Below are 57,671 nucleotides of genomic sequence, written 5' to 3' on the forward strand. Positions count from 1 at the left end.
GCGTATGGCTGGCGCTTCGCAGCACATTATCTATACGTACTATCAGCTCTTCCATGCTGAAAGGTTTGCGGATGTAATCGTTACCGCCCAGTGTAAAGCCTTTTACAAGATCTTCTGTTTGCGTTTTGGCAGTAAGGAACAGGATGGGCACCTGCGGGTTAATAGCGCGTATTTCTTCCGCGATCTCAAAGCCGTCTTTGTTAGGCAGCATAACATCCAGCACGCATACTGTAGGATTCTCTTCCCGGAACAAAGGCAATACATTGGCGCCGTCGCGCTCCAGCAACACCTCAAACCCGCGGCGCTGCAGGCTTTCCTTTACAATTTTTCCGAGGGACAGCTCATCTTCTACATACAGTATCTTGATGCTCATCCTATCCTGTTTTTTAGTTTTACAACGCGGTTGTTATCGTAAATGATTACCGGCGCTTCTGCAAATGGAATTTTTACGGAAAATGTGCTGCCCTTATGCAGCTCACTTTCTACTGTTATATAGCCCAGGTGGCGCTGTACAATGTGCGACACATAGCTGAGGCCTAACCCATAACCTTTTGTGTTATGGCGGTTGCCGCTTGGCACCCGGAAGAACTTTTCAAATATGCGCTTCTCATATTCCTTTGCAATGCCTATACCGTTATCGGTTACACGAATTTCCAGGTATTGTTTGTGGTCGACAATGTGCACCAGGATGTCGGGCTTTTCCCGGCTGTACTTTAATGCATTGTCCAGCAGGTTATACAGCACGCTGGTCATGTGCAGCTTATCTGCCATGATAATAAAGTTTGTACCGGTGGTTTTCAGCGCAGTAACGGCCGCCTGCTTTTCAAACTGCAGCTTCATGGAGAGCATAACGCTCCTGGCCAGCCCGCGTATGTCGAACTGCTCTTTATTGAGCGCTATTTCACGGTTCTCGAACATGGAGAGCTTCAGCACCTTATCTACCAGCAGGGCCAGTCTTTGCATTTCATTGGCGGATATATCCAGGTATTCCTGCGTGGCCTGCGGATCGCTGAGCGCGTCAAAGTCCCTCAGCGCTTCTATGGCTACGCTTACCGTGGCAATAGGCGTTTTCAGCTCATGCGTCATGTTGCTGATAAAATCGTTCTTTAGCTGCGCCAGCTTCTGCTGCTGTTTCAGGTTGCGGTATAGTAACAGGAACGACAGCCCCGTAATGCCCAGCAGCAGGCACGATATCAGTATGGGTTGGGCCATGCGCTGCAGCAGGTACCAGGTATTATTTGCAAACTCCACCTGGTAACCTACCGGCTTTGTAAAGCCAATAATAACCTTGTTGCCCTCTTCATCCGGCGGAAAGGGCGGAAGGCGGCCGGCAGTATCTATGGGTACCTTATGAATGACAAAAGGCACATGAATGTTCCATCTCGCCAGCATCCGCCGGTAGCGGTCTGTTATTTCCTTTACGCTGATAGAGTCCTGCAGGGAGTCTACCCCGGCCAGGAACTCAAACACCCTTTGACCGGGAACACCACGATCCATCCGGTATTGCACATTTACAGAATCCGGCCCGTGACCGGCAGCGTCTTTCACAGCCATCAACATGGTGCGCCGCACAGGGCCTCTCATTAATGTATCGCGCAGCTTTTCACTTAGTACATTGGATATACTAACCACCCCCTCCCGGTCCTGCACACGGATTTTTACATTCGGATCCATTTCCAGCTTCACAGCCTGCAGGCGAAAGAGGGTTTCCCGGAAAAGCAGGTTGGTGCGGGAAGTGAACAGCTGCCTTTGCTCCCGGTAGTTCTTGCGCAGCCAGTATGCCTGGAATGCGGTAATGACCAGCAGTGTGAGCGCTACCAGGAAAACGGTAACCGGTATGGAGAACTTATATCGCAAATAGAGGAAAATTTACAGGGCAATAATACAGCAAATGTGTCACTTGACTTTTACCGGGGCGCGAACATTAACCTAAATTAACATTAAAGCAAGGCTCATTAACCTGCATTGCAGCAGCAAGAAAATAGCTTTACCTCATTAAAATATGCAACATGAAAAAGCTGTTTTTCACATTTTCTATGGGATTATTAGTACTGGCGGCACAGGGCCAGCAAACACAGGGCCGGGTATTATATGAGCGCACCGCGCAGCTGAAGATACACCTGGAGGGCGGGGATGAGGGAATGGCGCGTTCCTTACCCAAATCGCACACAGACAAGCTGGAAGTACTGTTTGCCAATAACCGGTGTTTACGCCGCCCGGTACAGGATGAAACCCCCGAACCTTTTAACGACGCCGGTAACGGCATGATGCACTTTAATATGCGGATGGGCGGCCCCAGCGAGATCACCTATGCGGATTTCAGTACAGGCCAGCAAATAGAACAGGCCGAGCTGGGCGTGAAAACATACATTGTTACCGACAGCCTTGAACATATGCAGTGGAAACTGACCGGCGCTACCACCACAATCCTGAACTACCCCTGCCAGCAGGCAGTAACGCAGCGTATTGGCAAACGCATGGCCACCAGGATGGAGAACGGAGAGATGAGGAATGAAGAAGTAGCCGATACTTCCAATATTACGGTATGGTTTACTCCTTCTATTCCTGTACCGGCCGGGCCGGATTTCCAGGGCCAGCTACCGGGCCTGATACTGGGCATTGATGTAAACGACGGCCGGGTGGTGTATAAAGCAGTGGAAGTATCTCCGGAAGTAGACATAGCAGCAATTAAAGCTCCTTCAAAGGGTAAAAAAATAACGGCCGCGGAGTTTGCGAATGCCCGGAAGGAGCTGATGGAGGAAATGCAGCGTAACATGAAGAGCGGCGGGCGGGGAATGATGATACGGATCGGCGGATAACGATGCTACGGATTAACCACTAAAAAACGCTGCCGGAGGACTTTCAGCTATCCTCCGGCAGCAACATAAAAGGTACATCCATTGCGGGACATTCACACATCTACTACGCCAATCATGTGTCTTCTTTCTATCTCATGTCCTAAGAAAAAACCCCTTCCCGCTGACTTAATTATTAATTCTTAATTCTTAATTATAATTGTTGCACCTCCCGATCAACCGCCCCTTCCCTCGCGCCGTCCGGCGGACAGACCGGTCTTACCCAGGCTATAGGTAAACGTGAGCATAAAAAACCGCTGCAGATTTTTTATACGGCTGTCTTCAATATAATTCTGGTTGCTGGTACGGGAAATGCCTACATTCTGGTTCAGGATGTCGTACACGCTCAGTTTCAGCTCGCCCCTGTTAAAGTGCAGGAACTGGCGGCTGAAAGATGCGTTCCACAAGGGCACACTCGCATTAAAACCGCTGGCGCGCTGGCTGTTAACAGTATAGGTAAAGCCGGTGTTCAGGTAAAAGCTGGCGGGCAGCTGCCAGTTGATCTCCCCCTCATACTGCTGCGAAAAATAATCAGTATTTAAGGTCGGCTGCAACGAGTAAGTAGTTTTATAATAATCAAACCCAGCTCCGAACGACAGATCAAGCTTGTCGGTGGGGCTCAGGTCAAACCGCAGCATAGGACCGAATGTAAAAGTATTGATGGTGCTTTGCACGGCATTAATGAACTGCTTGTTCTTGCTATATCCCATGTTACTGCTGTAGTGAACCCTACCGTTGAGGAAGCGGAGCGGCAGGCCCAGGTTGAAGTTTCCGGTCATGTTATACACGCCGTTTACATTAACCGGGTGCGTATGTTTAACGCCAAGAGAATCCACCACATCAGCATTTACAATCTTGTTTTGTGTTTCCTGCAGGTTAAAAAAGGCAAACAGGTTTTTGTCTTTAAAAGGATTTACAGATATAAAATTCAGCTGTACGGCATGAGTAAGCTCCTGCTTCAGGCCGGGGTTGCCTTCTTTTATATTCAGCGGATCGGTGATGTCCGGCACGGGTTGCAGCTGCGACATATTGGGCTGATTGGTAATGGCCGCATAGTTAATACTAAGATTGCGGTAACGGGAAAAATTGTACCTGAACCGTAAGGATGGCAGCAGGTTATAAAAAGTTTTACTGATCACGGAATCCTGCGTACCGGCAATGATTTTGCCTTCCAGCGCGGCCTGCTGCCAGTTAAGGCCTACTGCCAGGTTGAAATTCTTTTGCTGTGTGCGCAGGCGCAGGCCGGCATTGGTGTAGCTGTAGCTGTTCTCAAAGTTGTTGGTGAGTGCAGGGTTTAGCTGGTCAAACTTGCCGTTTTGCCCGTTATAATCATAGGTTACCTTGTCGGATGAGCTGCTGGTATTGCTGTGCCCCAGGCTAAGCTCCATAAGCGAACGGCGGAGTAACGGCTCCGTATATACGGCGCGTGCGTTATAGCTATTCAGGTTACCGGAAGTGGTATTGTGCTGGTTAATGGAATCTGTAGTTGCAGGGGCGCCATCGGTATTATAGAACTGGTTAACAGACAGCAGGCGGCCGGTGCTTTCGCTGCTGTTAAAGCTGTTTTGCAGGCTAAGGGACAACGTTCTTCCCTGGCGGTGAAATTTTTTGCGGAACAACAGGTCGTTCCGGAAATTGACGCCATGCCCGGTTGTACTATTATTGCTAAAGCCCTGGTTGGCCAGCTGCCGCTCTTCTGAGAGCGTTTGATAGGTGCTGTAGCTGTTGTTACGGGTTTCCTGGTAGCCGAAGGAAGGCGATATTTTAATAGAGTGAAAGGAATCTATGGCAATGTCGGCGCCCAGGTTCAGGCGATGGCTGTTGTTGAGGTTATCGCTGACAGCATGCTGGTTGTAGAAGTAGGAAGAATCCAGCAGCAGGTACTGCCGTTGTACATCGCTTTCCTGTTGCGGATTGTAGCGGTTGTAGAAATAGCTGCTGGTAAGATCGGCTTTACCGATGGTGTTATTATAGTTCATGCCGCCGCCCCAGATGGTTTTAATACCGTTGCTGTTGCCGCTTCCCATAAGCGCGGAAATAGGATCGTCGGCATTAAGGGTAAGGTTGATATTACCGCCCCCGCTTTGCCGCATGCGTTTCATTTCACCGGTAAAGTCCATCAGGTCCATAAAGGAGAAACCTTCTGCATTGGTGTTATTAGCCAGGCCAATGGCGGAGAACTGGCGGTTGCCTTTAAAAGAGTTTACGTTAAACCGGCTTTCATACCTGTCATTGGTACCGGCGCCGGCGCTGGCTTTACCAAAGAGGCCTTTCTTTTTATCCTCCTTTAGCTTGAGGTTAATGGTTTTCTCGCTGTTACCATCGTCAAAGCCGGTGAGTTGGGCGGCATCGCTGAGGCGGTCGAACACCTGCACTTTATCAATAGCATCAGCCGGCAGATTTTTGGTGGCCACCTTCGGATCTGTGCCGAAAAATTCCTTACCATCTACCAGCACGCGGCTCACCTTCTGCCCCTGGGCTTTAACGGTGCCGTCCCTATCTACCTGCACGCCGGGCAGTTTTTTGAGCAGCTGCTCCACGCTGGCATTGGGCTGGGTTTTAAAGGAGCCGGCATTGTACTGGATGGTGTCGCCTACCAGTGTTACAGGCGGAGCCTCTGCCGTTACTTCCACTTCGCCGAGGGTGCGGCTGCGGTCGTTCAGCACCAGGTTGTTAAGATGCACATTGAGCACAGCAGGGCTGATGGTTACCGTACGGCCCGTGTTGTGGTACCTGACATGCGTAACCAGCAGGCGATACTCCCCCGGAGCGATGCCCGTTAGCTCAAAGTGGCCTTTATTGTCCGACATCGTAAAGCTGACCAGTGAAGAATCCTTCTTTTTCAGCAAGGTAATAGTGGCGGAAGGAACCGGTTGCCTGGCTATGGTGTCCAGCAGGTTGCCGCTAATGGAACCGTTCCTTTGTGCTTGCGCGGCCAATGCGCAGCAGCTGATAATGAGCAGTAAGTAAATCTTTTGCATGGCAATATTTTACCCCGGCAAAGTAGTTTTACTGCGCGCAAAAGCCGGTTAACAAGGGTTGCATTAAGGTTAAGGAAGGTTAATAAAAGTGGCCGTGTAATGGAGCGGCAGGCGCAACCTTCAGAAAAAAATGTTAATATTTAACTTATTCTTGATTATGTTTCGGGGCTGTCCTAGATTTCGGGAAGAAATGAGCGCATTTAAACGTTTACACATACTCGTCATATTACTCCTTTTTTCAGGTACCGCGGCCTATAGCCAGGTGCATGTACAGGGCACTGTGTATGAACGTACCGGCCGCGTAGGTGTGGCGGGGGTAAGCGTTAGAAGCACTTCCGGCGCAGGCACGGTCACCGACTCTGCGGGACATTACAGCTTGCGCCTGCCTTATGCCGACTCCATTTATTTTTCCTACCTGGGCAAAGCCACGCAGAAATTTGCCATCAGTGAAATTCCCTGGAAATATGCCTTCGACATTAAAATGCATATGGACATCCACGTACTGCCCACGGTAGAGGTGCGGGAACGCAGTTACCACCTGGATTCCATTAGTACCCGGGAGGAATATCGCAAAGTATTTGACTTTTCTCCTGACTACATCACCAGTGGCAACGGCGGCGCAGGCGTTAACCTGGACGCGCTGCTGAGCCTGCGCAAGATCAAGCAGATGCGGGTTTTCCAGCGACGGTTGGAAGCGTATGAACAGGAAAAATATGTCACTCACCGGTTTAACCGCTCCCTGGTGGAGAAGATCACCGGGCTGAAATCGCCTGACCTGGAGCGGTTCATGCTCGACTACCGGCCCAGTTTTGAAATGCTGATGAGCTTTGAGAATGACTACGAGTATTACCAGTATATCCTGAATGCGAGCCGGTATTTTAAAGATGACCTGAAGCGGGGAAGACGGTATTGGTAGGATCGATAATCAAGGCCGCCCCGGAGGCCGGCCCTTAACTACTCCTAAACTGGTTATCATCCGCACTGGGCCCGTAAATAGAAGGTACCGGTATATCGTTCAGGCGCATGTACACGGTAAGCTGGCCCCGATGGTGCACCCAGTGGTTGATAGTAGAGGAAATGCTGGGCATTACCGGGCTGGCAAACAGCAAATTGCCGTTTGCTTTAAGGGCAAAATCCTTTTGGAGGTTTTCTTCTGTTGCATTCCTTAACGCATTCTCCGCACGCTTTAGGTTTTCATCCAGGTGGTTAACCAGCGCCTGTGTTGTTTTTGTTTCCAGGTGTTTGAATGTTGCAAAATCTATTTCGCCCTGCTCTATCATTACAGCAATCCACAACGGAATTTCTGCTACCAGCAAAGAAAGATAGCCCAACGCCATGGATTTGGGATGAGGCTTGTAATCAAACAGGCTTTCGGGTATGCGTTCCAGGCATTTACGGCTGGCAGTGGCTTCTGCCTTCATCTCTTCGAGGTAAGCGGCGGCTAGTTCAGTGTTTTTCATGAGCAATGTTTTGATTGTTATGGGTTTTGTTTTGAAAAAGATAAGGCAAGGGGTTGGGGCAAAGATAAAACACATAATTTAATACTAATGATGCATTCTATGAGATAGCAAATCGTTTATCCGGCTCATTTCTACTGCATTTGCTACTGTGGCTTTTGAAACCAAGACTTCTCCGTTGTTACTAATTATGAATTCCTTATGCTGTTCTTTCAATATCTGCCTTAAAGTATCTGTTTCCGCCTTTGTAAAGGAACTATCGGTATATTTATAACCTGTTATCATCCTCCAATCTTCGTCATATACCTCTTTTACACGGACAAACATATAATAGACCAGGGATTCGGGCAAATCAATTTTAACAGGTTTCCGGTAATACTCCACTGCAAGCAGTAAACCTATGATCGCGTATAACGGGCTTATTATGAAAAGACACCTGGCATAAAACGCCTTCTTTTTCTTATGACAAACGCTGTTATTATATACAAGATGCCGATTACAATTAATATCCACCCCAGAAAGTCATATAAAAAAGGCTTAGGGTCCTGGAAGGTTGATGATAACACCATTGCTATCGTAAGAGGGATGCCTACCAGCAGGCCTAAGTTGATAAATACTTTAATTCTTTGCTTCATTATTCTGTATAATTCGTTTGCCCCATATCGCATTATTCTCCCTTGCCATTCCAGCAATTCTATGGCTGCAGCAATAATATAAGCCGATGCATGAACGTTCTCTCAAACGAACATATACCTGCCCCAATGCTCTATGGCTACTATCTGTTATTACTCCTCTTCTATAATTAATGCATTTATATATGAGAAGTTGCCGTATGTAGCATCAAGTGACGGATATACAGCTATTCCAATTTTACCGGTTGCATCCGGAGATACGCCGGTTACTACGGTTTGAATTGCCGTATTGCCTAAAGCATTCTGCTGTAATTCAGTTCCACCATTAATACGCCAAACGCCGTACCTAGCATCTGACACCCCTGTTGCGCGGGATGCTACCAGTTTTAATGTATAAGTTTTGGAAGCGTCTAAACCCGTAATCAGCAGGTTATCTGTTGTAGTGTATTTGGTACTGTAATTAAACCAGAAGCTTTTAAGGACCTGGTCAGGCACAATGCCGCTGTCATCTCCTGTTACTTCACCAGCATCATCATTTCCGTTGGAACCGCCAAAAGCTGTCCAGTACTCCCATGTAGCGCCGCCGTTGTCTATTGTCCAGCCGGTAGTAGGATCAGTAGCTGTAACATGATTATCACTAACAGGGCCGTACACATTAAACCAGCCCGGTACTGCAGGTGCCTGGGTATTGGAGAAGTTCACCCGCAGTATTTTGGGACCGCCGCTTTCGGGGTTCACCTGTACAGTTGCATCATCGCTTATCTGCCGGCCATCGACAGTAGTAACAGTCAGACGGAAAGTATAAGTACCGCTTATCAATCCGGTAATAGTACAGGTTTGAGCAGTAGCATCTGTTATAGCAGCTGTGTTAGGACCTGCAAGCTGGCTCCATTGATAAGTACTGATTGTATTACCATTAGAAGCTATTGAACCAGTAAGCTGCAATCCGCTGTTGGGTAACGTAATACTGGTATCCTGTACCGTAACAGTTAGAATGCCTGCTGACAGCTGAAAATCAAGGCTTACACCAAACAGCGACTCAATGTAGACCCGGTCGGCCTGGGCTAAAGCCGGGTAAAAGCGGATAAAACCGCTCACACTGTCTACCATTATACCGTCGGTAGTATCACGGTATTGAAATAATCCGTTACGCCAAACTTTTATGTTTGCGTATCGGAGGCCTGCGTTAGTATAGCTGGTATCACCAGCAGTAGGAGCATCAGCACCGCCAACCTTAAACTGCAGGCTTTTACCAATATTGGCACTTTTATAAGTGATAGTGTCCTGGCCAACGATTGCCAATGCTGTATCACCAAGGTTTACCAGTTCCAGGCGTTTGAACTGTGTATGACCGCTGCCGGTATTATAGAGAAAGCCAAGCGTATCGCGGGTTTCATTCTCTATTGTCAATTCGGCGCTTTTGACAGTGACTGTGTCTTTCTTTACCTGCAGGCTTGACTGAGAAAATGCGGCAAAGGTAAAGAACAGGAATAGGGATGTTAATAGTGATTTACACATAATAAGTTTTTTGGGCATAGGGATTCAATATATTATTTATAATATGTGCTATTTTTACTAAAATGAAACATGATTTTTTTTGTAACACAGCAACAAACAGCCTATTTTGTGGTTGTTTCTTTTAATATAATCTGTAATAAATTCCTTCCATCTAAAACGTTACTTTCTTCTTATATCTAACCAGGTTATTTTCTACATTCAGCACTTGAAACCCTATAGAATATGCTTTTACTTATCTTATCTAATTTCGGATTCTATGTTACATATTCAATGCTTCTAAGAATTCCTTTAAAACCGTCGATAAAACAAGTAAAGAAACACTCCCGTGCTTAAAATTTTTTAGATAATCAATCTTAGCAGCAGAACGATCTGTATTCGTTGACCATAGAAAAAAAACATTGTCCGTCCTTTACATAAACGACATGGCTTACATCATCAAATTGCGAACCTAAATTAAAACTGAACCTCTCATATTTATCCATCTGCTCATAATCTTCATCTGTTAAGCTCCCGATCTCGGCATCTAACACTAATGCTAATTCAAATATTTCCCTATTAGTTTTACTATCAAAACTATCATCATACAAACTTGAATATTTATCCGTGATATCCTTCAATGAACGTACTGCATAAGATAACTTATCCGACCTTTTAAAATCACCAAAGTCTTGATTATTTATCCAAAACCTCAGTTTTCCCGTTTCCTTATCTTTCTTATAGTTACCTACTTCAATAGCAAAATCATGCTTAGTCCCAACTAATATATTCATATTTGGTATTTTTTTGGTTTCATTATTTATCTGGGTTGTTAACTCCTTTAGCATTCTCAGGGCGCAAAAATTTCTTTTCCCAATCACTGCCAAAATTTGCACGTAACCACAATATACCTGCCCTTATCTGCGTCCTACTTGTAGTGGACCGATTCTTATTATCAATCCTTGTAGAAGCTTAATGCTAGATGCGCCCCTCGTATTTAATTCAATAATAGCAGTTTCCGCTCCCTTTATAATATATTCACTGGCCTTACCTAATATCTTCTTATAATTTTTGCTCTTTCATGTTTAGGATCATAACGTCCTTGAACTCCCGGACTCCTCTCAAAAGCATCCTTGGTAATACCAAAATAAGGTATTGCACTATTACTGGCAACAATGCCCGAGCGGATCTTATCTGTACTTGCTGTTTCGTATAAATAATAGCCGTCATCTCCATTATCCTCTTTCTCAGGTTTCATCTTAGGATCGTATTAACGCTGAGGATTCGCGGCAGGTTGCGGTGCTTTTTCAGGAACTTGTTGAGTAATTGTATTTTGATCAGGTGCTTTTAACAAAGGTCCTCTGCCATAAGTATATGCATCCGGCCTAGGTAATACAGGCATTGCATTAAAAGAAGTCCAGTTGAACGGCAATTCCTGGTACATTCCACTTGGGCTAACCCTCACGGAAGAAAGATTGCCTCCTACGCTTGCTTCTTCAAAAGGACACGCCTTCGTACCAACATCAACACCAGTCTCTATCGCTTCATTTAAACTAAACATTGGTGGGTCAACTCCAAAGATAGGTATGAGTTCTTCCGCTCCATCCAAATCTATTGCCCAAATTGGTTTATTCCCTGCAAAAGAATATGGTGTGTAATAAGGATAATCCTTCGTCAACGGGTCCACACTCAAAAACCGTCCCACTCTCGGATCATAAATCCGCATCCCATAATCCTGCTGATTCCCCTCTCCTTTCACCTCATTATCATTCTCCTTCCCATTAAACCCATACCTATACCCACTCATTGCCTCATTGCTGCCACCTATATACTGCCACGCTCCTTCCCTTCCTTCAAAGAACTATCCGATAAAGATATATTTTTTCATATGTTTTTCATCTGAAACAAAAAATCCAGGCCCAACGCTGTGACCTAGGTTCTCTTTAATCCCTCAAAACGCCCTCTTCTATCAGACAAAATTTAAATTGCCTCGTCCCATTTAGATAGGTGGATTCAATATAACCTTTGCCTTGAATATGTCAAATTATTTCATTACAATTTATTAAGACAAAGAAACCTTAAAAGAGCTTTACTATTTTAGTATTTGGTTCTATCATTAGAATATAAAATATATATTTTTTTTTGTCCTAATAGAGATATCCAATAGTCGTAATAACCCTTCAAGAATATCTTTTTCTCTCCCATCCTCAATTGTCTCTGCGTACTTCTTCAATCTTTTGAAAATCCTCAACTTTACTTCTGTTGAAAGTATCCAGTCATCTTCCCCTGCTTGGAGCATACCACCATTCTCCTCATTAATTATATCCAAGACCTCACTATTATATTGAAGGATATATATGTCATCTAAACTCAAAAACAAAGCATTGGAACTAGATTCTGACAAATTTTCATTACACCAAGTAATAACATCACCATGCTCCATTAGATCCTCATTAATATATTCAAACGGCACATAAATAGGATACTTCTTTTCCATATCTTAATACATTTAATCTTGATTCAATATATGTGTCTGACGCTGAACATAATCTTTTGCCTCCATCCCAGAACGTCCAGCAGTACTAGGTACTCGTCCATTCGTTTCTAAATATTGATTAGTATTTCTATTAAAAATTCGAAAATAATTGTTCTCATTGTCCGCGATGATCTGAATATTAGTTTGTGGATTCGTGTATCTTGTTTTAACACCATCCTCAGAAACTACACCTTCAATACCCGGAGCAAATCTTTTAATTGCATCTTTTAAACTTCCTCTTGCCCAATTCGGACTATTTCTTTCAAAAGCTAATCGCCTCTTTTCTACTCCGCTTGATGGGTTAGAAGATCCATTAGTACCATGTACCTCATTAGTTCCATTCTCACCACTTGCTAATAAAGTGGAAACGATTTGAATTTGAGGCACTACAGTTTTAATTACAACTGATTCGCTCCTAGCAACAGCCAAAGTGGGTGAAGTCCCCGCACTACCCAACCCTGGTATAGGCGCTGCGGCACCAACCTGACTTCCTCGGTTATAGGCAGCTGCATATTCCTCATTTATACCAAGACTTTCTGCCGATCTACTGTAAATACCAAAAGTCAGGTGAGTGGCAGCTCCATTAACGGTGCCTAATGTTGAAGCCATTGCTGTATTTACCAATGCATTTTGTCGCTGTCTTCCAAGGTCAGTCCAAGCAGTAAGTCTTCCGTCTAATACAAACTTGGTTGCTTTATACATAGCAACTCTAAATTGCATCCAGAGCGACAAGGGTGGATCACCTGGTTCCATGCCAAAAACGTCAACAAATCTTATTGGGCTATTTGCAGAAAAAGCATATACCGTCTGACCTGCATACTTCATCGCCAACGGATCCACACTCAAAAACCTCCCCACTCTCGGATCATAAATCCGCATCCCATAATCCTGCTGATTCCCCTCTCCTTTCACCTCATTATCATTCTCCTTCCCATTAAACCCATATCTATACCCACTCATTGCCACGCTACTGCCATCACCCGTTTCACTACTTCCACCACTGTAACTATCATCCGCAATCGTCGCATTGAACTCATCCTTTACCCCGCTGCTAAAGCCTTCCACGAAATTGATTGTCTGCGAAGCAGTATACTCGCCCGGCTGGTTGTCGGTGCGGCTGCCGAGTGATAAGGATTCAGGAACTGTATAGCCGTTCACCACGCTGCTGCCGGATGACCAGCCACCTGCAATATGGTGGCCGTTACGGCCGGGCATCAGCATACCAAACGGATAGTAATCCTGGGCGGATGTGAGCTTTGCTTCGTAATGGTCTATAGTAGTACCGTCCAGGGAAACAGGCCTTTTCTCGTCCGACACAGTGGCCAGCACATTGCCTAAATGGTTACTTAATTCAAAGATCTTATTACCTCTGGTAAAAATAACATTTTTTCCTTCTCCTAAACCCGGTATAGTCGTAGTAGAAGGTACGTCCCTGTGCTCCACATTTGTAGCTAAAGTGCTCATACCCAGCCTGCTGCTGCCATACAGCTCTGTTTCCGTTTGGGAAAGGTCACCATTATTTACCGTAGCATCCTTGCTGGTGTAAACGCTCAGGATGTTACCCGTAGCATCCCGAACATACCAGGTTTGCTGGCCGTTAACATCCTTGCTGATACGGTTTCCGGCGGCATCATATGTGTAAACAATGTCGGTATTATTGCTTTTTTTGATCTTCCGGATCTTACCGTAAACAGTCCATTCTATATTATCAATGTTTGCCTGCTCATCATGCGTTAAATTGCCAATTGCATCATATGTATAGTTCCCCTCTCCCTGGCTCTTAATATCATTGCCATAGTCTCCATCATGTGCTGCATCATTTATGGAGGACAGTTTATTGGTGCCTGATATATAACTATAGGTAAGATTATCCATCTCGATAGATTTACCCGCAAACAGGGGACTGCCATTACGCAGATAGCTTAATATATTGCCATTGGCATCATAGCTCACATCTTCTTTAAAATCGTCCAGTAAGGAAGGCGTCCATGTATTGGTGGATGTGTTCAGGGTATGCAGTGCATTCATCCCTTTCAGCCGGTTCAGCACATCATAATTATAGGCGTATAACAGCGGCTCTCCCAGCGAAGGAATGTTCACGCTCATAGCGCTTATGTTGCCGTTGAAAAGCGGCTTAAAGTTAGTACCGGCATCCGAAGCTGCTGCAAAAGGTTTCAGCCCCTGTTTAATGGGTGTATAATCGCCGTTGCCATAATAGTGCAGGGCAAAGCCAAAAGCATCCCTGGCTACAATGCTGCCAGGGCCGCCGTCCGCACCCATGTCAAATTCCGGTGTCATGGCGGTGCTGTTCACACCCTTCAGCCAACCCTGCAGCGTATAGGCATAGTCTATCCCCTGCACCTGCTGCTGGCCCAATATCATTCTTGCCAGGGGGCCATGCTTATAATACTGGTAATAAGCATCATTTTCCCAATAGATATTATCGCGGCTGGTGGCTACGTTAGTCAGGCGGTTTTCAGCGTCGTAGGTGTACCGATGATAAAATGCGTCCGGTTCGCCCGGCTGATAATCCACTTCGTTTACCTTACCGCTAATGAGATCATAGTGGTACTTTATTTTCTTCCACCGGTTACCGGTAGTCCGCATAATACCGCCATCTGCCTTAAAGTCCTGCAGCAACGTTTCTACATTACCGTGAATATCATAGCTATAGAAGGTGCCTGCTTCATAATCGCCTGTGGCCAGCTTATCCGCTGAATTGTACAAGGCAGACCAGGATACCCGGTTGCGCAGGTTGGTGGCGATCAGCACATGACCGCTTTCATCACCTTCCAACGGCGTATAGGGCAGATCGTACACCGTACGGGTGACCTGCGTTTTATTGGCCGCAGCTCTATTCAGCCAGCCGGACAGCTGCGCATCATTACGGCTAACGGCATCGCTCATAGCTTCTGTACTGATGATCTCCCCTACTTCGGTAATGCGGCCCAAAGGATCATATAACGTATAACTATAAGCGTCATCTGTCAGCTGTTTTGCATTCTGGGAAACAGCCAGCCTGCCCAAACGGTCGTACCAGAACCGGCTGTCGCCGCCATCCGGCGTATGCTGCGCTACCACCTGGTTCAGCGTATTGTAGTGGTATTCCGTAGCCATTTTATGATCCGGGGTTTTCTGGTCCCCGTTTGCGCGGGCCGTCCTTACCTGGTTCAGCCAGTTTTCGCTGCGGTCTACTACAGCGCCGGCCGGCGGTATGGTTTTTACCAGGTTACCTGCCTGATCATAATAATATAAAGTATAGTGATATTCACTGGTATGATAGGTGACTGTAAAATTTTCAAGGTTCGCTGCCTGCAATGCGGTGTTAATGTAATCCCTGTCAAAAGTACCCAGTACAGAGTCCTTGTAGGCTTTATACATCTCCGTGGCTGTACTGATCACAAAGAAATCATTGTCTGAACAGCTGTTATCAATGCTAATCGCGGGGAATACCGGCTCTGTTCCGTTGCATAAGAGTGGGCCGTTATTAAACGCATAACACGTATCTGAACCAGGGCACTTAAGTGTTGAGTCTGCAATACCAGGGATACCGGGAGTAACGAGTATAAGATGATTGGTACTTGGCAAGAGCTCATCCTGATTAAGCGTAAAATCCCTTTTTACAACAATGGCGTTGGTATAAGTTGCCGTAAAGGAAGTATCCGTACAAGCCGTCCTACCCAGGGCATTCGTGAGCATAAATAAACCACGGTTTTCATATTTACCTACGGCTGCAATAGATCCGTCACTATTCTGTATTACCGCGCTTATCTGTTGGTTGCCTGTTTGCTGTATTCTATTATCCCAATCCAGGCCGGTATTAGTCGAATTTATTTTATATGCATAGATCTCCTGATTTTGCACCATTGCCGGCATTGTAATAATATTGTTGCCAGCTGTATAATAAACCGGCAGCCATGCCATCCAGTTGCCGTAATCACCGGATAAGACTTTAGCCGATATTACATTCCCGCTGGTGTCAATATCCAGTATATTACCCTTCCCATCTTCGTTATTCCATCCTGAGGCTTCAAGTAAAGTTATTTTGTAGCCTTCCTGAGTCTTGTGAATAGCATTTACCCAGTTAGTCCGGCCGTTCAGATCATATCCGCTATACGATTTTATAACCCCGTCACTTTTCCGGATCTTCATTACAACAGCATCATAATTGGTTGCTCCTGTATAGCGTACCGATCCCGCAGCTATCAGTAAGCTGTCATCTTCCAACAACATTACAACGGGATCTGAATTTATCGAACCGGCATGCTTTACCCACCCCAGATTTCCGCTTGCATCCAAAGTACCAATCAGCCAGTCCACATTTTCAGAGGGAGAGTTATATTTGCCCGAAAAAGCATATCCACCATCGCTGGTAGTTATAACATCCATTGCCTCTTCGCCTGCCGCTGAGCCAAATCCAAGTGATTGGCTCCATTGTACGTTACCCGCTTCATCTATCTTAACTACAAAAATCTCAGATTTTCCACTATTAAAGGAATTTGTATTTCCAATCGCCACATATCCTCCGTAGGGAGCGCTCTTTATTTTGACGAATTCATCATTTCCGGCTCCTCCGTATGTTTTTGCCCATTGGTAATTCCCCTGATTGTCTGTTTTAACTATAAATGCATCCTTTCCGCCGTTTCCGATTCCTACGGTGTAACCGGCTATTATGTAGCCGCCGTCAGCTGTTTTCTTAAAGTCACTAAATACATCAGTAGATGACGCAACAGCGCCGCCTACAGCTGACCCGGCAAAGCTGGTCTGCTGACCGCCGGTATAGGCGGAGTAGGTGCGCATTTGCTGGCTGGGCGTACACACCGTGGTATCGCGCGACGATACTTTTGTACAGCTGTCCATGAACTGGATGTACTCCCAGGCCTGCCTGGCAAAGCCCAAATGGTTGTTCATGTAATTAGCGAACAGCTGGTTTTTTTGCGGCTGATTTTCACCATCGTCCGATACAGTTGGCAATGCATCGGGATACAGGGCTTTATAGTTGGCATACAGGGCATTTACCACACTACAGGTGGCACAGGCAGGGGCTACATTACACTGCATCCAAACGGGTATCTTCAACGGAGCCGACAGATATTTACAAGCACTGCCGGCGCTGCTGCAGCCGTCAAACAGCTTTTGCAGGTCAGCCGCTGAAATATGTATTTGCCGTGTACGCAGTAAATAAGCCGGCATGTCCACATCTGATGGCATGCGGTTACTCTCATACTCCTGCCGCAGCTCTTTCAGTTTTGCACACTCACAGTCTGCCGGTTTGGTGTAGCTTACATTTTCGGCATAGGCCGGCTGCCGGTCGTAAGGTTTGGGCACTGTGATCAGTTCCGGGTTACAGATCAGCGGGTTTGCAGGATGCTGATCATTGTATTCCTTCAGCACCTGCTCAAAACTCCTATAATAATAAGTACTGGATGGTTTTACGGTGCTGGCGCCAAAAGGATGGTCCTGGTCGCCGCCTTCCTTACATACCTGCACCAGTTTGGCCTTTATTTCGTCCCAGGCCGCTGTGCCATACTGGCATGGAGCCAGCTGCTGCAACCAATACTCCGTATAGGCGTTACAATTATCTGCAATTGCCTGCTGCAGGGCTGCATTTGCTGCGGCACGACCGGCATTTGGATCCGTGTTATTAATATCCATATAAGGCAGCTGCTGGTCGCTTATGGCATCCGCAGCAATATTAAAATGCGGTTGTTTACCGGCGGAGGACAGGTCCCTTGCAAGTTCCGGCTGGTTGCAGGCATTAGTTACCTTGCTGTTCAGCATATCATGCTTTATCTGCAGGTATATGCCGCGGAAAGCACGCCAGGCCATATCCAGATCACCGGTGCATAACGCATTTTCATCAAAAGCAGGCCGCGCATTCTGATATGCAACCTTGCACCCGTTATCGCCTTCCTTACATTTGATGCTTGCAACGGCCACGCTCCAGATATTAAATGTACCGTCCGAGGCAACCACGTAGTTCTCCATTTTATTTTCCAGCTCACTTTGGAGGTCAGGCCAATCCTGCAACAGCGCATCTTTTCCATTAGCCGGGTAGTTCACGAACGGGCCGGTGACTCCACCTGTGGGGTTCAGGTAACCAGCAGCCTTGGCTTCTGCATACGTGTCAACTGATTCAAAAGCCCCGTCCCAGCTGTAGCTGTTTTTATATTTCTCCAGCTCCAGCAGCTTACAGTACTCCGGGTGCAATGGCAGCAAGGTAGCTGCCCACGACGGTTTAAACTTGGCGGCAAACTGTTCAGGAATAAGTTTTTGCGGCGTTACATAGGCGCCGAACCGTTCATCATATACCAGATCCGGTTTACCTGCTTCATCGCGGTACACCAATGTTTCATCCTGGTAAGCACGCGGATGCGCGTCTCCTGTGGTATAAAATATGGAATATTGATCTATCTTATCAATGTTGGCATACTGTCCTGAAGGCGCGCTCATGTCCATCAGCATAGCCTGGCGAATGTCATCTGTTTCGGACGATTTGCCGCACAAGGCGTTGCAGGATTCCATTGCGCTCTGGTAGGCAGCCTGCACATCGTTTTCAAAATCAGCAGGCGCTCCTTCCGGCTTTACGCTGTTTACATATTTCTGGCGAAAGTCGTCCAGGGTACCTAGCTGGCTTAAACAGGCGGCGCAGTTAGGCACGCACTCCAGATCGTTTACCAAAGAACGCTGCTGTTGTATAAAATCGTCCAGCGTTTTACACAGATTGGCCGGCCCAAATACATTGTTTCGGTAATAGTCAAGGCCCTCCTGGCTTATAATAAGCCGCTTGGTAATTTCATAACTGCCTTCTTTAAGATGTACGGTAAACGGTACATTGAATGCCTGGCCGGGTTGCCCGCAAACAGAGGGGTTTATAGCGCCAACCGTATAATTCAGCACCAGCTTCTCAAACGGCTTTTTGTTCGGCAACCCCTGGCTATAACCATCGCCAGTGATGGTTATCTCAAGATCATACAGCCCGTTATAACATACATCGTTACCATTACAATCCTTTATTGTTAATACCGGCGGAGCAAGGGTATAATTGAAGTTGTAGTTGTCCTCCATTGTCACCACCTGCGACTGACGGCTTTCCATCACCAGGCCTTCTACGGTATTTTTACCAGGGCCGGAAAGCACATCTGTATTTTCATACACAGCATAAGAAGGTAATGGCGCCATATCCGCGTTAGCCGGCATTCCCGCCAAAGCAGTGGCAATGGTACGGCCATGCATATCCAGGTAGCTCACTGAATACTGCCCATTGGCATCCCTCATGATATTTTTAAAATAGTGGCTTTTGCCGCCCGCTTCTGTGCCGAACATCGCGTCCAGATCATTATCGCCGGGCGCGCCATAATAGTATTTGGTTTCATGATCGCTGCCCAGTTTATATACAGGCCCTAATCCACCCTGCCGGCTAATACGGCCGGTGTTATCCTGCGTATACGAAGTTTCGGTAAAGGGATATTTTTGTGCATCAGGTATATAGCGGCTTATCCCGGTGTTCTTATCAGGGTCGGGATTATTGGCAGAATAATAAGTGCTTGCGCCGCCTCCCATTTCAGCTGCGCTGGCATCCATAAATTCCGAAGGATCGTTTAAATGATCATATTTATCCTTATCGTACTCTGCGCCGTTTATATCTGTATTAAAATCCCGGCTGTATTTAATAATGTTACTCAATGTGGGTGCCGGCATTACCTGTAGCACCGGCCTTCCCTGGTAGTCATAGTAAGACTCACCTACCAGGGTTGTATTGGTACTGTTATCTTTGGTTACTGTTTGCCGGCTTCTGAGGCTGCCGTCAAAATACTGCACCACTACCTTACGTTTGCCTTCCTCTGCATAGCTAACATCTGACTGCCAGTTCAGATGCCGCTGATGTCCCATAAAATTAAAACTTCCCAGGCCGCCTGTAAAGTCGGAGCTCCAGGCTGTTTCCAGCCTGCTGTTATGCTCCTTATCCTGCACAGCCCTTACCCGGTAAAACAGTACCCCTCCATTATCGTATATAAGTGGGATTGCATAATTATTGGCAGATATAGTAACACGGGTAGCATTATTTTCAAACAACAACCGGGGCGTCGGTGGCGTACCGTAACGCGCGAGCGCGGAAGAATCGATGTAAGCCCATTCAAGATCATATTCATCGGCTCCTGTAGCAGCAGGCCAGCTCACATTAATTTCATCTGTTTCATCAGTATTCTCCGGGTTTACAGTGGTGAAGCTTTTAACGGCATCATCCACGCAAGACAGTTTATATACCGGGCGAACCTGCATTTCATTTTCCAACATCAGCGCCGGTAACACATCCGGTACCGAAACAGTAACACTTAATATCTTAATGCTTACTTTATGCGCATTGCTGAAAAGAAAACTATTGCGGGCCATGTAAGCATGGGCTGTATCATAGTTAATATCCAGTGTTCTGTCTATAGAGTCAACAACAAGACCAGGAGTAGTATATATAATACGCACATCAACCTTGGCAGTAAACTGCACCGGTAAATACAGGGGCGAATATTCATTGATCTTAAAGGTTATCACGTTGGTAACCTGGTAAGGCGTATCCAATTTGTCCTGCAGGGTTGCGCTGAAATAAGCACTGTCTTGTATGGCAGCCATGGAATCCTTTGCCAGTTGTCCTTTGCTGCCATCCAGCACTTTTTTAAATACAATACCAGTACCTGTTTGCGCATGGGATTCACCTGCAAGCGTAACAAGCAAGGCAGTTAACAGCCACAGACCAATTCGATTGTGCAATAAACGCATCATATCTTTCATAGATTGGGAGATCCAACAAATATTTTATACTCTTTGTAAGCGGGGGTTGTTTTAAGCTCGTTACCTTCCCTGCTAAAAAACTGCTTCTCATCAAAGCGACGCTCATCAACCGGTAGCTGTTTATAGTTGTTCAAAACAGCCTGCACAATGGCATATTCATCATATCCGGGGTCCGGCGCTACGTCCTGCGCATCCATTAACAGGGCTGTTTTTATTACATACCGCATGGAAAGCAAACGTTTTGAAAGCGTGTCCAGCGTTATCGCAATATGCTTATAGGGCGCGCCTTCCTTAAAGCTAATCCGTACCAGCTTTTGATTGCCTTTATACGTTATTTCACAGCCAGTAACGCCTGTTCTCTCTAAGGACTCCTGCATGGGCAGCAACGGATTGGCCTGGCTAACGGACGAATCCGGCTTTGCCACATACATCAGCATATCTTCCTCAAACAGCACAACCGTATAGTGCTTATTATGAATAGTTTCTGTGTTACCTATTATATAACGATAGTCGTCGCCGGAAAGCTCCATTTTTCCGCTCAGCGAATCCAATACCATCCCCGGCGCATGTTCATTGCTATAAGTATAGTATATATCGAATGACTGGGAACCGGCGCTATAAAAGCCTTGCACCTCTTTCATCACCTGCATTACCTTTTCCACATCCTGCCCGGATTGAGCTGCTGCCGGGCTGGTTATGCCCGTTACCAGCCAAGCGCCTATCAATAGCATATATTTATTCATGATCACTGGTCTTCTTTTAATAATGCAGTTCTTGTTTCCTTAATGGTTTTAATGCCTCTTTCTGTTTCCTTTTTCAGGCGTATCAACGTGCCGTCATCATCATACTCATAGAAAGTGGCATAGTTATTTTCGTCCAGCTCCGCCATTAAACGCAGGGTTACCGGGTTGTATACAAATGATTTCATATTGGCATTAAAGGGATGTATCCTTATATCATCAAAATAGGCAATGGCGTTACCGGTAGATTGCAGGTTAATGGATATGCGGGTAGCGCCGGCCGGAAGATCTACCGCCTGCTCTATACGCTGCCAGCCTTCAATAATATTCCCCGATGGCTTTACTATAACGGTTGTATTGCCCGATGCCTGTTCTACTATGATGCTTATCTGGCTATTTGCGTAGCTCTGGCAATGGCAATCCTGCGCTTCCTTTACCCAGGCCCCTACCAGCACCTGCTTATCCGAAAGTGGGGAGAATACCGGTAACAGCGCCTCTGAAGTAGCCCTGATACTTTTAAGCACAACCTTTCCACCCCCGCATTCACTATTTTCTGTATTAAATGAAAGCCCGAAAGTGTTATTATCTTCTGTGGTGAGCGGGGCGCTCACGCCGATTGAGGAGCCGGCAGCCACACGGAGGCTGTATTTACCGGTGTGCTGCTCAAGCGTGTCCAGGTTATCCCGGTACGTTGAAAAATCAAAGTTCCTGGCGCTTGCGCATGCATTGTCGCAAATAGCGGGCTCAAAGAAGTAATCCTCAAACCCGTCAAAGGCGCTTTCACGATACCGGCTATTTTGCACTACCGCCACCGGTAACGCATAGTCGTAGCCATACAGGCCGGCGTTATAACGGCCCAGGGGATCTTTATTCTCCAACTCAAAACCTTTCCTGTTAAACAGGGTGCTTTCTGAATTCCATACCCACTTTGATTCATCGTACTGCGGCGTCATTAATTTATCGCTTTGTATGCCCCAGAACGGTGTAAAGGTGGTGAACAGCCCTTCCTTTTGTACATTGGTTTTGGCCAAAAAAGCAGGAGCAACGCGGGTATCGTAATATGTATAGGCTTTGTAAGGCCGCCAGTTACCGGCCAGGCTGTATACAAATGGGTTTACACTTACGTCGGTAACCGCGCTGTAGCAAATGCCGGATGTAACTGTGGTGCAGGTGTAGCAGGAGTCAACCTGGAGCTGGGCGGTAGTAATCCCCTCCTGAGCAGGCGCAATATATGTTACATCCAACGTAGGGCGTTTTGCCGGATCAGGATACAACTGTGAGCAAAAAGTTGCATAGGCGGCGGGATTACCGGAAAATGAACTGGAAAAAAGGGTAAAGCCCCTATTTTCATGTTCCCTCCAAAACTTTACGTGGTCAAGCGCATTAAATGTAATATCCTGAAAATAAGATGTGATATTTAAAGAAGAATTAGCAAAGCTAAGCCAAGTATACATTAAGGTATCTGGAGACATGGTTGTATTATGCCATTGTCTTCCGGGCATAAACATACATGCTGAAAAAAAGCCAGCTTCAGCTGAAGTTGTATGTGCATTAGAATAAACCGGCGGCATGAATCCATCGGGATGTGCATATAATTTAAGCGTAGCAGATTGTATAACTGCATCTGCAGGGATATTTTCGACCCCACCAAACCTGAAATCAGTTAACACCATGTAGCTCTCTTTACTTCCCTCGGGAGCAACATCTTTATTAAATTCATAGGCGCTTACTATCTTTTGTGTGAGTGTATCTTTCACCAAGTTTTCATATCCGATTTGTGTTGTCACATTACCGGTAGTATAAAAAGGATCGGTAAAAACATGATCTGATTGCAGAACATTATAAAGCGTCATTGCTTCCGTTACCTGGAATGTATTGTTTATCACCTTGCCACCCTGATAAACAACATTTGCATTACCGGCACACTCGTTTGACATTAATGAAAAAAAGTTCACCGAGGCGCTACTTAAAGACTTCAGTGACACTATACAATCCCCTATCCTTGCCTTGTAAACTGTACCGACAGAGTCTGTAGTTAACGCAAAAAATGATTTATTGATATTATCATTCAGCACATTGCACGCTTTATAGTTTACTGGATACCCGGCATTATTGGCATCCTGCACCAGGGTAGATACCAGCATATTATCTGTGGCAGGTATAAACAGCCGGCGTGAAGCCATCAGGTAATCAAACAGCGGCTTCAGACAGCTGCAGGTACAGGAAGTTCCGGCAGTAGCCGTTGTTGCCAAACTGTTAATCGCCGTTCTTTTCCGGGAAGGAGCGCTGCTCTTCTTCGTTATCAAAGAATCGTATTTTATTATTCTATCACTCCCATCCGGCAACTGTTCCAACTTCACAACGGTTACCTTCTGTGCATTGGCTATGCCGGAGAACAGGCATACCGATAGCATAACCATCGTTAATATTTTATTTATTACTGACATCATCTTGTATGTTCCGTTTACATTGAGTAATGTTAATGTAATGAAGCCGTTTCCACTACAATAGTGTGAGAAGTTGTCCAGGTAGCGAACCCGCCACTGCTGATACTTGTTTCATCCCCATTCACCGTAGCTTTTAATCCGCTCATATCCGTTGAGGTGATCTTCACAATATAGCTACCTGTAGGAAGGCTCAGATCTTGCGGAGGCGTATCTGATTCCAGGAAACTTCCACTGAACACTTCCTCCTGCGTAGCTTCATTTTTAACAACCATATCAAATCTTCCTCCCGATCCATTTGCACCCGGTTTAGTACGTGTATTAATAGAGCCCGGCAGCACGCAAATACCATTATTGTTTGCATCAGCATACGCCTGTCCGTTAGCATTAATATCTGCAATAGCCTTATTATTGGCATCCTGTAGACTTTCATAAGAAGAGTATGTATACGCCGGTACTGTATACCTCACGAGCGATCCTTCATGTTCTGCATCACAACCTGATTTTGAGAATTTCTGATATTGCTCGCTGTTCCAGTATACTGGACGCGGTGTTGTCGATACTATTATCTCTGACGGATTCCTCAACTCAAATTCCTGAAGTACATCCGGAGGGCAGAACTTTTCTTCACTCCCTACGATTACATATATCCCTTCCGATCTCTTAGTGTACACACTCACTCCATAATTTTCATTCACCTGCTTATCAAAGAGAATACAGTAAGGAATAGGATTGGCAAGAAGATCCGATGGCGGGTCGGTGGTATAAGTAATAGCGCTGTTTGTCAGGTCGCTTATTACACCTACATCAAATCTTCCAATTACATCCGGCACATCCTCCTCTGTTCTTCCCCTTACCGTTATACGGCAGGGCGGGCCGCTACAAACACCGTTGGCGTTAGCATAGGCTTGCCCGTTACTGTCTATGTCAGCCTGCGCCTGCGCGTCTGCATCTTCCTGGCTGATGATGGAAGTATATTTGCCGGCTGGCACCGTATAGGTTACTACCGATCCTGTACCGCTGGTACATTCCTTCACAAAATCATGGCTCAACTCCTGATTGCCATAAGTTGTAGTAGTGCAATCATCAATGTTATAGGCAGCAGGCACACAGTTTGTGACCGTACCAGCCTTTTTCCGGTCTGCCGCCTTCCAGAACTGCTTAAATTCCGTAGCGCTGGCGCCTATGATCTTTGAGTCTGTGTTTATTACAAGGCTGTTGCCCACAACCGGGTTTTCGAGCATAGTTATTTCTCCAACACTGGCATTTATATTCCTGCGCCCGGATCGTATAATTTTCATAGAAATATCGTTACCGCTGAACGGCACACCATCTGCATCTACAAAATAGATATCTGATGGGCCGCCGTTCATAGTATTTGCATCTATTGCCCATATTTTACTTGCGCTGGGGAAAGTAGCCGGCTGCGGATCACAGTCTGATCCATAGGTCTTGGGGTGCGACCATATCAGCAGTTCATCCCCGCCGGTAAAATAGCTTGCTTCCGTACCGCTCAATAGTCCCTGCGTGATCCGCCCTTCCTTCATATAAACATGGTCCAGGGTAAAGCCTATATTCTTATAAGCCCCTCCCATACCATCATATGCCCAGGCAGCAGGATAGTTAAAATGGTAAACGGGATCGTTAAACTCATTTTGTGTGCTGGTTAATACCGGTTCCCCGGTTTCGCTGTCATATAAAAGATTGGCGGTGCTTACACGGCTGCCTTTATCCACCGCGCGTACGCTGTCGATTATACCATGCCGGCTGACTACCTTTGTAAGCGCTACTGACCGGAATTTGCTCTCATCGCGTTGCGCCAGGTTAAACAGCGACGGAATAATCCAGGGAATAATTCCTGCGGCAAACATTTCCGTATTCAGGTTCAGGTTATAGGCGTTGGTAACAGAGCGTTGTTCGCGCATATCCACCATTACCTCAACATCTTTACCAATAGAGGCGTTGGCATCAATAATTCCCTGTGGAGTAATAGCAGCCACTGTATTGTTCAGATGCTTGAACTCCTGGCCCAGGTTATCTACATGATAAAAGTTTTCGGTATAGGCTATATAATTATCCGGGTCGGATTCTGCGTAGGTGGCTTTTGAACGCAGCTTGCCGTGCATATCATTCAGCTCTACCTTAAAACCCTGGCTAATTGCCAGGAAGTGCTTTGCATTAATGCGAAGGAAGTTTGCAAGCGCCGGTTTATATTTTTTCTTTCCGTCGGCCAGCTCAGTTCTGTCGGTAAGCGTAGGAAAGTCGTAGCTGGTAAAGAAGATGGTTTCCTCATAACCATTTGCAGAACGGACGTTTTTTGAATGGATAGACCTTACCCTCACCTTGCTGTACCCCACTACAGGCGACGGAAAAAAGGACTCTCCCAACGGCTCTTCAGTATAGCCTACCGTTACCGGCGCAAGGGCTGCTACCTGCTCTTTATATTGGACAGGCACGCGCCAGGGGTTTTCTTCCCCTCCTAGCATAGGCTCATAAGATGCCACGCCGGAGCTGATAAGCTCCATTTTGCCGTTTATCCGTTTGGCAGTAGTGTACTGGTATTCCTCACCATACTCGGCTTCCTTCTGTTTTGTCATGGCATTCCAGTGGTCGTAGGTAACAATGCTTTTTACCCGCAGTCCGCCGCCGTATTTTTTAAAGAAGGGATTGTTCAGCCGTATATAAGTACGGTTCAGATCTACTTCTTTAGCCCAGTCTTTTTTTCTTGCATTCTCGTCAAAGGAGGTGAACATGCTTTTAATATTGTCAGCCATACCTACAATCACCTTTACCACTGCGCCCACATTGGGGTTCTCGCCAACGTCAGACCCGGGATAGGCCTTTGACGGCAGATTCAGGCGCAGGAACTGGATGGCTGCTTTTGCCAAGGGGCTGTATGATCCGCCTTCCTCTCCATTGTTGTCAATGGCTTTCATTTTTATCCAGATGGTATTACCATCAGTGCCATCAATAATCCCATAGCCATCATCCGAATAATCCAGTTTAGCGTAGCAAGGCACATATTCGTTACCAGAACCCCATTTATCTGACGGCATTTTTACAAAAAGCTTAAAGTAAGTGGTGTTCAGGCCCCTGAGATAACGCTCAAAAACCTCTGACCTGCTGGTTACTTTTTTAGGCACACTAATACCTACATATAAATGATCTGCGGTATAGTATATATTCTGCTTGCTGTACAACTTATTGGTAAGATCACTCACCGATTCAGGCTTCGATGCCGAAAAACCGGCCACCTTAAATAGCTGCGCTGCCTGTTTATTCTGCACATAAGCGTAATCGTCACTTTCATAGGTGATTTTCATACGTGCGCCTGAAGGCTGCACTATATAGTCAAGTGTCCAGGCTGCGGCATTTTCAGCAGCCGCAGCGCTGTCTTGCAAGGCATAGGGATATTCTGCATTTGTAATCACGTTATCAATCGTAGAGCCGGGATTCTGCAGGGGGGCTTTATAGTTACCCCACCGGTCATACGACTGTGCATTATAACGGGGATTCTTCGCATTATAGGAGAATATATAAGGATTACGCCTCCCTTTATTATTGCCGTTATAGGTAAACCAAATGCTGTCCAGCGTAAGCTTGCCATTATCATTCACCTGCCCGCTCTCATCCACCACGCCGGCATTAATCCCCCTGCATAATTTATAACTATAGCTGAAATGCACTGTTTTTACCGGAGTTGCATTGGTTCCATGCTTCTTGAAATCTGCTTTTGTATACAGGTTAATTTCATCCAGCTTTTTGGCAGGCCCTTTTTGCTTTTTACCATCCCGGTCAATTTCATACAGGTCTTCCCGGTCACTGACGGTAAAGGTGGCGATCATGTTCTTTGATTCAATTGTATTAAGATACCACAGTTCCTTTTCGCCATATACATAGTTCCCTTTATCATCACGGTTATCGGTTTTCAGGCCTTCATTATAACCTGCCTTATCGCTATAAGGTGTCCTCCATTTATATGGATTAAGGATGCCGGCCACCTTTGTATAGTTGAATTTTACGGCATCACCCGGATCGTCGTCGGAAACACCATTGCCTGTAAGATCCACATAGTCGGGCGACAGGATGCCCGTTAACAGGAAAGAATGCGCAAAGGCCGGCATATCTTCCCGGCTGAAATAATGATCATTTCCTTTGGTATTCGATGTAGTATCATCAGTACCGGAAACATAGCTTACCAGGCCTTCTGCTGCATTACCGTCTGATGCATTTACAGAAAAAGTGGCTTCCTGCTGTTTGAGGTTATATACCGGCAGGCCGTATACATATCTCCTGCCATCAGGGTTCAATACATCTATTTCAGAGATGTGGTTCTCTTTCCGGAATGTGTTCACCCGCTTTTCCTTTAATATGTTACCGCCGTTTACCTCAAATACATCCTTTGTCAGCGGCGGATAAAGGAATTTGGTGGGGATGATCTCCCTGGGGTGACCAAGATATTCCCAGTACAGCTTCATGGCCGCTTTCTTTCTGAACTGGAAGTAATCCACCTTTATGTCATAAAACTCGCCGGCAACCAGGTTTACTTCCACCTTGCCATTGGTTGATTCACCTTCGCCCTGCACACCCCATCGGTCAATCAGAAAATTGCCATTGATGTAAACAGCCGCTCCATCATCACTACCAGTAGTTATTATGTAATGACCGGTAACATCTGCTTTCAAACGTCCTCTCCAGCTAATGGAAAACTCATCCCCCATATCTGCTACAACATCAGGAGGCAACCCGTTGGTCATGTCTTCCTGTTTGGAAAAGTCTATCTTAGAATCAAGCCTGGAGTACAGCCAATGATTAACATTTGGTCCCTTGTGGTAATCGGCCATCAGCCCCGTGCCCTCCCCGTTTGTTTCATCCGGGAAAGTATTGTCGCAGTTTTCCAGCTGAAAGGTATTGAGCTTGTAGTTTTCTATATATTTTGTAAGACCTGCTACGCTGGCTTCTTTTGCAGTGAGATAAGATATCACCTGTGTCCTTTTATCGCGCGATGCTTTATAGACCTGGTCTTTCCGAAGCCGGATGTTATCTATATAGTTTTTATTACGATAGCGTTTCAGCACATTGGTTGTACTAAGCGTACTGCTGCTGCTGCCCGGCTGAAACAGGTCTACCGTCACCGCATCATCTCCGCCTACTGCATCATAAAAGGTTTTGGTATTCACTACCTTTTCCGCAGGGTTGCGGAAATAAGCAGCTTCAAAGAGCTTATCAGATTTCCGGAAACCAATAGTAGCTGCCAAAGGGTTTTCGTTTATCCAGGGACCGCTTTGTGTGTTGGCGCTTACATAGTTGAGGTCCACACCACCATGTACTATTTGAGGCCCTGCACCAATATCAAGGCTTACCCGGTCAGATGCATCTTTTGTGCGCATATGATGGTCATATACAAAGCCAATATCGCCGCGGTAGGCCCTGAACATACCACCGGTGCCTTCTCCTGTCATAGAAAACACATCATAGGTATAGGATGGAATACCGATATTGGGGGTTTGCGGTTTTTCCCGGTAAGGGATATCCTTTTCACGGTTATAATCCAGCAACGCCCCGGGGTCTGCAGCGCCGTTCTGATAATTCAGATAGCCATAAGCAGGTATTGACCGGTGCTGGTCCTGGGGCGCAATATATTGCCTGGATTGATAACCGCTGACAAACAAACTTGGATGCACAACAGTTAATTCGGTACCTATCCCGAAAGAAGCGGAAAAATTTACGCTTGTATACGGCAGGCTAATGGTAGGCATATAGGAAGGATAAGCAAACGAAAGCAATGGACTTGAATAGGTACCATACCAGCTGAGGTATTGTGAAAGCTGCAGCGCCTTCATACCGGTTCTTGAGTTATAGGCTGTACCAATTGTAGTACTGCCGGTTACTCCTCCCATTGCTGCAGCCTGTTCCTCCGTTGCCTTAACAGAAAGCGAAGGTGATAATGTAATTCCTTCCTGCGAATTGTTTGTAAGCGAGATTCCCGCAGTTAACGGGCCTTTCCCATTAGCGGCCGAATTGACAGTAGGATTCACGCCGACCTCAAGCCCCCAGCCTTTGTAAGTATTGGTAAAAACCCCAAGGCTGCCGCTCAGGCTTATAGGATAACCTACAACTTCCGCTCCCAAACCTACAGTTGCCCCTGTTGTTTTATTTTCCTTTATGGAAGCTGTTTTTGCAATAGAGTCTGTTCCATTAAAATCATCCGGTATACCGCGCATATTACGGGTAATGGCTCCGGGGTTTATATTCCATCCCAGGCCCACCCAACTGGCTTCCTGGTCCATAGTAACGCCGCTGTTGTAGCCAATGGCAATAGGATATCCGCCAACATCCATCAAAGGAATAGTGTATGAAAAGTCACCCGTAAACAGGTCAACCATATTGGTGTTATTTACCGGGTGAAAAGCGCCGCTTTCAGGTTGTCCAGGACCAATGTCACCGGCAGCAGCCGTTATCTTTTTTACCTTGTTCCCCTTTTTATTGCTTTCCGGTAAAGTATTCTTTATCCTGTTTACAGGCGCTGCCGGTTTTACAGCAGCATTGGGATCAGCAGCCGGAACAACATAAATACGTTTACCCGTTCTTACTACCGCTCCTCTTGCATAGTGCGGTAGTACAGCTTCTATATAAAGCGTCATCAGCCACATTATAACAATCACTTTCCTGCCTTTTGCAACTCGTGCCAGTATCATGTAAAATATATTTAGGTATGCTGTTATTGTTTATGCTGCCTGGTATAAATAAATTTCATTTGCCAGTACTCATGACGTGAGTTTAACAAACGGAATAAATAAGTTTTCCCGTCTTCCAGCCGGCTTTCTCTTAATCTCAGTTCCAACAGGTTGTCGCCTGTGGCCAGGGAAAGATTTCCCTGCTGAATAGCGCCACCGCTTTCCTGTAACGGGATTATCTCATACTGCACGGTTTTATCATTTGCATCATTGCTATAGGAAAAATGAAGCGGTCCCCTGCTATTTGCTACTGAAGCATCTATCTCCTTTTTCAGCTGCATATAAGCATTTGCATTTACCGACTGCATATTTTGCATACCTTTAATCCGGAATGTCCACACCTCTGTTTGTGCTGCATAACGGGGGCCGTTATTTGCGGTAACGGTCCATGCATAGTTCTTCCCCGTGTCCAGCGCTAAAGCAGATGACGGATAGCTCACAAAAATGTTCCTGTTATGCATGGAGCGAAAAACAGGAATGTTCTGCTGCACTGCCTCTGCCGGCGACTGCCCATTGCGCACTTCTACCAGCACCATGTCGTAATTGAGATCCTTAAAAATATTCAGCGGTGCAGGGGGCAGCCAGGAGAACTGGGGTTGCATTGTTTCCAGTACGCTGCCGTTGGCCGGGGTATTTAATAAGGGCGGGCTTACCGGCTCCACGGCAAAGGGAATACAGTCTTCCGCCAATAATGCTCCTTCGTGTCCGGTTGTTGCAACGCTATAGCAAGCCTGGTAATTTCCGGTTGCCAGCAGCCCGTTCACATCGCTGTCCACCGCGGTAGACAAATATTCATATTGCACCGGGCCTGCATCTTCCGCCCTTATCTGTTTTGCGCCTTTGTACAGGGTAATGGTGCGCGATATACCTGTAAGCAACGGCTGGTTGGTTTGCGCATCTGATAAACGGAGCATAATCTTCACATTTACCGGTGCGCCGGAAGCCGACACCAGCAACATATTCCACAACTGTGATTTTTGCATTACACCTGCCGGGGGCAGCTGCACCGTCATACTTACCTGCGCCTGCGTTTGCAGCGCAGTCAGCAGGCATGCATATATCCATAGGTACTTTTTCATCAAGCTCATTTGTTTAAAATATCCTGGTATAGGTTAATCTTCCGGTGTTGTTAGGCACCAGCTGTTTATTAGGGCCGGGAATAAATCCTTTATCCCCCATTAAGGCTATTTCTCCCAACCTGGGCACATTCACCCGTACATTACCTGTGTAGCCTAACTGCTCCCGGCTATACACGGTTTGTTTACTATACTTCACCCCACCGCCGGTTTCCAACCATTGGTTTACTTTAAACTGGAGATTGCCGTCTGCACCATACAAAGCATAGTCCTGGTTGGCAGCTGCCGACAAAGTACCGTTCAGGGTAAAGCGTCCCAGGAACACCGTATGGTTCAATAGTATATTTTTACTGTTGAAGTATACAAAGCTGCTATCTGTTTGCTTATTGTAAAAACGCGTATATGAAAGAATGGTATTCATCATAACACCCCTGCATTGGTAAAAATGACTTACAGCACCCACCAGCGTATAGAACAGGTTTTCGGTATACCGGTCATCGCTCAGCTTCACTAACTGGGAGCTGGGAGAATAGCTTACTGATACCACCGGCCATTTACGTACGCGCAATGTTGCCTGTATACTTTTAAATATAGTGCTGGTATGATAATCTACATTCTGGTATAAGCTGGTAAAATCGTTCTGGCGTATAGTACCTGATATTGTAAGCTGCTTTTTAAACAGCAGCTGATCTACCCTTACAGACCATGCACTTTGCGAAGAACCGGTAGTGTATAAGCTGAACGACTGAAAATTAGTGCCCATTCTTTTGTACATGGCATTGATACTGGTGCCTGTAACGGGTATATAGGAGAACGATTTTATGGCATATGCCTCATTAGAACGGTTTCCAAACCGGAATACGCTGCCCAAAGCACTTTCCTTATCAGCGGCCCTTGCATAGTACGGCAGGGAGGATTTTGCTATTTCCCCTACCAGGTAATTATGCTTGTTCAGCTGCCATTTCCCCTCCAGCGATACGCCCATGATCCTGTAATCCGGTGCAGATTGCGGTCCGGCGCCAGTAGTATCTGTGTTGTAATTGTACAGCTGCTTTTTGCCGGTGTACCAGGTAAAAATGAGGTTATTTCCTTCACGCATACCGGCTCCGATCCTGATAAGGTTCAGGTATTGCCGCGCTCTGTTGTCATTAACAATAAAGTTCCTGAAACGGTAATCCACTATACCGGTTGCAAATGCTACATAGTAAGAAGGGTTATATTCAGCCTGCACACCCAGGATACTTATATCCTTTGCCGTTAGCTCCGAATAATCTACCATTGTTCTTCCAATGCCTATTGATCGGATAGCCAATAACTGCTTATACCCTTTAGGAAGCACTGTGTCAGGCAAGTTCATGGCATGCAGGTTATCAGACAATTCCTTATTATTCCGGCTTTGCGCCAGCACATCCATCAAATGATCGTTATTTGTACCAAACTGGTTTTTCCTTTGCTGGTATAACTTATCAAACCGGGCAAACTCCTTTTGTAATGAATCCAGTTGTTCTTCGGCCGACTTGCGTTCAGCTGCCAGTTTCTGAAGAGCGGTACCGGCTTTTGAGTTTTCAGGCATTTGCCGCTTAACTGCCGGCGGCCAGCGTTGTGACAGATTAACATTTTCTAATGCGAAAGATGGAAGCTTTGCAATTGAATCCCAGGCCCTGGCATATAGCGCTCTTTCCTTTGCTTCTATTACCTGCTGCAAGCCTGAAGGGGCCTGTAGCTTGTATTTTAAACGGCTGATCTCCTTAGTTTTAAGCTCAAGGCTGTCCCTTAGCAGCTGCAATTGCCGTAGCTGCCACAGGCGACCGGCATCCCAATGACGGGCATTATTCATCAGCATGTTCTTGAAATCCCGGTTTGTGTACTGAAGGTTAAGCCCTGTAACATTCCTGAACAGCGATGAGTTGCCCATGTTTGTTGAAAAAGCTATTCTTACCGGGTATTGGTTGCGTATAGTAATATCAAGAAATGTTTGAACGGTATGCTGATAAATATCTTTTTCCACGTAAGGTGTATCTACATTCGACTGGTAGTACACATCATACATCACATTTCCATGAACAGTGAGAAAAGGCAAACGCATAGGAACCTGCGAAATATGCCGCTTTACCCGAACCGGCATTGCAACCGTATCTTTCCCAGGCAAAGAATAAGGAGTAACCGTTACACCCTTACAACCACCATACATGAGATAGTAGCTGGTATCCTGCCGGGACTGGCCATATCCTTCTGATATAAAAAGCACAAAAAACAATAGTATGGAGGTACAGGTTCTCAAAAACAATGTGTTATTACATTTTCTTTGCTGCCCATGCTTACGGATGCCGCATGCATAACGCACATTACATTCACGAACATGCTATTACAAGCATTTTTTAAACTGACAATAAACGTTGGGATACTGTAACAGGGGGAAACAGGGTTATTCAGCTGTTTACGCTTGTTTCACAGTATAGGGTAACCATTTGATCTTCTATTTTCGGGTTACATCTCTTGTATATTTTCCCAATAATTCATAGTCGGGTAGTAAAGGGCTAAACGCACGATTAACTACATAGGTATAAAAGATTCCAGGACAAAGATTACACATTTTATGAATTATGCAAAGTTTTTATCCAAAAAAGTTATTTACATCATTAATAATGACTTTGATTTATGCATCCGACTATTTGCAATACAATTATTTAGCCTACCTAAAAAACAAATAACATTCACACATTCTTTTAAACATGAAAGCCGCTGCACGGGAGAACGGACTATTATTATTAAGTACAGCCACATCACATTACAAACAATGAGCTCTTTACAAAAACAAAAAACCAGGCAACCCGTGCGCTGGTCTTTTGCTGTCGATTAACATTTATTTATAGGGTACTATGGTTGCTGCATCATTCTTATTGTACCGTATACAGGACCTACGTGATTATTCTTCCGCGCCTGTAATTTTATTGTTACAATTTGCCTGCCTTTGGTTAATGATGAAGGAATAGGATATACAATGTCGTAAAACTTACTTGCCTTAAATTTGTTAAGGTCCTCTGTGGCAACCTGCTCACCATCTACCAGTATATCAAATTTGCAGTAACGGTTATCCATACCCCAGTAGGTAAATTGCAGGCTGTTATCTTTATCCGGGTTCACCTTCATCGTAAACTGCATATAGCCGTCGTCCCATACCGCCCGCCATTTTTTACCATGTTCCTCACCGGTAGTGGTTTTATCGCTGACCGTGAAATTATGATCGCGTTCGGGCTGCATTTCTGCTATGCGCAGGGCATCTACGGTACTGGCTTCTATTTCCTTTTGCCGCTTCTTTTCTGCTTCATATTTAGCTTGCTGCGCTGTCCAGCCTTCGGGCGTAAAGGCGTCCCAGTATACGCTGTACCACTCGTCCTGTATGCTGTTAAAGGGCACCAGCGTTACATCTGCCGGCTTACCAATGTTGCTGGTATTCCATACCAGCGATTGCGGATCATCGCGGCGCAGCCACTGGTTAGGATCTTTTTCTGATGTAACAAACACCGGTATGCCGGTAACAGGGTCCGGCTCTTTATTGCCCAGCTGCCCTGCCAGCACCACAGGGCCATAGAACAAGGCTACGCGGCCGGGATTGTCAGGCATAGCCACTGTGTATACATCCATAGGTAGTAACAGCTGCACCTTATCACCGGTTTTCCAGGTGCGGTTAACGGTCATATACCCTTCTTCGTCTGTGGTAACCGGTTGTGCCTTGCCGTTTACTGTTAACTGCATGCCTGGCTGCACCCAGCGTGGCTTGCGGATGCGTAAAGCAAATGCGGCTGGCTGCTTTGCAGTGATGGTAAACGTTACCTTATCTTCTGCCGGCAGCTTTGTCTGCTGCTCAACAGTAACGCCCTTGTGCCGCCACGTAAGGCGGGATGGTATGAACAGGTTTACATACAGGCTGCCATCTGCACCTTCAAAATAAATGCTTTCCCCGTACTTAACATGGTTTTCCATACCGGAGCCTACGCAGCAGGTAAAGGTGTGGAAAGAGTCGCTGAACTCCTTACGCGCGCCCATGCGCAGCGGTACAAAGTAGCACATCATACCGCTGTGGTGATTTTGTGAGGAAAGAATATGGTTGTATAAAGCACGCTCGTAAAAATCCATGAGGTTGGCGGCTGGCTGCAACGCAAACAGGTGCCGGGTTAGCTTCAGCATGTTGTAAGTGTTGCAGGTTTCCATGGTGTTTTCCGTAAGAAAGTCGTTCAGCTGGTCCGGCTGGCCCAGGTACTCGTAGTTGCTGTTGCCGCCTGGCGCATAAGAATGGTGCTGCGTAACGGTGTTCCAGAAAAAGCGGCCTATAATGCTGTCTTTATCTGTGCCGGTTAGCTCAAAGCGGCGTAAGCAGCCAATAATTTTAGGTATCTGCGTGTTGGAGTGTTTGCCGGGCAGTATATCCTGCTGCATGGCCAGCGAGTCCAATACGCGACGGTCATGGAATTTGTAGGAAAGATCCAGGTACTTTTTTTCACCGGTAAGCGCATAAGTATTCACCAGCGCTTCATTCATGCCGCCGTATTCACACAGCAGCATTTTCTGCACCAGCGAGTCCGGCAGGTGGCCTACTATCTGCCCTGTCCAGTCGGCCATACCTTTTTCTACAGCAAGCGCCTGCTGGTTATTGCAATACAAATAAGCGTCCAGCAAACCGGCCATAATCTTGTGTACCGTGTACCAGGGCGACCAGCCTCCGTTCAAATCAAACCCACGGGAACGGATATGCCCTTCCGATACCTGTTGCCAGATACTGTCTTCATTCGGAATAGCGCCTATATAGCCGGTTTTACGGTGCTGCTGGCACTCCGCCAGCTCGCTTACGATATAGTTCACCTTATCAAGGAAACGCTTATCGCCGCTGGCTGCGTAGTGCATGGCGCAGGCCGACAAATAATGCCCCAGCGAATGGCCTGCCAGCCCGGAAGACTCCCATCCCCCGTATCGTTTAGCCTTTGCCTTCAGGCCGGAATGTTCCCGGAAATCGGCCAGGAAACGGTCCGGCTCCAGCAGCAGCAGGTACGCCACATCTGCATCCTGTGCTCTTTTAAAAGGACCGTCCAGCAATTGTACGTCTTCCAGGTTAAAGCTGTAGGCGTGCACCGGCACTTTCGCTTTCACCTTCATTTTCACCTGCTGCCGCTCCGGCACATAAGACTGCGCCTGCAGCGCGCTATAGCCTGTTTGTAACAACAGGATGCTGATCAGAAATCGTTTCATACAGAAAGTAAACGCAAAATGTAAAATCTAAAATGCAAAAGTTGGCTGGCGGTCCTTCATCTTTACATTTGATATTTACATTTTACGTTGGATGTTTTATAGGTTATGTAAATAAAATTGCGCACCTCTCCGGCTCTTACATTTAACATTTGATATTCCTACAGTTTGTAAAACCGCCAGCTTGTTTTAAAATCCTTCGTAAGCTTTTGACGGGTGAGGATGGCGCGCACCATTTCCACCGGCATCTCATTTTCGTGCAGCACTGCATCGTGATATTGCTTATACGTCATTTTGCCGCTGACTACCAGCTCCTTTTTAAGCGCATAAAACTGCAGGCCACCTATCATATAAGCCAGCTGGTACAACGGGCTGTAACCCAGGCCGCTTACAAATGAGCGGCGCACTTCGCCGGCGGCATTTGCCCGTTCGTGCCCTACCCTGTCTACCAGGAAATCAATACACTGCTGCGGCGTCCATTTACCTAAATGAAAGTTCAGTGAAAAGATGATACGCGCGCAGCGGTGCATGCGCCAGAACAACATGCCAATGCGATCTTCCGGCGACTGCGGAAATTTCATATCCCACAACAGCAGCTCCCAGTATAATGACCATCCCTCTATCCAGAACGGTGTATCAAAATTGCGGTAAGCTTTATAGCGGCGGTTCATGTACATCTGCAGGTGGTGGCCTGCTATCAGCTCATGATGTACCGTAGCACGGGAAAAGTGCGGATTGTTGCCGCGCATGCTCATCAGCTTATCTTCCTCATTCATGTCTTGCGTTGGATAAGAAATGCTCAGCACCTCACCGCCGGTAAAGAACGGGTTTACCAGCTGCCGTTCAGGCGTCATCATAATCATGCGCCAGCTTTCTTCCGCCAGGAGCGGAATGGTAACCAGGTCGTGCTGTTTAAGGAAGGCAACAGACTCATTGTATAGTTTCATGATTGCCTCGGGCTGCTTACCGGCAGGCACATAGCTGTTCTTTACTTTCTCCAGCGCCTTTTTCCAGTCATCACCAAAACCCATTTCCCGGGAGGCTTTCAGCATTTCTGCATCACACCAGGCAAACTCTTTGTTGGCAATGGCTATCAGCTCCTCCGGCGTGTAGGGAATAAACTCGTTCTGCAGCTGCCGGATCAGCTCATCACGTCCAATTGGGTAACCGATAATACCGCTGCCATCGTCCTTTCCGCCAGGCGCTGCTTTTTCCTGCGCTTTCCAGGCAACAGCGTAGGTACCTAATGCCGTGTCTAATTCAGCATAAGGTTTGGCCATCCACCAGGTGTATTGCGGATCGTAGCTGTTGTAGAACCGGTGTATGCTGTGCACTGCATCCCGCAGGCCTTTTACAATGCCCTGCGCACGCAGTATATGGTAAATGTCAATGTGCTTTTCTTCCTTCAGCGCCTTTGCTTTCTGCAATATGTCGGCCGATATGCGGTGAAAATCTGCGGCCAGCTGCTGTGCATCCTGCTGGGTACCGCGGCGGCGTATCTTCTCTGCCGCATATATCTTTTCCGCAAAAGGGAACCAGCCGGACAGCTGGTTATACTGCGTTTCCTCTTCCTGCAGATCGTGCAGCTGCGCCGTCAGTTGCTGGCGGAACAACAGGTAATCAACCTGGCTGCCGGTAGGCAGGACATCAAAGTTCATTTGTTCCAGCTGCTGCAGGTACTGCTTATTCAGCTTTTGCATTTGCTGCCGCCGTTCCGGCGAGTTCACCACAAAGTAAAAGCGGCTGATGCTGCCCTTGTCTGCATTATACTGCACCATGAGGTTATTCACCTCACTGGTTTGTTCATATAATGCCGCGGGCGCCTGCTGCGCATGAACGGCGGGGATGGCGGCCGCCAGCAGCGCCGCAGCCCAAATTAACCCCGTGAATGCCTTTTTGCCCATCATATTCTATAGGTTTTCTTATCTCCTTTGCGGATAGAACGGTGTTATATCCATAGAAGCAGGTATGCCCTGCACCAGCTCACTTACCAGCTTGCCTGTACCGGCGCCTAAACTGATACCCAGCATAGAGTGCCCCGTGGCTACGGTGAAATTCGTATATGGATCTACGTTGCCTATGTAAGGCAGCCCGTCTGCGCTGCAGGGGCGGTAACCATACCACACTTTATTTGCTGGGGGCATGGGAACATCATAAGCCGGGAAATAACGCTTTACAGATTCCAGTATGCCCTGTACCCTTTGCATGCGGGGCGGTGCATTTACAGCAGTTATTTCCATGGTGCCGCCAAAGCGGATCTTGTTGCCGTCCATTGGTGATATGGCTACGCGCGCCTCACTTAATATAATGGAATGCTGCAGCTGGTAAGGTGCGTTTTCGTAAGTAACGGAATAACCACGGCCGCCAACCATCGGTATGCGCAGGCCCAGTTGCTTAGCCACCGCGCCGCTCCACACACCGGCCGCCAGCACCACATGATCTGCCGGATATATTTCCCCGGTGGTTTTTACGCCTTTAATATGATCGCCTTCTTTTATAAAACCGGTTACCTCCCGGTTGCCCATCAGCTGCACGCCTTTTTGCTGCAGCCATTCCAGCAGGCATTGCATCAGTTTATTAGGATATAGCTGTGCGTCGCAGGCAAAGTACAGGGCGCCCGCCGCATCAATTTCCGCACCAGGCTCCATGGCCTGCAGCTCTGCTTTATTCAGCAGCCGGGCGTTCAGTCCCAGCTTCAACGCTTCTTTTAGCGTATGTTCCGCATGGTGCGCATTTTCAGCTGTTTTAAAAAGCTCCAGCATGCCTTTGGGCTCATAGGAAAAGTTCATGCCCGGCAGCTTTGTCCAACTCTCATATAACCGCTGGCTAAGCAAAGCAATGTCCCGCAGGGGAATGGCGGAACGCTCTACATGTGCCCGGGTAGCGTTTTTCATGAATTTCAGCCCCCATGAAATGAGGCCGCTGCTCAAACGCGGCTGCACATAAAAAGGGCTTTTGGCATTAAACATCCACTTTAAGCCCTGCGACACAATACCAGGAGCGGCCAGTGGTACAAAATGGCTGGGGCATACATACCCCGCATTGCCATAGGAGCAGCCCTGCCGCATATCTGTTGTGTCTAATACTGTAACCTTATATCCTGCTTCCTGCAGGTAAAATGCGCTGCTAAGGCCGATGATGCCGCCGCCTATAATAATAACTTGCCTGGACATGTTCTTGTTTCCTATATTACCTGTAACCCGTATGCATACGGATCGTCTTCCGGGTCAATGGTGATTGTATTGTAGCCGTATATCCTGGCCCATCCTTCTATACTTGGACGGATGGCCGGACTATCGCCGATTTTGGTTTCTTCTTCTATACGGCCAATAAATTTGGAACCGATAATGCTTTCATGAATGAACTCGTCGCCTTTTTTAAGCCTGCCTTTGGCGTACCACTGCGCCATACGGGCAGAGGTGCCGGTGCCGCAGGGCGACCGGTCAATGGCTTTATCGCCATAAAAAACGGCGTTACGGGCAGTAGCGGTTGGGTCCAGCACCGCGCCGGTCCATAGTATATGGGAACAGCCGTTAATATGCGGGTTGTCCGGATGTACGAAGGTGTATTTTTCATTAATGCGCTTGCGCATTTCCCGCGCCCAGCTGATCAGCTGTGCAGCTGAATAATGTTCCAGCCCTTTAAAGTTTTCCTGCACATCTACAATGGCATAGTAGTTACCGCCGTAAGCTACGTCTACCTTCAGCAAGCCCAGGTCGGGGCACATTACTTCCAGGTCTGTAGCAGCCAGGTAAGCCGGCACGTTTGTAAGCTTTACGCTTTTCACTTTGCTGCCTTCCTGTTTGTAGGTAGCAGTTACCAGCCCTGCCGGCGCTTCCATGCGTACAACACCGGGAGTTTTAGGTGTTATGAGCCCTTCTTCAATGCCAATGGTAATGGTGCCAATGGTGCCGTGTCCGCACATAGGCAAACAGCCGCTGGTTTCAATAAACAGCACGGCTACATCATTGGCCGGATCGTGCGGCGGGTACAGGATGCTGCCGCTCATCATATCATGCCCTCTTGGCTCAAACATAAGCCCCTTGCGTATCCAGTCGTACTCGCGTAAAAAATGATTCCGCTTTTCGCTCATATTGCTGCCCTGCAATACCGGGCCACCGCCTGCTACCAGGCGAACCGGGTTACCGCAGGTATGCGCGTCTATACAAAAAAATGTGTGCTTCAAATCAATTATCAATTACGAATTACAATTGGCGAAACGCTTATTTTTATGCGTTGCCCATAATATTGCTGTGCGGGCTTTTGCCACGCACGCCCGCCGCTCTCTTCAAAAATATTTATACCATTCCATTGCAAAGTTGCAGGTATTGATCAAAGGTTTGCAAAAATTAACATAAATCATGTATTTCCTTGCTGTAACAGATTAAAATGAGGGCAGCAATGGTTTATTTACGGTAATTCACTGGCTACCGGTTCCGGTGGCTGTACTGCCGGTACGGTGCGTTTTTTACCCCATACGCCATAATACACCGGTATGCCCAGCAGCACCAAACCCAGTCCCGGCCAGGTGTACATGGGTTTATACGCCAGCAGCGACAGGCAAATAATAGTAGCAGCTATGATATAGAACAACGGCAGCACCGGGTAGCCTACCGCCCTGTAAGGCCGGTGCAGCCCGGGGCGCTTGCGGCGCAGCCGGAAAATACCGATAATGGTAAGCGTGTAAAAAATGAGCACCACAAATATCACGTAATCCAGCAGCTGGCTGTACCTGCCGCTAAGGCACAGCAGGCAGGCCCATACGCACTGCAGCCACAGGGCTTTTGCCGGCACGGCATTTTTATTCAGTGCGCCCAGCTGTTTAAAGAACAGGCCATCATTGGCCATGGTATAGTATACCCGCGCGCCGGCCAGTATTAAACCGTTGTTACAGCCAAAGGTAGATACCATAATAAGCCCCGCAATAATATAGGTGCCCACGCTCCCGAAAATGTGCACGGAGGCAGCTACTCCTATCCGGTCGCTTTCTGCAAAGGCTATCTCATGCAGCGGCATTACGCCCAGGAACATAAGGTTGGTAGATACATAAATGATGGTTACCAGCAAAGTGCCCAGGAACAGGCTAAGGCCGATGTTCCTTTCCGGCCGCTTGATCTCCGCTGCAATAAAGGTTACGTTGTGCCAGGAGTCGCTGCTGAAAAGGGTGCCCACCATGCTGCCGGCAATGGCGCCCATAACCGCCATGCCTGCATAGGGTACCAGTCCGCCCGGCGTTAGCTGCTGCAGGTTAAAACCGGTTTGCCAGTTAGCATCCCATACCTCTTTTCGGGCTGCCAGCAGCAGGCCGAAAATAATCAGCCCGAACAGGGCGGCTATTTTGGTAAGCGTAAAAGTGGTTTGAATGATCTTGCCTTCCTTTACACCCCGTGTATTCACATACGTTAGTAGTACAACCAGTAAAATAGAAGTAAGCTGCGCGGCGGTAACCTGCATAAAGCCCAGGTTAAGCAGTACATGCTTTTCGCTCAGCGCCGGAAAAATATACGCGGCAAATTTGGCAAAAGCCACGCCAACAGCAGCTATGGTGCCGGTTTGTATTACGGTAAAAAAGCTCCAGCCGTACAAAAAACCTACCAGTGGGTTAAACGCTTCTTTAAGGTACACATACTGGCCTCCTGCTTTGGGAAACATGGCGCTTAGCTCTCCATAGCTCAGCGCCGCTGTAAGGGTAAGCACGCCAGCCAGCACCCATACCACGGTGAGCCAGCCTGCCGAGCTTACATTACGGACAATATCCGCGCTAACAATGAAAATACCGGAACCTATCATAGAACCGGCTACGATCATGGTAGCATCCAGCAGCCCGAAAGAGCGCTTAAAAGATGTTGGTTGATCTGTTGACATAGCTTTTGGGTTGGGTTTGCGCCCTGCTACCCTACCGGCGACTGTGTATACGCATTATCCACCATGCGCCAGATGCCCAGCGGATTGGCGTTCTGCAGGGCGGCCGGCAGCATGCTGTCCATAAAACCCTGGAAGCATACGGGCCGCACCCAACGTTTAATGGCGCTGGTGCCTACAGAGGTAAAACGCGCGTCGGTAGTGGCCGGGAAAGGGCCGCCATGCACCATGGCTGCACAAACCTCCACACCGGTAGGCGGTGCATTGAGTATAATGCGGCCGGCCAGCGTGGTTTGCAGGGCAATAATATCCGGATGGGCCGCCATATCTGCCTCCGTACCTACGGCGGTAGTGGTGAGCTGGCCCTTTACACTTTTTAATACGTTCTTCAGCTCCTCTTTATCTTCACATACAACCAGCAATGATGAAGGGCCGAATACTTCTTCCTTTAACAGGGGATTGGCCAGGAAATCCCTGGCAGTTACGCGGGTGAGCATGGGTTGCGCTTCCAGTTCCGCCTGCGCGGTCACAGCCTCGCTAACCAGCGCCACGCCCTGCTGCGCCAACACCTGCTGCCGGCCTTTTACATAGGCCTGCGCAATGCCGCCGTGCAACATTTTCTGCGGTGCGCATTGAGCAATGGCCTCACCCAGCAGCTGCGCAAAATTGTCCAGCGCCTTGCTGCGGATGCCCAGCAGCAGGCCCGGATTAGTGCAAAACTGCCCCATCCCCAAAGTAACCGATCCGCCGAAGGTTTGCGCCAGCGCAGCTGCATTCTTCTCCAGCGTGTCAGGGAAAAACACCACCGGGTTAATGCTGCTCATTTCAGCAAACACCGGTATGGGGCGCTCCCTTTGATTGGCATAATCGAACAATGCCTTGCCGCCCTGGAAAGAGCCGGTAAAGCCAACACCTGTAGTCAACGGGTGCATTACTAATTGCCTTCCTATATCGTTGCCCGGGACAGCTACATGCTGTACCGTATGCTCGGGCATATTTGTTTTTTTAACGGCCCGCAGCATGGCGGCAAATACCTGCTGCGATGTTTGGGCATGTGCAGGATGGCCTTTTATTACCACGGTAGCGCCGGCAGCCAGCGCGCTGGCTGTATCTCCGCCGGCAGTGGAAAAAGCAAACGGGAAGTTGCTGGCGCCAAATACCACTACAGGGCCTATGGGCAGCAGCATTTTGCGTATATCGGCGCGGGGCGGCGTACCGGCGGTATTGGCGGTATCTATCACCGCCTCTACCCAGCTGCCTTCTTTTATTACACCCGCAAATAACTTCAGCTGGTTGGTGGTTCGCGTAAGCTCGCCATTCAGACGGGCTGGCGGCAGGTTGCTTTCCTGCTGGGCTATGGGCACCAGCACTTCCCGCTGTGCTTCCAGCTCGTCGGCAATCGCTTCCAGGAAAAGCGCCCTCACATGGGCCGGTACCTGCTTGTAATATTCAAATGCTGTAGCAGCCTGTTGCAGTACAATGTCTACATCTATCATAGTTACGTGCTTTTTTACAGTGAATAGTGAAGGGTGAAATTAATAAAATCTCCGCCTTCACCACTCACTTTTGGCTTTCATGAGGGGATGGTCTGTTGTTCACTGCACTATTTTGCATAGGCCATTGCCTTTATGGAAAGATAGTCCGGCAGTTCCGGGCGGTTAGCCAGGGCCGTATCTATCAGGGATAAAACCTGTTCGCGCTCCCTGCCTGCCAGTGTTAAGCGCGGCGCGCGCACATATTCGCTGCCCATGCCAACACGTGTTTCTGCCAGCTTAATGTATTGCACCAGCTTGGGATGCAGGTCCAGCTCCAGCAGGGGCAAAAACCACCGGTAAATATCCAGCGCCTCTGCCACGCGACCCGCTTTTACCAGGCGGTAAATGGCCACGGTTTCTGCCGGGAAAGCGCATACCAGGCCGCCTACCCAGCCGGTGGCGCCCAATACCATTTCTTCCAGCGCCAGGGTATCTACCCCGCATAATATTTTATAGCGGCTGCCAAAACGGTTGATCATTCGGGTTACGTTAGATACATCGCGGGTAGACTCTTTTACCGCCTGCACATTCTTACAGGCTGCGAGTTCTTCAAATATTTCAGGCGTAACGTTTACTTTATAATCCACCGGGTTATTATAGATCATAATGGGCAGGTCGGTAGATGCAGCAACGCTTTTGAAGAAAGCCGCTGTTTCCCGCTCATCGCTTTTGTAACGCATGGGAGGCAGCAGCATCAGGCCTTTGGCGCCCCAGGTTTGCGCCAGCTGCGCCAGTTTTACCGCTTCGGCAGTAGCGCCTTCGGCAATGTTCAGCACCACGGGTATGCTGCCTGCTACTTTTTCTACCGTGAATTTTACCAGTATCTCTCTTTCCGCACTGGTAAGGGTGCTGGCCTCACCCAGCGATCCGCCCAGGATAATGCCATCAATACCGGCGTTCAGCTGCGCCTTCAGGTTCTGTTCAAATAATGGAAGGTCCAATTCATCATTAGCAGTGAACTTGGTAGTGATCGCAGGAAATATCCCTTTCCATTCAATAGACATATTACACAAATTTTTTTCAAATGTATTTCAATCGTCACATGCAAACCAACCTGATTATAATCAATTATTACCTGATATTAACCGGTTTTAGAAAGGGATGGGGTAAAATTTGTAATATTGAGCCAATCCAATAATAATTAAGAATGAATAATTAATAATTAGTAATAAAGAAGGCAGTGCCCTCCCTGGAATACACATCCCTATTCATTTGTTAATTATTCATTCTTAATTATTAATTATAAAAAAACACGCATATTATGAAAGTGCTCCAGTTCACAATTCCCGTGCCGCTGGATAAATCCATTATTGTACAGAAAGATGTGCTGCCTTACTTTTACCCGCACCTGCACCGGCACCAGGAAGTGCAGCTTACCTGGATTCAAAAGGGGGAAGGAACGCTGGTAGCTGATAATAACATGCACGCCTTCCGGTCCAATGAAATATTCTGGCTGGGCGCCAATCAACCGCATATCTTTAAAAGCGAACCTTCTTATTTTTTACCCAAGAGCAAAAAGAAGATCGTGGCCTGGATGTTCTTCTTTAATCCCAATGGACAGCTGGCCTCTTTTTTTAACCTGCCGGAAATGAAGCTGCTCAAGAACTTTGTGCAGCAGCACCAGTCGGGCTTTAAACTGCCCTCCCAGCACGTAATAGAAGTGTCCAACAAAATGCTGCGCATAGCACAAAGCGCCGGCGCCGACCAGCTAATGCTGTTTGTGGAGCTGCTAAAGCAGCTAAGCAGCTACCCGGATCTTGCCCCGCTGAGCGCCGGCAATAAAACGCCTATGTTCAGCGAGCATGAAGGCATTCGCATTGGCAACATTTACAATTTTATTATGCAGCAGTATGATAAGCCCATAACGCTGGAAGACGCTGCCAAACAGGCGCACATGACGCCGCAGGCCTTCTGCCGCTTTTTTAAGAAACATACACTGCACACCTTTGTTTCTTTCCTTAATGAAGTGCGCATTAATGAAGCCTGTAAAAAGCTAACAGACGGGGAATACGATAACATTGCCACTGTAGCCTATACCTGCGGCTTTAACAGCATTACCAACTTTAACCGCGTATTTAAAGGCATTACCGGGCAGTCGCCCAGCGAGTATATGAACAGCTATTTCCAGAGTGTGGAACATTAAAATCTCCTCAATTATGCCATATATTAACCTCCCCAGGGCATTATGCCTGCTGCTTGTTACGTTTTTATTGCTGCCCGGCTATATGCCGTTACATGCGCAGGGCACTGCAGCAGATTACCGCCGGGCCAATGAATGGAGCGCCCGCATCCGCAACAAGCTCTATTATGCGCCCATCAGCTTCAACTGGATAGATAATACCCACCGCTGCTGGTATTTTGAGCAAACGCCCCGCGGAAAGGAATTTATAATGGTAGATGCTGACAAGCATTCCAGACAACCCGCCTTTGACCAGGAAAAGCTGGCCCGCAGCCTTACCGCGCTGCTGCAGCGTACCTACACTGCCTATGACCTGCCTTTTAGCAGGATAACATTCGGCAACAATGCCCAAACCCTTACTTTTAATATAGGCGATACCGTATGCCGCTGCCAGCTGCCGGATTACCGCTGCCAGGTAGTGGAAATAAAAAACGATGCTGCGCCTGCCCGCTACTGGGGCGCAGCACATGACGAAACAAACAACCCGCCGGTGCCTTCGCCCGACAGTAACTGGGTGGCCTACATACAAAACTATAATGTATATATCCGTAACCGTGCAACAAAAGAAGCCTTTCAGCTGAGCTACGACGGCTCAGCCGGCGAATTTTATTCGAGCTATATTGAGTGGGCGCCGGACGGCAAAAAGCTGGCGGCCGTAAAAATACGGCCCAATAAAAAACACCTGCTGTACCTCATCTCCTCCTCTCCCACAGATCAATTGCAGCCCAGGCTAACCACACGCGATTACCTGAAGCCCGGCGATGCGCTGCCTGTGCGCGTGCCGCAGCTGTTTTTAATTGACAGTAAAAAACATATTCCGCTGGACGCTTCCCTGTTCAGCCAGCAATACAGCGTAGGCAACCTGGAATGGCGGAAAGACAGCCGCGCTTTTACCTTTGAGTATAACCAGCGCGGACACCAGGTGTACCGCGTGCTGGAAGCAGATGCCGCTACGGGCAGGGTAAGAGCGCTGATAACCGAAACCAGCCCCACCTTTATTGACTACAGCAGTAAAAAATACCGTTATGATGTTAACGATGGCAAAGAGATCATCTGGGCATCTGAACGCGATGGCTGGAACCATTTGTATTTGTACGACGGTAAAACCGGCCAGGTAAAACATCCTGTTACCAAAGGCAGCTGGGTGGTACGATCTGTTGTTAAGGTAGATGAAAAGGAGCGCACCATTATTTTTGCCGGCAGCGGCCGTGAGCCTGGCCAGGACCCTTACCTGCTGCAGTATTACAAAACAGACTTTGAGGGCAGGCACCTCCAGCCCCTGACAACGGAAAATGCGCAGCACAGCGCAAAATTCTCTGACGATTATAAATATTTTATTGATACTTACTCCCGGGTAGATGTGCCGCCGGTAACCGTGCTGCGCAACGCCGACGGCAAAGTAGTAATGCAGCTGGAAAAGGCCAACATCAGCGGCCTGCTGCAAACCGGCTGGCGCGCACCGGAGGTGTTCTCAGCCAAAGGCCGCGATGGCAAAACAGACATATGGGGCATTATCATCCGCCCCTCCAACTTTGACGCCTCCCGCAAGTACCCCGTAATAGAAAATATTTATGCCGGCCCGCACAGCTCCTTTGTGCCCAAAACCTTCCAGGCCGGCTACCGTGGCATGCAGGAGCTGGCAGAGCTGGGCTTTATTGTGATACAGGTAGATGGTATGGGCACCTCCAACCGCTCCAAAGCCTTTCATGATGTATGCTGGAAGAACCTGAAGGACGCAGGCTTCCCGGACCGTATTTTATGGATGAAAGCAGCCGCTGCCAAATATCCCTATATGGATATTACCAGGGTAGGCATTTACGGCACTTCTGCCGGCGGACAAAATGCAGCCGGCGCCGTGCTGTTTCATCCTGAATTTTATAAGGTAGCCGTAGCCTCCTGCGGATGCCATGATAACCGTATGGATAAAATGTGGTGGAATGAGCAATGGATGGGCTGGCCCATTGGCCCGCAGTATGAAGAGTGCTCCAATGTTACCCATGCGGGCAACCTGGAAGGCAAGCTAATGCTGATATTAGGCGAAATGGACGATAACGTGGATCCCTCCTCTACCCTGCAGTTGGTGAATGCCCTTATAAAGCACAACAAGGATTTTGATTTTGTAATGGTGCCGGGCATGGGCCATTCTTCCGGCGGCGACTACGGCGAGCAAAAGCGCCGCGATTTTTTCGTGCGGCACCTGCTGCATGTGGCCCCGCCGGATTGGAATGATATAAAAGTAGATAATAAAATGCTGGGAAGCAGGTAAGCAACAGCCCTGCCCGCTGCTAAGCCGGCAAGCGTTTGCGGCTGTAATCTTTTTCTAGGGTGCGGGTAACAGTTACCTGCTTGTCACGCCCAAGGGAAATAAGGGATGTGGGAAAAAAGCTGTTTCCATAAACGAGCAACACTTTACATTCGCGCCTGAATAGTACTACTTGAAAATTTATACTCGTTACTAAATACTATCCCTCAATATAGGAATAGTTACGGCAAAAACAAATGTGCTTAACATGGTTTATGCGCTCTTATGATCTCTCTTTTCCCCGGAGGGCCTGCCAGCTTTTCCACTACGAGGCCGGCTGCCTGCATGGCCCTTCTTACCATACCTTTACTACAGTAAGTAAGCAGCACTCCACCGGGATGCATGCGTTCGGCCAGCTCCGCAAACACAGCGGGCGTCCACAGCTCCGGCTGTATCTCCGGTGCAAATGCATCAAAATAAACCAGGTGAAATAATGTAGTGGACTCCGCCAGGTAGTCTGGTAACGACTGCTGCTTTTTTAACAGCGAAAACTGCGGATGCAATGGCGCTACCTGTTCCCAGGCCGCACTGTGCAAGGCTTCCAGCGTATGTCCCGTACCGGGTTTTAACAAAATATTATAATTCAGCGCCTGCACTTCCTGCGTCGATAACGGGTACAGCTCTACTGTTTCATAGTATACCAACTGCCCGCTGGCAATGGCTTCCTGTAAAGTGAGCAGCGCATTCAGGCCGGTGCCAAAGCCCATTTCAAAAACAGATAATGATGCGTGCCGGTGCAGCAGCGGCCGCAAACCCGCTGCTATAAATATATGCATGCTCTCCTGTATAGCGCCATGGGTGCTGTGATACGTAACCTTTGTACCGGACAGGCCTATAGTATGTGACCCGTCTGCTGTAAGCTGAATGTGCCGTTCCATACCACAAATATAATAGCGCAATGCCATGCTACGCGCAGGTATACACGGATCAGGAACGTGTGGACATAGTCAACAAATACATACGTTGATTGGGTGAGGGTTCTACAAAATCAATTCGTTAAAGAAATGTTACACAAAAAATACCCGGCCGCTGAAATGCCCTGTTATCAAAGGGATTGAGCCTTTTTAACAAATCTTTGCTGATTTTGCGCAGGGTTTTTGTCTTATTTCCGGCAAGTAGCCAATTGAAATGGTTCACGCTTAAAACGGAAGCGTCTTTAAAATTTCTAAACAATAAAATGGAATTCGTTAACCATAAAAATTGAAAAACGATGAAAACACAGATCTTGAAATTTGGCCTTATGGCAGGCGTTGGAGCGATGATGCTTACACAGGTAAACGCTAAGAATGTTAGTGCAAACAGCACATCCCGTGACACGGCTACTATAGCTGACACAGCTAACTTTAAAGTAGATACTGCAGCTTTTGCAGTAGACACCGCAGCATTTAAGATGGACACTGCTAACTTTAAAGTAGACACTGCTGCATTTGCAATTGATACCGCAGCAGTTGCCGACACAGCTACCTTTAAGGTAGATACAGCTTTTGCCGCAGATACCGCAGCTTTTACAAACGACACTGCTGCCTTTATTAAAGACACCGCTGCCTTTGCTGCGCCTGACACTGCATTCTTTAAAGATACTGCCAGTTTTGTAACAGACACCGCCTCTATGGCCCGGAAAGACACTTCCTTTTTTGTAAAAGACACCGCTGCAATGCGCGCTGATACTGCTGCTTTTGTAAAAGACACTGCTGCTATTGCAAAAGATACCGCAACTATCCGTCGTGATACCGCAGTAATCCGTGATACTACTACCACTCAGGCAGCAGATACCACTGGTAAAAAACATGAGAAAAAATGGAAGGAAAAAGCCAAGAAAGATACCACTATGAAGCAGTAAGCTTTAACGGTTAAGAAGATATTGCTATGGAATAGTGAACAAAACTTCTTCTGAAAAAAGCGGGTATATCATTTATGATACACCCGCTTTTTTAGTTTACGGTCATTTGCTTATTTGCCTTTACCAACCTGTAATTAGGCACATTGGTAAACAGCACTCCTACCAGTATTACCAGCAGCGACATAATTTGCAGTAAAGTGATCTGCTCATTGGCAAAGGCCCATCCTATCACGACTGCCACCACCGGGTTTACATACGTATGCGTGCTTACCAGCGCCGGCGGCCGTATGGTAATAAGCCAGGTAAAAGCCATATATGCCACCAGCGATCCCATTGTGATCAGGTACAGCAATCCGCCCCAGGCGGCCGGCGATGCCGCACTTATATTAAAGTCAGCCCATTCGCCTGTAAACAGCGCGGTAAGCGCGCTAAAAAGGCCTGCAGCCAACAGCTGCAGGCCGGTTGTCAGGGTATTGGAATGGCTGTGGTCCAATTTATATTTTGCATACAGGGAACCTATCACCCACAGGATAGCCCCCAGCAGCAGCACCAGGTTACCCGTCAGCAGCATGCCCGGATCTTTTGCTTCCTGCGGCGCCGCCTGGGTATAATGAAAGAACAGCACAATGCCGGTAAAGCCGGTAACTAACCCGCTCAGCACCCATTTATTGGAAAAGTAGATGCCCCATTCTTTGCGGTCCATCAGCAGGAAGAAAAAAGGTTCGGTAGCCATAATAATGGCTGCATAGCCGGAATTCACATACTGCTCTGCCCAGGTAACCAGGCCGGTACCGCCTACCAGCATTAAAATACCGCTTACCGATGTATTTTTAAGCGTGGCGGCATTGGGTAATTTTTCGCCGCGCGCCAGGCACCACACCAACAGTATAATGCCGGCAATAACACACCTCAAAGCTGTTAGTACAAAAGGCGGAAAACCCTTTATTCCGTACACAATGGCCAGGTACGTGGTGCCCCATACAATGTAAATGGCCATAAATGCCAGGATAACCAGCCATCGTGGTGAATTTTGCGATCTCATATTCCGGACGGTTAATGTTTGAATGCCGCAGTACCGCTACTGCCGGTAAACCGGCCAGTAGCATTTTACCAGTAAAATAGATTTTACCGGTATAAATCTAGGCAATTATCTACTACCATCAAAAGCTTTTTTACTGGTAAAAATAACGTACCTTTCCGCCGGTATTTTATGAGCAAAGAGAGAAATATTGATACCCTGCCTTTAGATGGAGGCGCCCTCTGCTTCCATTTCATCAATACCGTTAATACCTGGCGGGAAGGTCATCTGCATGAGTATTTAAACAGCTACCCTACCCTGCTGCAATGGTGCAGCAAGGTGAACATACTTACCGCCAAAAACCGTAAAGCCCTGCAGCAGCATGCAGCCAGGCATCCCGAAGCAGCTGTTAAAGCCCTGCAAAAAACAAAACAGGTGCGGAAGCTGCTGTACTGCTTTTTTTCCGCCATTGCAGCCGGCACTCCGCAACAGCTGAAGGATGAGCAGCTGCAGCAATTTAACGCAATGCTATCTGCCGCATTATCACACCTTTGCGTTACTGTAAAAGGCACGCAGGTAGAGCAGGGCTGGCAGCACGATGCGGCCGATCTGCTGGCGCCCCTGTGGGTGGTAATGAAATCGGCCTATGATGTGCTTACACAGGAAGATCATGCGCGCATTAAGGAATGTAGTATCTGCGGTTGGATATTCCTGGATCATACCAAAAACAACAAGCGGCGTTGGTGCAATCCCCTGAGCTGTGGCAGCATAGAAAAATCTAAAAAGTATTATCATAAAAAAAAGCGGGAAGCAGTAGACTGATAACTTATGGCACAGGCAGATGTAATCATTATTGGCGCAGGTGCTGCCGGTTTAATGGCAGGCAGGGAATTAACAAAAGCGGGAAAAAAGGTGCTGCTGCTGGAAGCCCGCGATCATATCGGAGGGCGCATTTACCAGCATACAGGCGCGGAGTTTATTCACGGCGATCTGCCGGTTACACTACAGCTGCTGCGGGAAGCCGGTATTTCCTTTCATGCCGTTGAAGGCACCATGCTGCAATCATTGAGCGGGCAGCTGATGCCGGTAGCGGATTTGAGCATTCCGCACTGGCCGCTTTTTGTGAAGCAGCTGAAAGCGCTGGAAACAGATGTGTCCCTGCAGGATTTTCTAGCACAACATTTTTCAGCAGCAGAATATGCCGACCTGAGAGATACCGTAATACGCTACGCCTCCGGTTATGATACCGCCAACCCTGCAGATGCCAGCATGCTGGCTATGCGGGAGGAATGGCTATCGGAACATGAGGCGCCCCAGTACCGCATCAGCGGCGGGTACGACCGGCTTACTGCGTTCCTGGCAACCGGTATTACCAACAGCGGCGGCAGTATTGAATTATCAGCCGTAGCGCAGCATATACACTGGCAGCCACATACGGTAAAAGTAACCACTGCTGCGGGGCGGCAGTATACCGCGCGGCAGGCGTTAATAACCGTACCACTGGGCGTATTGCAGGCAGTACCGCCTGCACCGGGCAGCCTGCAGTATTTTCCGCCATTACCTGCGCAGCAGGCAGCCATACAGCAAATGGGCATGGGTGGTATTATTAAAATACTGCTGCAGTTCAGCAATGCCTTCTGGGAACATCAAACTATTCATGGCAAAAGCGGGCAGGATATTACGCTGATCTTTTCACAGGAAGCAGTGCCTACCTGGTGGACACAATATCCCGAAAAATCCACCCTGCTCACCGGGTGGCTGGGCGGGCCGCCGGCCAGGGCATTAAAAGATGCGCCGCAGGAAACCATACTGCAAATGGCCATTACATCGCTGTCAAACATTTTCAACCGGCCGGTAAATGAGCTGCAGGCTTTACTGGTGAAACCGCACATCGTCAACTGGACCAATGATCCGTACACCCGCGGTTCCTACTCTTATCCTACTATACATACCAAAACAGCATTGCCCGTATTAACCACGCCTGTTGCCAATACTTTATTTTTTGCCGGTGAAGGGTTATATGAAGGAGCGCTTATGGGCACGGTGGAAGCAGCGCTGGTAAATGCAATGGATGTAGTGAAAAAGATGCTGGAAGGGCAATAAAAAAGGCGGCAATTAACGTACCGCCTTCAGCTTTTTGGCAGTATCTGTTACCGGGGCTTTTTGCAGCTGCGTATTTAGCGGAGATACCAGTTTGTAGGGCCTGTTAAACAGCTCTTGTGATACCTTGAACCTTTCTGCAAGCTTGCGGATGTTTTCTTTGGAAAGGCCCCGCCGGTAATGCAGCATATCTGATACCAGGCTTTTACTGATACCCAGCATAGCTGCCAGCTCGGTAGCTTTTATGTTATTTTCTTCCATGAGGGATTGCAATACCTCAATGGGATTGGCATCTTTAAAGCTGCTGTGTGATTGATCCCAGGTTTCTATTAATAAGGTAAGCAGCTCTATTTCATCGGTAAGCCCCTGGGTAATATTTGGGGCCGCTACTAAATTTGCCAGTATATTACAGTATTCATCATACTGTTTTTCGGACTTTATTACTTTGTACTTTAGCTTTTCCATAACCCTGTTTTTAATAATCACTAATAATATATTGTTTGCTGCTGTCGCATAACGCTGTATAAGCGGCGTGTGTACCTATCCAGCATACAAACAGGTGTACCTGCGATGCGCCAAATGCATATTGGCATATCATACGGTGATGGTTACCTCCAATATTAAAAACCACCCGCCGGCTGCCATTTCCTAAAAGATCTGCGGTGCCAAAGGTATGCAGCATATCTTCGGGAATATCCCAATCTGCAAATTTTACCTTTGTAATCCATAACTCAAAGGCGCTTCTGCTGCCTGCATGCGCTTTTGCATACTTTTCAATTGTTTGCAGCTTAATTAAATGCACTTTCATGCTTTCCTCTTTTACAAATTTATTAAAAAAAGTTCACAAAATGCGAACACCCCGTTTTTTTTTTCGCTCTTTGCAATAAATACTGATTTAAGTATGCCGCCAGGTGCGGCAATACAATAGTTTCAGCAACAAAATTGTAGCTGCAGTACGCGCAGGCACTGGAGTAGGTAATTACAAGGCAAAGTTTCCGTATCAGCGCTACAGCATGCCCTGGTGGTGGCTCCACAATTTGGCATATACCCGGTTACGGGCCAGCAGCTGTTTATGGGTACCTGTTTCTGCCAGTACGCCATCCTGCAGCACCACGATCTGGTCGGCGTTAACAACAGTGCTCAGGCGGTGCGCAATCACGATTACGGTTTTACCCGCGTCGCGCAGCTCCTGCATGGCGTTTTGCACATACAGGTCGGAAACAGGGTCAAGAGAGGAGGTAGCTTCGTCTAAGATCAGTATTTCGGGGCAACGGTAAAGGGCGCGTGCAATAGCAATACGCTGGCGCTGCCCGCCGGAAAGGTTCAAACCATGTTCGCCCAGCAGGGTGTTAAAGCCTTCCGGCAGTTTCTCAATAAATTCAAGAATACCAAGCTGCTGTGCAACACGCAGCACCAGCTGCATATCCGGCGCAAATTCGCCCACAGCTATGTTAGCGGTAATGGAGCCGGCAAACAGGTTTATTTGCTGCGGCACCACGCTTACCAGCCGGCGCAGGCTCTCATGCTGTATATAACGAATATCGGTATGCCCGATGGCGATAGTGCCTTCTTTTAGGGGATAAATATGCTGCAGCAGCGACATGAGGGTTGATTTGCCGGACCCGCTTTCTCCAACAATAGCAGTGATACGGCCTTTTTGCAGCTCCAGGTTAAAGTCCCGGAACACGGGCGCCTGGCTGCCGTAGCTGAAAGTAACGTTACTAAACACAATATTACCGATCATGTCCGGCAGCAGCGCTATCTTTTGCCCGGCCTCCTCATGTTCAAGGTCCATGATCTCAAACAGGCGGTCGGCGGCAATAAGGGCGTCCTGCATACTTTTATTGGCCGTTATAAGGCCGATGGCCGGCCCGGTGAAATAACCCACCAGTGCGTAAAACGACAGCAGCTCTCCGGGGCTCAGCTCGCGGTTGATCACAAACACGGAACCGGTCCATAATAAGGCCACTATAAAAAAGCTGGTTACAAATGTAGCGGAGCTGCCTATATACAGGTTGCTGATGGCCGAGCGGTAAATGGTTTTCAGCAGGCGTATAAACCGGTGCTCCGTTCTCATGTTGGCAAATTCTTCCAGCCCAAAGCGTTTAATGGTGGCAACAGCATTCAGCGACTCCACCAGCTGGCTCTCCAACTCCGCGTTATCCTCCATCAGCCTGCGCTGCAGCTTTTTATTGATACGGTTGCCCAGCTGGTAAATAAGCAGGTACACCGGTATAATAGCCAGCATAATGAGGGCCAGCTTCCAGTAGTAGGTGAACATCAGGACAAAGGAAAAGATGACAATAAAAACGTTCACTACCAGCGTTAGCGCTACATCGTTAATGAATACACGTATTTTAACCGCATCGCTGATGCGGGAGGTAATCTCCCCTACCCGCATGCTATCAAAAAACTGCTGCGGCAGTTTTAATAAATGTTTGTAATAGCCCAGTATGAGCTGCGCATCCAGCTGCTGGCCGGTTTTAATGGCAAAAACACTTTTAAGGTTACCTATAAACAGCTGCAGCAGCAGTATGGCCAGCATAATAACTCCCAGCAGGTTCAGCAGGTTGCGGTTACCCTCTACCAGTACATTATCTACTATTTTTTGTACGTAAACAGCGGTGGACAGGCCCAGCAATGTGTACACCAGGGCGCCAAACAGTGACTGTGCAAGTACCGAACGGTGGGGGCGCAGCAGGTACCAGAAACGTTGCAGGTGCGATGCTTTTTCATTACCGGCTTTAAATCCGTCGTCCGGCATCAGCAGCACCAGCACATGGGTCCAGATCTTTTTAAATTCATCATGCGTAAGATGATGATACAGGCCGTCAGCAGGGTCCATTATTACCACGTGTTTGGCTGTTACGCGGTACACCACTACAAAATGCTGCAGTATGCCGTTTATTATCACATGAGCAATGGCAGGTTTGGGAATATTGACCAGCGCCTCCGGCGGGCCTTTTACTCCTTTGGCCTGGAAGCCAAGTTTTTGCGCCGCCGCTATAAGTCCCAGCACATTGGTGCCGTTACGGCCGGTACTGGCATATTGCCGGATGCGGGCTACAGGCAGCTGTAAACGATAATAAGCGGCAGCTGATGCCAGGCAGGCTGCGCCGCAGTCACTGATGTCGCGCTGTTTTACACGGGCATTACGTTTTAATCTGGCATCATTTGTCATGATTAATGGTTATATGGTTATATGGCTAAGTAGCGCTGCGGGCAGGATTTATCCAGTCGTCAGCCTTATCATACAGCAGCTGAAACAGGCTGCGTTTGGTAAGGATAAACCGTGCCTGGAAAGTCATTCCCTTTTTAAGGCGGCCCTTTACGCCGTTACGGGTATGCAGCTCTGTACCGGCGAAGCTGCACTTTACTTTAAATACAGGCTGGTTCTCCACCAGCGTAAAATCATTATCAATTGATAAAACCTTCCCTTCTGCAAGCCCCCACTCATTATAGTTAAACGCATCTACCTGGAACCTGACCGGCATACCGGTTTTGAGATAGCCAATATCTTTGGGGCTGATGTAGCATTCCGCCACCAGGTTAGAATCCGGGGAAATAATACCCAGCAGCTCTCCGGCCTGTATATAACCGCCTGCGTACACGCCCGTGAACTGCTGCAGGGTGCCGCTTACAGGCGCTTTAATAATGTTCCATTCCTTTTCCTGCTGCAGCTGCCGCGTATCTGCATGCAGGCGGCTGCTCTCTTCCCGCAGGTGGCTCAGCGCCTCCTGCCAGGCGCTGCGCTGCTGTTGTATGGTTGACTGGTAGGCGGCCTGGCTTTTTATATATTCATATTGCCGGTCGGCAAACTCCTTTTTGGCGATCACCTTTTCGGCAAACAGCTTT

35 protein-coding genes (1 of these 35 running past the window's edge) are annotated in these 57,671 nt (G+C 47.6%); 7 read left to right on the forward strand and 28 right to left on the reverse strand.

Annotated elements, in window-relative coordinates; all coding sequences use genetic code 11:
• Both VFS25_RS12175 and VFS25_RS12180 read right to left on the reverse strand, forming a co-directional pair.
• The coding region (locus VFS25_RS12175; RefSeq protein ID WP_326462422.1) for a response regulator transcription factor at nt 1–373 on the reverse strand (373 nt) is incomplete at its 3' end.
• Entirely contained in the window at nt 370–1,857 is a 1,488-nt protein-coding gene (locus VFS25_RS12180; protein WP_326462423.1) for a HAMP domain-containing sensor histidine kinase, read from the reverse strand. The genes VFS25_RS12175 and VFS25_RS12180, both read right to left, overlap by 4 nt.
• A 152-nt stretch (nt 1,858–2,009) precedes the next feature.
• Between VFS25_RS12180 and VFS25_RS12185 the strand changes: the two genes are divergently transcribed.
• Nucleotides 2,010–2,819, forward strand: coding sequence for a GLPGLI family protein (locus VFS25_RS12185; RefSeq protein ID WP_326462424.1), 810 nt, complete (start codon nt 2,010–2,012; stop codon nt 2,817–2,819).
• 212 nt (nt 2,820–3,031) lie between these two features.
• Here VFS25_RS12185 and VFS25_RS12190 read toward each other — a convergent pair whose 3' ends face one another.
• Nucleotides 3,032–5,836, reverse strand: coding sequence for a TonB-dependent receptor family protein (locus VFS25_RS12190; RefSeq protein ID WP_326462425.1), 2,805 nt, complete (start codon nt 5,834–5,836; stop codon nt 3,032–3,034).
• Between the two features lie 190 nt (nt 5,837–6,026).
• On the opposite strand from VFS25_RS12190, the gene VFS25_RS12195 reads away from it, so the two are divergent.
• Entirely contained in the window at nt 6,027–6,752 is a 726-nt protein-coding gene (locus VFS25_RS12195) for a hypothetical protein (protein WP_326462426.1), read from the forward strand.
• A 34-nt stretch (nt 6,753–6,786) separates the two neighbouring features.
• Here the strand turns inward: VFS25_RS12195 and VFS25_RS12200 are convergent, their stop codons facing one another.
• The 19 genes from VFS25_RS12200 to VFS25_RS12290 form a co-directional block, all read right to left on the reverse strand.
• Nucleotides 6,787–7,296, reverse strand: coding sequence for a DinB family protein (locus VFS25_RS12200; RefSeq protein WP_326462427.1), 510 nt, complete (start codon nt 7,294–7,296; stop codon nt 6,787–6,789).
• 782 nt (nt 7,297–8,078) lie between these two features.
• Nucleotides 8,079–9,443, reverse strand: coding sequence for a PKD domain-containing protein (locus tag VFS25_RS12205; RefSeq protein WP_326462428.1), 1,365 nt, complete (start codon nt 9,441–9,443; stop codon nt 8,079–8,081).
• Between the two features lie 353 nt (nt 9,444–9,796).
• Entirely contained in the window at nt 9,797–10,315 is a 519-nt protein-coding gene (locus tag VFS25_RS12210) for a hypothetical protein (protein ID WP_326462429.1), read from the reverse strand.
• A 155-nt stretch (nt 10,316–10,470) separates the two neighbouring features.
• Nucleotides 10,471–10,677: a hypothetical protein gene (locus VFS25_RS12215; protein WP_326462430.1), complete on the reverse strand. Its 207-nt coding sequence runs from the start codon at nt 10,675–10,677 to the stop codon at nt 10,471–10,473.
• A 12-nt stretch (nt 10,678–10,689) separates the two neighbouring features.
• Complete coding sequence (locus VFS25_RS12220) at nt 10,690–11,226, reverse strand: RHS repeat-associated core domain-containing protein (RefSeq protein ID WP_326462431.1); 537 nt, start codon at nt 11,224–11,226, stop codon at nt 10,690–10,692.
• A 309-nt stretch (nt 11,227–11,535) separates the two neighbouring features.
• A complete protein-coding gene (locus VFS25_RS12225) occupies nt 11,536–11,916 on the reverse strand; it encodes a hypothetical protein (RefSeq protein ID WP_326462432.1) in 381 nt (126 codons plus the stop codon).
• A 12-nt stretch (nt 11,917–11,928) separates the two neighbouring features.
• A complete protein-coding gene (locus VFS25_RS12230; protein WP_326462433.1) occupies nt 11,929–20,685 on the reverse strand; it encodes an RHS repeat-associated core domain-containing protein in 8,757 nt (2,918 codons plus the stop codon).
• A 53-nt stretch (nt 20,686–20,738) separates the two neighbouring features.
• The gene (locus tag VFS25_RS12235; RefSeq protein ID WP_326462434.1) at nt 20,739–21,485 is read right to left on the reverse strand and encodes a hypothetical protein; all 747 of its coding nucleotides are present in this window, start codon (nt 21,483–21,485) and stop codon (nt 20,739–20,741) included.
• 2 nt (nt 21,486–21,487) lie between these two features.
• Nucleotides 21,488–22,726 (reverse strand): hypothetical protein, encoded by a 1,239-nt coding sequence (locus tag VFS25_RS12240; protein WP_326462435.1) that lies wholly within the window; start codon nt 22,724–22,726, stop codon nt 21,488–21,490.
• Between the two features lie 1,235 nt (nt 22,727–23,961).
• Nucleotides 23,962–30,624 carry a DUF5977 domain-containing protein gene (locus VFS25_RS12245; RefSeq protein ID WP_326462436.1) on the reverse strand — a complete coding sequence of 2,221 codons (6,663 nt, stop codon included), beginning with the start codon at nt 30,622–30,624 and terminating at the stop codon, nt 23,962–23,964.
• Nucleotides 30,625–30,647: 23 nt separating this feature from the next.
• Nucleotides 30,648–31,742 (reverse strand): hypothetical protein, encoded by a 1,095-nt coding sequence (locus tag VFS25_RS12250; protein ID WP_326462437.1) that lies wholly within the window; start codon nt 31,740–31,742, stop codon nt 30,648–30,650.
• Nucleotides 31,743–31,755: 13 nt separating this feature from the next.
• Nucleotides 31,756–34,020 carry a hypothetical protein gene (locus tag VFS25_RS12255; protein WP_326462438.1) on the reverse strand — a complete coding sequence of 755 codons (2,265 nt, stop codon included), beginning with the start codon at nt 34,018–34,020 and terminating at the stop codon, nt 31,756–31,758.
• A gap of 596 nt (nt 34,021–34,616) precedes the next feature.
• Nucleotides 34,617–36,983: a beta-L-arabinofuranosidase domain-containing protein gene (locus VFS25_RS12260; RefSeq protein WP_326462439.1), complete on the reverse strand. Its 2,367-nt coding sequence runs from the start codon at nt 36,981–36,983 to the stop codon at nt 34,617–34,619.
• 158 nt (nt 36,984–37,141) lie between these two features.
• The gene (locus VFS25_RS12265; protein ID WP_326462440.1) at nt 37,142–38,887 is read right to left on the reverse strand and encodes a DUF885 family protein; all 1,746 of its coding nucleotides are present in this window, start codon (nt 38,885–38,887) and stop codon (nt 37,142–37,144) included.
• A 15-nt stretch (nt 38,888–38,902) separates the two neighbouring features.
• A complete protein-coding gene (locus tag VFS25_RS12270; RefSeq protein WP_326462441.1) occupies nt 38,903–40,153 on the reverse strand; it encodes an NAD(P)/FAD-dependent oxidoreductase in 1,251 nt (416 codons plus the stop codon).
• An 11-nt stretch (nt 40,154–40,164) separates the two neighbouring features.
• A complete protein-coding gene (locus VFS25_RS12275) occupies nt 40,165–41,166 on the reverse strand; it encodes a 4-hydroxyproline epimerase (RefSeq protein ID WP_326462442.1) in 1,002 nt (333 codons plus the stop codon).
• A 224-nt stretch (nt 41,167–41,390) separates the two neighbouring features.
• On the reverse strand, nt 41,391–42,845 hold the full coding sequence (locus tag VFS25_RS12280) for an APC family permease (protein ID WP_326462443.1): 1,455 nt from the start codon (nt 42,843–42,845) through the stop codon (nt 41,391–41,393).
• A gap of 26 nt (nt 42,846–42,871) precedes the next feature.
• Nucleotides 42,872–44,338 (reverse strand): aldehyde dehydrogenase (NADP(+)), encoded by a 1,467-nt coding sequence (locus VFS25_RS12285; RefSeq protein ID WP_326462444.1) that lies wholly within the window; start codon nt 44,336–44,338, stop codon nt 42,872–42,874.
• 107 nt (nt 44,339–44,445) lie between these two features.
• Nucleotides 44,446–45,381 (reverse strand): dihydrodipicolinate synthase family protein, encoded by a 936-nt coding sequence (locus tag VFS25_RS12290; RefSeq protein ID WP_326462445.1) that lies wholly within the window; start codon nt 45,379–45,381, stop codon nt 44,446–44,448.
• 257 nt (nt 45,382–45,638) lie between these two features.
• On the opposite strand from VFS25_RS12290, the gene VFS25_RS12295 reads away from it, so the two are divergent.
• On the forward strand, nt 45,639–46,520 hold the full coding sequence (locus VFS25_RS12295; protein ID WP_326462446.1) for an AraC family transcriptional regulator: 882 nt from the start codon (nt 45,639–45,641) through the stop codon (nt 46,518–46,520).
• Between the two features lie 13 nt (nt 46,521–46,533).
• Nucleotides 46,534–48,822 (forward strand): S9 family peptidase, encoded by a 2,289-nt coding sequence (locus tag VFS25_RS12300; RefSeq protein ID WP_326462447.1) that lies wholly within the window; start codon nt 46,534–46,536, stop codon nt 48,820–48,822.
• Between the two features lie 239 nt (nt 48,823–49,061).
• Here the strand turns inward: VFS25_RS12300 and mnmD are convergent, their stop codons facing one another.
• Nucleotides 49,062–49,736: a tRNA (5-methylaminomethyl-2-thiouridine)(34)-methyltransferase MnmD gene (gene mnmD, locus VFS25_RS12305; RefSeq protein ID WP_326462448.1), complete on the reverse strand. Its 675-nt coding sequence runs from the start codon at nt 49,734–49,736 to the stop codon at nt 49,062–49,064.
• A 332-nt stretch (nt 49,737–50,068) separates the two neighbouring features.
• On the opposite strand from mnmD, the gene VFS25_RS12310 reads away from it, so the two are divergent.
• Entirely contained in the window at nt 50,069–50,698 is a 630-nt protein-coding gene (locus VFS25_RS12310) for a hypothetical protein (protein ID WP_326462449.1), read from the forward strand.
• 91 nt (nt 50,699–50,789) lie between these two features.
• On the opposite strand, the gene VFS25_RS12315 is transcribed toward VFS25_RS12310, so the two are convergent.
• The gene (locus VFS25_RS12315) at nt 50,790–51,740 is read right to left on the reverse strand and encodes an EamA family transporter (protein ID WP_326462450.1); all 951 of its coding nucleotides are present in this window, start codon (nt 51,738–51,740) and stop codon (nt 50,790–50,792) included.
• A gap of 168 nt (nt 51,741–51,908) precedes the next feature.
• Between VFS25_RS12315 and VFS25_RS12320 the strand changes: the two genes are divergently transcribed.
• Together VFS25_RS12320 and VFS25_RS12325 are read left to right on the forward strand one after the other, a co-directional pair.
• Nucleotides 51,909–52,538, forward strand: a complete 630-nt coding sequence (locus VFS25_RS12320; RefSeq protein WP_326462451.1) for a CGNR zinc finger domain-containing protein — start codon at nt 51,909–51,911, stop codon at nt 52,536–52,538.
• Between the two features lie 6 nt (nt 52,539–52,544).
• Nucleotides 52,545–53,819, forward strand: coding sequence for an NAD(P)/FAD-dependent oxidoreductase (locus tag VFS25_RS12325; RefSeq protein ID WP_326462452.1), 1,275 nt, complete (start codon nt 52,545–52,547; stop codon nt 53,817–53,819).
• 12 nt (nt 53,820–53,831) lie between these two features.
• On the opposite strand, the gene VFS25_RS12330 is transcribed toward VFS25_RS12325, so the two are convergent.
• The 4 genes from VFS25_RS12330 to VFS25_RS12345 all read right to left on the reverse strand — a co-directional run.
• Nucleotides 53,832–54,281 carry a helix-turn-helix domain-containing protein gene (locus VFS25_RS12330; protein WP_326462453.1) on the reverse strand — a complete coding sequence of 150 codons (450 nt, stop codon included), beginning with the start codon at nt 54,279–54,281 and terminating at the stop codon, nt 53,832–53,834.
• A 10-nt stretch (nt 54,282–54,291) separates the two neighbouring features.
• Nucleotides 54,292–54,624, reverse strand: coding sequence for a type II toxin-antitoxin system HigB family toxin (locus VFS25_RS12335; protein ID WP_326462454.1), 333 nt, complete (start codon nt 54,622–54,624; stop codon nt 54,292–54,294).
• A gap of 198 nt (nt 54,625–54,822) precedes the next feature.
• A complete protein-coding gene (locus VFS25_RS12340; protein WP_326462455.1) occupies nt 54,823–56,997 on the reverse strand; it encodes a peptidase domain-containing ABC transporter in 2,175 nt (724 codons plus the stop codon).
• Between the two features lie 25 nt (nt 56,998–57,022).
• The coding region annotated (locus VFS25_RS12345; RefSeq protein ID WP_326462456.1) for an HlyD family secretion protein crosses the window boundary (this coding region is incomplete at its 5' end): on the reverse strand, nt 57,023–57,671 show 649 of its 751 nt. 102 nt of the annotated region lie beyond the right edge of the window.

The sequence above is a fragment of the Chitinophaga sp. genome (genome assembly GCF_035761305.1).
In the GTDB taxonomy this organism is placed as follows: domain Bacteria; phylum Bacteroidota; class Bacteroidia; order Chitinophagales; family Chitinophagaceae; genus Chitinophaga.

Excerpts from the sequence above, each read along its gene's own strand:
- VFS25_RS12220 (WP_326462431.1), bottom strand. The coding sequence starts at position 11,226 with ATGAGTGGGTATAGGTATGGGTTTAATGGGAAGGAGAATGATAATGAG.
- VFS25_RS12295 (WP_326462446.1), top strand. The coding sequence starts at position 45,639 with ATGAAAGTGCTCCAGTTCACAATTCCCGTGCCGCTGGATAAATCCATT.
- VFS25_RS12325 (WP_326462452.1), top strand. The coding sequence starts at position 52,545 with ATGGCACAGGCAGATGTAATCATTATTGGCGCAGGTGCTGCCGGTTTA.
- VFS25_RS12205 (WP_326462428.1), bottom strand. The coding sequence starts at position 9,443 with ATGTGTAAATCACTATTAACATCCCTATTCCTGTTCTTTACCTTTGCC.
- VFS25_RS12245 (WP_326462436.1), bottom strand. The coding sequence starts at position 30,624 with ATGATACTGGCACGAGTTGCAAAAGGCAGGAAAGTGATTGTTATAATG.
- VFS25_RS12215 (WP_326462430.1), bottom strand. The coding sequence starts at position 10,677 with ATGAAACCTGAGAAAGAGGATAATGGAGATGACGGCTATTATTTATAC.
- VFS25_RS12185 (WP_326462424.1), top strand. The coding sequence starts at position 2,010 with ATGAAAAAGCTGTTTTTCACATTTTCTATGGGATTATTAGTACTGGCG.
- VFS25_RS12200 (WP_326462427.1), bottom strand. The coding sequence starts at position 7,296 with ATGAAAAACACTGAACTAGCCGCCGCTTACCTCGAAGAGATGAAGGCA.
- VFS25_RS12260 (WP_326462439.1), bottom strand. The coding sequence starts at position 36,983 with ATGAAACGATTTCTGATCAGCATCCTGTTGTTACAAACAGGCTATAGC.
- VFS25_RS12250 (WP_326462437.1), bottom strand. The coding sequence starts at position 31,742 with ATGAAAAAGTACCTATGGATATATGCATGCCTGCTGACTGCGCTGCAA.
- VFS25_RS12290 (WP_326462445.1), bottom strand. The coding sequence starts at position 45,381 with ATGTCTATTGAATGGAAAGGGATATTTCCTGCGATCACTACCAAGTTC.
- VFS25_RS12340 (WP_326462455.1), bottom strand. The coding sequence starts at position 56,997 with ATGACAAATGATGCCAGATTAAAACGTAATGCCCGTGTAAAACAGCGC.
- VFS25_RS12270 (WP_326462441.1), bottom strand. The coding sequence starts at position 40,153 with ATGTCCAGGCAAGTTATTATTATAGGCGGCGGCATCATCGGCCTTAGC.
- VFS25_RS12225 (WP_326462432.1), bottom strand. The coding sequence starts at position 11,916 with ATGGAAAAGAAGTATCCTATTTATGTGCCGTTTGAATATATTAATGAG.
- VFS25_RS12235 (WP_326462434.1), bottom strand. The coding sequence starts at position 21,485 with ATGAATAAATATATGCTATTGATAGGCGCTTGGCTGGTAACGGGCATA.
- VFS25_RS12310 (WP_326462449.1), top strand. The coding sequence starts at position 50,069 with ATGAAAACACAGATCTTGAAATTTGGCCTTATGGCAGGCGTTGGAGCG.
- VFS25_RS12285 (WP_326462444.1), bottom strand. The coding sequence starts at position 44,338 with ATGATAGATGTAGACATTGTACTGCAACAGGCTGCTACAGCATTTGAA.
- VFS25_RS12335 (WP_326462454.1), bottom strand. The coding sequence starts at position 54,624 with ATGAAAGTGCATTTAATTAAGCTGCAAACAATTGAAAAGTATGCAAAA.
- VFS25_RS12330 (WP_326462453.1), bottom strand. The coding sequence starts at position 54,281 with ATGGAAAAGCTAAAGTACAAAGTAATAAAGTCCGAAAAACAGTATGAT.
- mnmD (WP_326462448.1), bottom strand. The coding sequence starts at position 49,736 with ATGGAACGGCACATTCAGCTTACAGCAGACGGGTCACATACTATAGGC.
- VFS25_RS12300 (WP_326462447.1), top strand. The coding sequence starts at position 46,534 with ATGCCATATATTAACCTCCCCAGGGCATTATGCCTGCTGCTTGTTACG.
- VFS25_RS12315 (WP_326462450.1), bottom strand. The coding sequence starts at position 51,740 with ATGAGATCGCAAAATTCACCACGATGGCTGGTTATCCTGGCATTTATG.
- VFS25_RS12265 (WP_326462440.1), bottom strand. The coding sequence starts at position 38,887 with ATGATGGGCAAAAAGGCATTCACGGGGTTAATTTGGGCTGCGGCGCTG.
- VFS25_RS12190 (WP_326462425.1), bottom strand. The coding sequence starts at position 5,836 with ATGCAAAAGATTTACTTACTGCTCATTATCAGCTGCTGCGCATTGGCC.
- VFS25_RS12280 (WP_326462443.1), bottom strand. The coding sequence starts at position 42,845 with ATGTCAACAGATCAACCAACATCTTTTAAGCGCTCTTTCGGGCTGCTG.
- VFS25_RS12195 (WP_326462426.1), top strand. The coding sequence starts at position 6,027 with ATGAGCGCATTTAAACGTTTACACATACTCGTCATATTACTCCTTTTT.
- VFS25_RS12320 (WP_326462451.1), top strand. The coding sequence starts at position 51,909 with ATGAGCAAAGAGAGAAATATTGATACCCTGCCTTTAGATGGAGGCGCC.